Source organism: Kitasatospora sp. NPDC028961, assembly GCF_055564815.1.
The window spans coordinates 114,420-172,090 of record NZ_JBVHVO010000013.1 but is presented as its reverse complement, the minus strand read 5'-3'; the positions used below and the strand labels follow the sequence as shown (position 1 = coordinate 172,090).

Genomic DNA, 57,671 nt, shown 5'->3' with positions numbered 1-57,671 from the left:
GAACGGGCGCCCGGGCGAGTCGTCCCCGGCGGCTGGGAACGCGAGCGCGCCCCGGACCGGGGCGCGGCTCAGGCCAGGGCGTCGCAGAGGCGGACGAAGGTGCGCCCCTGCGCCAGCAGCGCCGGCAGGGCCGCCGCGAAGCCCGGCGCCGTCCCGCCGCCCGGGTGGTTCATATGGGCGATCACGATCGCCCCGGGCGGCGCGGCCGCCACCTCGCTGCGGACCTGGGCGGCGCTGAAGGTGGCACCGCCGTCGCCGTTGACGGTGAAGCCGGCCACGCGTTCGCCCAGCCCGGTGACGATCCGGGTGGCGACGTCGTCGTAGTGGGCGGTGCCGGAGCGGAAGAACCGCGGCGGCCGGCCGAGCAGGGCGGTCAGCTTCGCCGCGTTGCCCGCGATCTCGTCGTACGCCTCGCCCACGTCCCGGGTGCCCGCGATCCCGTACGCGGAGCGGCCGGCGACCGAGAGCGGCCGGTGCGCCGTCCCGTGGTTGGCGATCTCGAACAGCGGGTCACCGGCCAGGGCCTCGAACTCGGCGGGGTTGGCGTCGATCCAGCGGGCGTTGAGGAAGAGCGTCGCGGGGACGCCGTTGGCCCGGAGGAGGTCGATCAGGTCCGCGTCGTAGCCGGAGCCGCCGGGGCCTCCGCAGGCGTCGAAGGTGAGCGCGGTGGTCCGTGCCCCGTCCGGCAGCCCGGTGATCACCCCGGACACCTCCAAGCCCCACTCCTCGGGCACGGCGTCCCCGTAGCGGGCCACCACCTCGGCGCGCCCGACGGCGGGCGCGGGCAGCGGCGGCTCCGGCACGGCGGGCGGCCCGGCGGCGGGGGCCGGGGCTTCGGCGGGGGACGAGGCGGTGGCCGAGGCACTGGGCGAGACAGTGGGCGAGGTGATGGCCGGTGCGGCCGGCGCGGCGGAGGCGGTGGCCGCCGCCACGGGCTGCGCCGTGGGCTGCGTCGCCGGTCCGGCCACCGCCCCGGCGAGGGGTCGGCAACCCGCCAGCGCGCCGCCCGCCGCCAGCACCAGGACCGTCCGACGACTCAGCCCCATGCGCCCATTCCTCCACACTCCGTCATAAAGTCAGACGAACCGCCTGTCTGTTTCTATGAATACCGATCGGCTGACACCCGCAACTCCACGCCCAGGTCGGCCCGCCGCTCCCCCGGCCGCGTGCGAACCCCCGGCGGCGGGTCCGGACGCGGGTCCGGACGCGGCTCAGGACGCGGCTCAGGACGCGGCTCAGGACGCGGCTCAGGAGCAGGAAGTCGGCCGGTCCGACGTCCTACTCCGGACAGCCCAGCAGCGCCCGGCCGACGGTCCGGCCGAGCCCGCCGACCGAGGAGCCCCCGTGCCCGAACCCCACCCCACCGACCCCCGGCCCGGTGATCCACGCCCCACCGGCCCGCACCCCACCGGCCCGCACCCCGCCGAGGCCGTTCGGACCGTCCTGTCCGGGCTCGCCCTCGGGGAGTCACCCCGCTGGCACGACGGCCGGCTCTGGCTCTGCGACTGGGGCGCCCAGGAGCTGATCACGGTCGGGCCCGACGGCCGGGCCGCCGTCGCCGCCACGGTGCCCTCGTTCCCGTTCTGCATCGACTGGCTGCCCGGGCCGGACGGCCGCCTGCTGGTCGTCGCCGGCGGTGACGGGCGCCTGCTGCGCCAGGAGGCGGACGGCGCCCTGGCCCCCTGCGCGGACCTGCGCCCGCTCTCCGACCGGCCGTGGAACGAGGTGGCCGTGGACGGCCGCGGCAACGCCTACGTCAACGGCATCGGGTTCGACCTGATGGGCGGCGAGGCGCCCGCGCCGGGCCTGATCGCCCTGGTGACCCCGGACGGCGAGGTCCGCCGGGTGGCCGACGGCCTGGCGTTCCCCAACGGCATGGCCGTCACCCCCGACGGCTCGACGCTCCTCGTCGCCGAGTCCTACGCCGCCCGGCTGACCGCCTTCACCATCGGGCCCGGCGGCGACCTGACCGACCGCCGGGTCTGGGCCGAGGTGCCGGGCTCGGCACCGGACGGGATCTGCCTGGACGCCGAGGGCGCGGTCTGGTTCGCCGACGTCCCCGGCCGCTGCTGCGTCCGGGTCCGCGAGGGCGGCGAGGTGCTCCGGCGGATCGAGCTCGACCGCGGCTGCTTCTCCTGCGCCCTCGGCGGCCCCGACGGCCGGACCCTCTTCCTGACCGCCGCCGAGTGGCCGCCCCCGCCGGGCGCCCGCACCGGCCGGCTCCTGGCCGTCGACGTGGACGTCCCGGCCCACCGCCCGTGAGCCGTCCCGGCCCGGGCCGCCGTGACGCGGCCCCGACGGCGGTGCCCGGCCCACCGTGCGCGCGTCCGGCGTGCGCGCGTCCGACGGCTCGCCGGTCAGGCCGGGACGGCGGGCCGGATCCCGTCGAGGATGGCCCGCGCGCCCCGGTCCACCAGGTCTCCGGCCAGGTCCGCGCCCAGCCGCTCGGGCTCGCTCGCGGGCCCGGTGACCGATCCGGTGACCTGGCGCCGCCCGTCGAGCGAGGTGACCTGGGCGAACAGGTGCAGCGTCCCGTCGGGCCGGGTCGTGGCGCAGGCGCCCACCGGCACGCTGCACCCGCCGTGCAGCTGCGCCAGCAGGGACCGCTCCGCGCGGACCTCGCGGTCGACGGCGCGGTCCCCGACGGTCGACAGCACGTCCCGGACCCCCCGGTCGTCCACCCGGACCTGGATGCCCAGCGCGCCCTGGCCCGGGCTCGGGGGGAAGAGGTCGAGGGGCAGCGGTTCGCCGATCGCGTCCTGCCGGCCGAGCCGGTTCAGACCGGCGACGGCGAGGACCACGGCGTCCAGCCTCATGGACCGCAGCTTCTCCAGCCGGGTCGGCACGTTGCCCCGGATCGGCACCGGGACGATGTCGGGGCGCACGGCGAGGAGCTGGGCGATGCGACGGGCCGCGCCCGTGCCCACCCGGGCCCCGTGCGGGAGCCCGGCCAGCGTCGATCCGCACAGCGCGTCGCGGACGTCCTCGCGGCCCGGCGGGGGCAGCAGCATCAGGCCCTCGGGATTCGCGGTCGGCAGGTCCTTCAGCGAGTGGACCACCACGTCCACGTCCCCGCGCAGGAGGGCGGCCTCCTGCTCGGTGCTGAACGCCGACCCGCCGCTGACGGCCGAGACGTTCGCCAGCAGCGACGTGCGGTCCCGGTCGCCGCCTTCGAGGATCACCCGCTGGGTGAAGGCGATCTCCGGGAACCGGTCGCGCAGCGGGGCCAGGAAGTCGCGCACCTGCGTCCGGGCCAGGGCGCTTGCACGGGAGCCGACCAGGTACGTGGGCACGGGAACCAACTCCTACGGTTGACTGCCTGTCAGTTCCATCGTAGGCGGGGCGGCCCGCTGCCTTTACAGACAGCGCGTCGGAAACGGGCCGTACCCGGCGGGCCGGTCGCGCCGGCGGGCCCGTTGCCCCGGCGGGCCCGTTGCCCCGGCATACCGGCATACCGGCGTGCCCACCGGCCGGCCTCCCGGGCACCTTCACCGGACCGACCCGCTGCGGCCCGGCCCGGCTCACCGGCGGTTCACCGGCGGGGGTAGGGGGCCGGGCGTGCCGGCCGGGTGTCCGCCCGCCGCCGGTGTCCGCCCCAGACCGGAGGCTCCGATGACCGACCGCGACGCCGACACCCCCACCGAGCCCGCCCGATCCGGCTCGCCCCGGGCCGGCTCACCGCAGACCGGCCCCGTCCCGGCCGGGGCACGGACCGAGCGTCCCGGGCCCGACCGGCGCGGCCTGCTCCGGACCGGGCTGGCCACCGGCGCCGTCACCGCCCTCGGCCTGGCCGCCGCCGCACCCGCCGGGGCAGCCGACGCGCTGCCCGACCGGACGATCACCCTGGCCGGCCATCTCCCCACCGGAGCCCCCGACTTCGTCCTACTGCCGTTCGACGTCCCGGACGGCGTGCGGGAGATCGCCGTCTCCTACGGCTACGACCGGCCGACCGTCCCCGCCGGGACCCCCGGCAACTCCTGCGACATCGGCCTCTTCGACGAGGGCGGCACCGAACTCGGCGGGCGCGGCTTCCGCGGCTGGTCGGGCGGGTTCCGCACCGAGTTCACCGTCGCCCGCGACCGGGCGACGCCCGGCTACCTGCCCGGTCCGATCCGCCCCGGCCGCTGGAACATCGTGCTCGGCCCCTACCAGGTGGCACCCCAGGGGCTCGACTACCGCGTCCAGGTGACGCTGCGGTTCGGCCCGCCCGGGCCGGAGTTCACCCCGTCCTACCCGCCGGAGCGGGCCCGTGGCCGGGGCCGCGCCTGGTACCGGGGCGACTCCCACCTGCACACCGTGCACTCCGACGGGCGCCGGCTCCCGGCGGAGGTGGCGGCGGGCGCCCGGGAGGCCGGGCTGGACTTCATCGTTTCCACCGACCACAACACCACCTCCGCGCACGGCGTCTGGGGGCCGCTGGCCGGGCCGGACCTGTTGATCGTGCTCGGCGAGGAGGTCACCACCCGCAACGGCCACTGGCTGGCGCTGGGCCTGGATCCGGGCCGGTTCGTCGACTGGCGCTACCGGGCGCGCGACGGGGAGTTCCCGCGCTTCGCCCGGCAGGTCCGCCGCCAGGGCGGCCTGGTGGTGCCCGCGCACCCGTACTGCCCGTACGTCGCCTGCCAGTGGAAGTTCGGCTACCAGGACGCGGACGCGGTCGAGGTCTGGAACGGACCGTGGACGTACGACGACGAGTCGGCGGTGGACACCTGGGACGCACAGCTCGCGGTCGCGCTGCGCGAGGGGCGGCCCTGGCTGCCGGCCGTCGGAAACAGCGACGCGCACAGCACCCCGCAGGTCATCGGCTCCCCGCACACCGTCGTCCGGGCCGAGGACCTCACCCGGGCGGCGATCCTCGACGGGCTCCGGGCCGGCCGCAGCTGGCTGGCCGAATCGGCCGCCGTCGGGCTCGACCTCACCGCCACCGGGCAGGGCCGCCAGGCGGGCATCGGCGAACAGCTGACCGTTCCGGCGGACGCGCCGGTGGACGTCCGGCTCGCGGTCTCCGGAGTGCCGGGCGGCACCGTCCGCCTCCTGACCGACGAGGGCCAGTTGCACCAGGAGTCGCTGCCCGCCGACGGCGCCGGCACGGTGGTCTGGCGCACCACCGCCTCGCTCGCCGCGTACGTCCGGGCGGAGGTGCGCCGGCCGAGGGCGGACGGGACGCCCGGCCGGGGCAACGCGATGGGGCCGGACCTCCCGTGGGGGCCGATGGCGGCGCTGACCAACCCGATCGTGCTGCGGACGCCGAAGCGGTCCGGGGACCGTTAGCGTCGGTCCGGCGATTCCCGGGACGATCGGTGGGAGGAGTCGTGGAGGTGCGGTGGGGGCGGCGGTCCGAGGACCGACGGGGGGAGGACTCGGAGCACCGGCGTGGACTAGGTTGATCTCCGACAGCAGTCGGTCGTGGGGACGAGGCGGCCGGCTGTCCGTAGCCGGGTCCGGCCGCCGTGCCAGGGCCCGGCCGCCGGTTCGTCTCCGGTCGGCCCGGTGCGCCGGCCGCCCCCTCCCCCGGTTACCCCGTCCCCCCGGCCCGCGAAGGGATCAGCAGCTGTGAACCGTACGACCGTAGGTGGGCCGAAGCTCGGGGGCGGTCGGGGTGCCGGCGGCGTCGTCGTCCTCGCCGACCCGGCCGGGGCCGGGAGCGGCGCGGTCGCACCCCTGCTGGCCAACTCCCTGCACCCGAGCGTGCTCCTGCGGGCGGACGACTTCCGGCGGGCGATCCGGCAGGGGTTCGTCCCGTCGCACCTGCCGCAGGCGCACCGGCAGAACGAGACGGCCCTGGCGGCCGCGATCCAGGCCGCCTTCGCCTTCGCCACCGGCGGCTACCAGGTGGTGCTGGAGGCCACGGTCGCGCCGCCGGCGCTGGACGTGCTGCGCCGGGAGAGCCGGACGACCGGGGCGCCCCTGCACTACGTGGTCCTGCGGCCGTCCGGCGGCCCCGGGGAGTCGGACCCGCCGGACCGGCACGACGTCGACGTCGCGGCGGAGCCCAAGGCGACGGCCGGGACGGTGCTCGCCGGCCTGGGCCGGGGGGCCTTCCTGCTCGGCTGGTGAACCCGACGGAGGCCGCCCCCGGCACCCCGGTGGACGCGGCCCCCGGCCGAACCTGACGACACGCGGCCCTCGGCACCCCGATCCACCGGGATGCCGAGGGCCGCGCGTCGTCACCTGCCGTCGGTGGGAGCAGGCCCGCACGATCAGCCGGCAGCCGGCTCCGGGTCACGGCGGCGGGTGGAGACCAGCCCGAGCGCACCGCCGAGGAAGAGCAGGGCCCCGGTGGTGGTGAGCAGGATGTCGGTGCCGTCCGCACCGGTGGAGGCGAGCGAGCCGCCGCCCGGCGCGGCGGGCGCGGGGGCACCGCCGGCGGCCTGGGTCGGCGGGGGCGACCCCTCGGTGGCCGCGGTGGCCGGGCCGGACGCACTGGTGGCCGTACCCGTCGGGGTCACCGGCGGCTTCGAGGTGGTGGTGGTCGCACCCGGGGTGGTGGGGGCGGTCGAGGCCGGCGTCGTGGGTGCGCCCGTCGGCGCCGGTGTGACCGGGGCCGAACTCGGCGGGACGCAGGCCGTACGGGCGGGCGTCGGGGTGCCGTCGGACGGGCGGGCGGACGGCGAGGCCGACGGGCCGTCCGCCGGCGGGACCGCGTCGGCCGGGCGGGCGACGGTCGGGGTCGGCAGCGGCCAGGTGGTCCGGCCGGGGCCCGGGGGCAGCGTGGTGACGACCGACGGGCTCGGGCAGGGGCCGGCCCCGCCGGGCACCGAGTCCACGTGGTAGCCGGCCACGATCCGGGTGTAGTCGTACGCGGTCTGCTGGACGCCGCTGCACGTCGCGGTGGTGAAGGTGCCGCTCGCGCACGGGCGGTCGCGGTTGACCGCCCAGAAGCCGAACCGGGCCAGGTGGTGGGTGGCGGCGAAGTCGCGGACGGAACGGAAGTCGGCCGGGGTGAGCTGCTCGCCCTGCTGGTCGGTGCGGCCGTTCATGGAGGAGAGGCCGGAGTGGCGCCAGGCCTTGTCGTCGTCCCAGCCGTAGGCGGCGGCGACGGCCCGCTGGAGGCCGCTGACGGCGGTGACGGTCGCGGCGGCCATGGTGCCGTCATGGCTCGTGAAGTCGAACGGCATGGCCGTCCAACCGTCCACCACCAGAGCGGCCTTGGCGGCGGTCCTGATCAGGTCGGCGCCGTCGGCGTCCGGGCCGGTCGGGTCGACCGGGAAGCTGACGTAGACGAGCAGTCCGGGGTTCTTGGCCTTCAGCGTCTTCAGCGCGTCGACGACCCGCTGCCGCACGGCGGGGGTGCTCAGCTCGGTCGACTCCAGGTCGATGTCCACGGCCCGGAGGCCGTACGCGTCGACCACCTTCTGGTAGGCGGCGGCCAGTTCGGCGGCGGTGGCGCAGCGTTCGCCGAGCTTGGCACCGTCCCAGCCGCCGAAGGAGGCGAGGATCTCGCCGCCGGCGGCCCGGATCCGCTTGATCACCTTCTCGTCGGCGCCGCCCGTGAGGGCGCGGCTGCCGTCCCACTTCGGGTCGCAGCCACCGCCGGAGAGGACGAAGGAGAGGGCGAACTGCCGCAGCCCGGTGGCCTTCATGACGGCGACCGGGTCGGGGGCGTCGCCCCAACCGAGGTACTCGGAGACGGCGTTGAGGCCGACCGGGTCCGCGGCCTCGGCGGCGGGAGCCTGGTGCTGCATGAGGATGAGCGCGGCGCCGGCGACGAGGGCGGTGGAGGCCGCCGCCATCCGTCGTCGTCGGGTGAGCCGGTGTTTGGGCATCGGGACTCTCCTGGGCTGGGAGCGGACGGGCGGGCCGGCCCGGCGTCCGCCACGCGGCGCGCCCCGGCGGTAGCCCTCCCACAAGGGCACCGCCGGGGCGCCAGGGACCCGGATCCCGCCGGGGCGCGGGAGCCGGGAGTTCCATGGCCGGAGCCGGACGCTGGACCTGGGCCGGTGGGCCCGGGACACGCCGCGCGCCGTACACGGGGCGCGGCTCTCAGCAGTAGCTACGGATGGGCCACGCCTCCCGGTTCACGCTCTCCACACCGGATTGACCGTCAGAGACGCCGCACCGGGCCGGAGTTGACACCCCCCGGAGGGCGGGTGAACCGGCGCCCGCACGGGGGGACGAGCGCCGGTGGCGGTACCGCCACCCTGGAGAACGGCCCGGACCCCCGGAGTGGTTCACCGCCGCGGAGAACTTCCTGCGCCCTGAGCCCTGAGCTCTGGCCTGGGCCTGGGCCTGGGGCCCGCCCCGTGCGCACGTCCACGTACTGGGCGGCGCCCGGGCCGCCGCCCTCACCGCCCGACGGCCGGTTCCGCACCCTCACCCCCGCCGCCGAGGTGCGCCCCCCGGCCCCGACGACCAGAGTGAGGTGGTGAGCATCCTGGTACTCCTCGAACCCGAACTCGTCCGCACCTCGACAGCGAGCGGCGGCACCGACTACGTCGAGGTCGTGCGCGCCGTCCACGCGGCCCGGGCCGCCCCGGCGCCGGCCGGTCGGCCCGAGGGACTGACCCTCTGCGGCATGGGAACCGACCGGATGCGCCGCGACCCGTACCGGGCGCCCGACCCCGACGCGCCGTGGTACCCGCCGAAGTGGAGCGGCCAGGTGTGCCCGTTCTGCGACCGCGTGCTCCGCACCTGAGTGCGGACCGGGGCGGTCACCCCGCGGCGACCATGCCGCGGGCTTCGAGGATCGGGCGCAGCGCGCGGACCGCGTAGAAGCTGCGGGACTTGACGGTGCCGACCGGGACGCCGAGGACGGCGGCGGCCTCGGCCATCGAGCGGCCGTGCATGTGCAGCTCGACCAGGACGTCGCGGTGGTGCGGCTGCAGCTCGGCGAGCGCGATCGCCATGTCCTGGGCGGCGAGCACCTCGTCGTAGGGGTCGTGAGTGCCGGCGTGCTCCTCGGGAGCGTCGTCGGCGACCTCCTGGGCGCGGGCGGCCTGCATCCGGAAGTGGTCGATGGCGATCCGGCGGGCCACCGTGAACAGCCACGGACGGCTGTACTCGGGGCCCCGACGGATGGCGGCCGGGTTCTGCCAGGCGCGCAGCAGGGTCTCCTGCACGATGTCCTCGGCCTTGCCCCGGTCGCCGCTGGTGACGCGCAGCATCGCGCGCAGCAGGTAGCCGCCGTGCAGGCGGTACAGCTCGGCCAGGGTCTGCTGGTCGAGGGTGGGCCGGTCCGCACGGCTGACGGGAGCGTCCGGGGCGCCCCCGGCCTCCCCGGCCTCCCCGGCTGCCCGATGGGTGTCCTCGGCGTGAACGGTAGCGTCGATGGCCACGGCGGTTGAGTCCCTCGCAACGGTTGGTCGATATGTCGGGACGAGCCGGTGCGGCTGTCCCTCCCCCCTTGCTGGGACACATTTCCAGCCACGGCCAAGACCGGACCAACGCTGCGCCAACGAACCTCACGCCAGGGCGTTGGCGGCGGGAGGGGCGTCCGCCGCTCCCCGTACCGCGGCCGCCGGGCGGCCGATGTCACGCCCCGTCGACGGAAGCACCCGGCCGGCCGGGCCCGCGGCTGCTTCCACTCCCTACCTACGGCCGGACCCGGCCGCACGGTTCACCGGCCACACGGTTCACCGGCCGCGCGGTTCACCGGTGGCCGATCACCGCCGGGCGGTGGGCGCCCCGGGCCGACCGGGCCGCCGCCCCGGGCCGACCGGCACGGCCGGGGCGGAGCGGCACCGCGTCAGCCGGTGCGCCGGTGGTTCCCGCGGGCGCCCTCGGCGGTGAGGTCGGTCAGTGCCGTGGTCAGCAGCTCGCGGGCCTCGTCCGCGCGGTCCAACTCGATCAGGGCGGTGCCCAGCTCGGTGAGGGTCTGGGTCATGCTGTCGGGCTGCCCGGCCCCCTCGAAGTGGCCGAGGGCCTGGCGGTAGGCGTCCTCCGCCTCGGACCACTCCAGCAGTGCGGAGTGGTCGAGGCCGACCTCGTGGGCGGCGAACCCGGCCAACAGGTGGACGATGTGCGGAGAGGAGCCGTCCAGCCACCCGAGGATCTCGGCGAGGAGCAGCCGGTGCCTCTCCAGCGCCTCCCGGGGCCGGCCGGACTCCCGCAGGCAGGAGCCGACGCAGCGCAGCGCCACGATCCGCCCCACCTCGGCGGACCGGCCCTCCAGCGAGGTGAACACCTCGGCGGCCTGGCGGTAGGAGTCCATCGCCTCCTCCGGCCGGTGCAGCCGGCGCAGGGCGGTGGCGCAGTAGGCGAGGGCCCAGGCCTCCTGCTGGGCGTCGCCGATCCGGCGGGCCAGGTCCAGGGCCTCCGAGGCGACCGCGAGCCCCGACCGGTAGCGGTGCAGGCAGGTGATGTGGGACCAGGCCAGGTAGTTCAGGTGGACGGCCTCGGCGAGCCGGTCGCCGACGGCGCGGGCGGAGTCCGCCGAGAGCCGGAAGACCTCGGCCCAGACGTCCCAGTGCAGCAGGCTGTCGGAGAACCAGTGCATGGCCTCGGCGGTGTCCACCACCTGCCGGTGCCGGCCGGTGGCGTTCGCGTGCTGCAGGGCGGCCAGCCACTCGGGATGCTCCTCCTCCAGCCAGCGCCGGGCGTCGGCGAGGGTGACCGGGGCGGTGGCCGGATCCGGGTCGGCCGATTCGGCGCCGGCGTGCTCGGCACCCTCCACGTCGAACCGCAGACCGGCGGCGGCGGCCCGGCGCAGCAACCGGTCGCCGGCCTGCTCGCGGGCGGCCTCCAGGGCCTGTGGGCCGTCGTCGGCGGCGAGCCGCTCGCCCGCGTAGAGGCGGACCAGGTCGTGCAGGCGGTAGCGCTCGGGGGTCGCGGCGGGCTGCAGCAGTCCGGCGTCGGCGAGTTCCTCCAGCCGGCGGTCGGTCTGCTGGACGGGAAGGCCCGCGTAGGCGGCGACGGTGGCGGCGGTGAAGTCCTTTCCCGCGGACAGCGAGCAGCGGCGCAGGACCAGCGCGGTGGCGGCGGGGAGCTTGCGGTAGGAGAGCGCGAAGGCCGCGCGCACCCGCAGGTCACCGGCCTCCAGCACGTCCAACCGGTACTCCTCGGCGGCGAGTTGGCGGACCAGGTGACTGACGGGCTGCTGCGGGCGGGCCACCAGCCGCTGTCCGGCGATCCGCAGGGCGAGCGGCAGGTGGCCGCAGAGCCGGGCGAGTTCGGCGGCGGCGTCGGGTTCGGCCGCGAGCCGCTCGGGGCCGGCGATCCGGGCCAGCAGGGCGGCCGACTCGCCGGGGGCGAGGACGTCCAGCGGCAGGCGGTGCACCGACTCCAGGCCGGGCAACACGTGCCGGCTGGTGATGATCGTCAGGGCCGGGCCGGAGCCCGGCAGGAGCAGGCGGACCTGTGCCTCGTCGGCGGCGTTGTCCAGGATCAGGACGAGGCGCCGCTCCCGGACCAGGGTGCGGAACAGGCTGGCGCGCTCCTCGGTGTCGGCGGGCACCGAGCGGTCGGCGACGCCGAGGGCCCGGAGGATCTGGCCGAGGGCGTCGCGCGGTGCGAGCGGCGTCGGAGCCATCCCGCGCAGGTCGAGGGAGAGCTGGCCGTCGGGGAACTGCGGGGCCAGGGTGTGGGCGGCGTGCAGGGCGAAGGCGGTCTTGCCCAGGCCGGGCTGACCGTAGGCGAGCACGATCCGGGGGTGTGCCGGATCGGCGTCCCGGACCAGCCGGTGCAGCCGGGCCAGGGCGTCCTCCCGGGCGGTGAAGTCGGCGATGTCCCGGGGCAGCGCGAGTGCGGAGAACACCGCCTCGGCCGGGCTGTCGCTCCCGGCATCGGGCACGGTCGCGGTCGCAGGGGAATCCACGGCGGCGGGCGCCTCGGGGGCGGCGGGCGCGGGTGCGGCGGTCGCGGGCACGGCGGCCCCGGGGGCCCCGGGGGCCGGGCGCGGGGCCCGCACGCGGGCGGGGGTGCGCCGGGGACGCCCGTCGCGGGCGGCCCGGTCGAGCGCGGCGGTCCGGGCCGCGTCGAGGCGCAGCGCGACGGCCAGGGCCTGCACGGTGCGCTGCTGCGGTCCCCGGGTGCGGCCGCGCTCCATGTCGCCGAGCGCGCGCAGGCTGATCCCGGCCGCCCGGGCCAGCTCGGCCTGCGTCAGACCGGCCAGTACCCGGAAGCGTGCCAGCAACAGGCAGAACTCCTCCGCCGCGGCGGAACTGCCTGTCGCTATGCCCTGCGGGCTGCCTGCGGGGTTGCCTGTCGCACCCATCGCCACCCCTGTCACTCACGGTGTCGGCCGCTTCACCGAACACGTCAGGTCAGACAGTATGCACTGGTCAAAGTCGTGATCTTGCACCGGATCGACCCACGCCCGGCCGCCCGGTGGCGCCCCGGCCGGAGCCGGGCCGCCGGTCCGACCGCTCGGGAACGGGATGGGCGGAACACGATGCGCCGCCACCTGCGGGGCGGTGGCCCCGCCGCTACTTCCGCCTGTGGTTCTGCCCATCCCCGCACACGAGGGTGCCCAGAACCGCCCGCCGTCCGCACGGGCGGGCACGCGGCGGTCAGCGGTGGCGGCTCCCGGCCGCACGGCCCGACGCGCTCAGGAGCGTGACCACCGGCGCAGGCCGGCAGGCCCCATGCGACCGAGACGGGTCCACCCGCACGCGAGGTCCCCCGACACCGCCCTCAGCGGCGGCGCCTCCCCGGCCGCGCGGCCCGGCCCACCCGGGGCCACCGCCGCCGGCGCAGGCCGGCAGGCCTCATGCGACCGAGACCACCTGAATCCGCCCGAGACGGACCCACCGTCAGCGGGCAGCGGTGGCGGCGGCCCGGCGCTCCTCCGCCGCGGCCTCGGCCGTGCGACCCAGCGCCCGCAGGACCGTGGCCATCAGGGTGTGCGAGCGGGCCTCGACCCCCGGATCGGCCTGGGTGCGGCCGAGCACGAGGGCCAGCCGGGCCGTGGTCAGGGCGTCGCCGTGGCGGCCGAGCGCGTGGAGGGCCTCGGCCCGGGTATGGGTGGCCCGGACGGTCTCGGCCGCGTCCGGGTGGGCGGCGAGGATGCGCACGGCCTCGTCCGCGTGGGCGAGAGCCGCTTCGAGGGCGCCGCCGGCCACCTGGGCTCCGGCCAGGTCGTCGAGCGCCCGGGCGAGCAGCCGGTCGTCGGCCAGCGAGCGGGCGCGGGCCACGATGTCCGCCATCAGCGGCACGGCGCGGTCCGGCCTCCCGGCGCCGGCCAGGCCGGCCGCGATCCGGACCCGGCAGTGGTGGCGTTCGACCGGGTCGCCGACCTGGTCGGCGGAGGTGAGCGCCCGGTCCAGGTGGTCGAGGGCGGCCCTGACGTCCCGCCGGTCGACCAGGACCGCGGCGAGGTCGGTGGTCAGCCGGGCCACGGCGGCCGGATCGGCGCAGGCGCGGGCGGCCCGCAGACCGGACTCGACGGTGGTCCACCACCCGGCGCGGCGGTGCCCGGACCCGGCGTAGAGGGCGCCGGCCCGGTGGGCGAGCCGCCAGGCCTCGGCGAACCGGCCGTGCCGTTCGGCGCGCAGCACCAGGCCGCGGACGGCGGGCTCCTCGCGGTCGAACCAGTCGGCGGCCCGGCGGGCGCTCGGCGGCAGGGGGCGGTCCCCGGCGGACGGGCCCACGACCGACGGAGCGACAGCGGACGGGCCGACGGCGGACGGCGGACCGTCGCCCGGCCGGCCGACCCAGGCGGCGGTGGCGTTCAGGTAGTGCTCGATCAGCCGGTCCAGGGCCGCCGCGCGCTGGTCGGCCGGGAGTTCGGCGGCCAGCCGGGCGCTGTGCCGGCGGACCAGCTCGCGCCGGGCGAACAGTCCGGGCGCGCCCTCCTCCACCAGGTGGACGGCGTCGAGCTGGACCAGCAGGCCGCGGGCCGCGGCCGGCGGCACCTCGGCGAGGGCGGCGGCGGCGAGCGGCTCGATGACCGCGCCGGGGTGCAGGCCGAGCAGGGCGAACAGGCGCGCCGCGGCCGGTGCCAGGGTGCGGCAGGTCAGGTCGAGGGCCGCGCCGAAGCCGGGCGGACCGAGGTCGGCGCGGGCCGGGTCGGCGAGCCCCGACGGCTCCTCGGCGAACTCCGCCACCAGGTCCTCCAGGGCCCAGTCCGGGCGGGCGCCCAGCCGGGCCGCGGCGAGCCGCAGGGCGAGCGGCAGGTGGTCGCACCGTTCGGCGAGTTCGGCGGCGGCGAGCGGCTCGGCCGCCACCCGGGCCGGGTCCAGCACCCGGGCCAGCAGCTCCTGGGACTCGGCCGGGGTCAGGGCGTCCAGCGGGAACGGGGTGGCGCCCTCGTGCACCAGCAGGTCCCGCAGCCGGCTGCGGCTGGTGATGACGGTGACGGGTCCGACCCAGGCCCGGCCGGTCCCGGGTCCGGCCTCGGGCGGCGGATCGGGCAGCAGCGGGGCGAGTTGCTCGTAGGAGCGCGCGTTGTCCAGCACGATCAGCAGCCGGCGGCCCGTCACCAGCTCGCGGAAGCGGCGGGCGCGGCCGTCGAGCGAGCCGGGCAGCGCGCTCCCGGTGACGCCCAGCGCGGTCAGGAAACCGGCCAGCACCTCGGCCGGCTCGCGGGGGCCGCTCTCGTCGAAGCCGCGCAGATCGGCGTGGAGCCGGCCGTCGGGGAAGCGGTCGGCGGCCCGGTGGGCCCAGCTCTGGACCAGGCTGCTCTTCCCGACCCCGGCCGGTCCGGTGACCAGGACGGGGCCGGCCTCCCGGCCGGCGGCGACGGCCGCGTCCAGGCGGTCGAGCTCGGCCGCACGGCCGACGAACCGCCGGTTGGCGCGGGGCAGTTGTGAGGGCACGAGGTGCGGCGGGCGGGCCGTGGCGACGGGCGGCCGGGGCTCGGCGCGGGGCGTGGTGAGGACGGCCGGCCGGCCCGCGACGCGCTCGCCGGCCAGCCGCAGTTCGGGCCCCGGCGCCGTCGGCAGCTGCGCCGTGACCCGCTCGTACCAGGCCCGCGCCTCGGCCCGGCGCCCGGCCTGGTCCAGGCAGTCGATCAGCCGGACGGCCAGCCGCTGGTGGGTGGGGTGGGCCGCGGCGGTCTCGACCAGCTCGGCGACCAGTTCGGCGCCGCGGTCCAGCCGGCAGAGCCCCTCGGCCAGCCGGTCCAGGGCGCGCAGCCGCAGGTCGGTCAGCCGGGGGGCGGCCTGCTCGCGCAGCAGGGCGGAGCCGCAGTCGGTCAGGGCCGGACCGCGCCAGAGGTCCAGCGCCGCCCGCAGCAGTGGCAGCACCGGGTCGTCCGCCCCGGTGGCGCGGTCCGCCGGGGCGGCGGCGGGGTCCGGGCGGCCGGGGAGCAGCACCCCGGCCCGGTCGCAGAGGCGTTCGAAGCGCAGGGCGTCCACCTGCTCCGGATCCCCGCTCAGGACGTAGCCGGCGCCCCGGGTGGCCAGCTCCAGTCCACCGTCCAGCAGCCGGCGCAGTCCGGCAACGTGCCCCTGCAGCGCGGCGCGCGCGGTCGCGGGCGGGTTGCCGTCCCAGACCAGCTCGATCAGCCGGTCGGTGGGCACCACCCGGTCGAGTTCCACGGCCAGCGCGGCGAGCAGCGCACGGCGCTTCGGCGCCGAGGGCGTGGCCGCCGTGCTGCAGTCGTAGCGGACGGTCACGGCACCGAGCAGGTCGATCCGCATACGGCCTCCTCGTCATATGTCAGTGATCGGCATATTGACGGATCCGGCCGGGAATTGCCCAATCACGGACCACGGTGTGCCCGAAAGGGCAGGAGCCGGCACCCCGCTCCGGCGTCCACGGCGCGGACGAAATGCCAACCCGGACAAACGGCACGGATACACTGCAGCCCGATATCAGGCTGGACCGCCGTGGGGGGCGACTGTGGGCGACCGCGTGGGCATCCGACTGCTCGGCCCCGTGGAGCTGCGAACCGGGTCCGACGGGTACGTCGCGCTACCCGGACCGCAACGGCGCGCCGTCCTGGCCCTGCTGGCCCTGCGGCTCGGACGGGTCGTCGCGGTGGAGCGCTTCTTCGAGCTGCTCTGGGGCGAGGAACCGCCGGCCCGGGCCAGGGCAGCCCTGCAGGGGCACGTCGCCGCGCTGCGCAAGGTCCTCGCCGCCACCCCCTTCGAGCTGTCCACCCGGGCGCCCGGCTATCTGCTCACCGGCCCGGCCGAGCAGGTCGACGCGCTGCGCTTCGAAGCGCTGTCCGCCCGCGCCGGGGAGCACGCCGACCGGGCCGACCGCGGCGCGGACGCCGAGGCGATCGGGCTGCTGGAACGGGCCATGGGCCTGTGGACCGGCGCCGCCCTGGCCGACCTGCCCGACACCGAACTGCGACAGGCCCTGGCCGGCCGGCTGGAGGAGGCCGGGACGAGGGCGCTGATCGGCTGGGCCCGGCTGCGGCTGCGCCAGGGCTCCGGCGCCGCCGCCGTGGAGGCCCTGGAACAGCGGGTGCGGGCCGACGGGCTGCGCGAGGAGGTGGTGGCCCTGCTGGTCCGCTGCCTCCACCAGGCCGGGCGGCCCGCCGACGCGCTGGCGGTGTACCACCAGGCCCGGGAGCTGCTCTCCCGCGAGCTGGGCATGGTGCCCGGCGCGGAGCTGCAGGCCGCACTGGCCCGGGTGCTGGCCGAGGAGCCGGCCGCCGGGACGGTGCCCGGCCCCGGGCCGGCGGCGCCGCGCGCCCCTGCGAGCACGCGACCGCCGGTGGCCCCTGAGCCGCCCGCGGCCGCCGGCCCGCCGGTGGTCCCCGCCCCACCCGTGGCCGGTCCGGCCCCCGCGGCCGCACCCGCACCGGTCGAGCCCTCGAAGCCCCGTCAGCTCCCCCGCCGGCCCATCGGCTTCGTCGGGCGCGGCCCGGAGTCGCACTGGCTCGACCGCGAGTGCGGTCCGGACCGCACCGGTGACGGACTGGCCGTGGTGGTCGGCCCGGCCGGTGTCGGGAAGAGTGCCACCGTCATCCGTTGGGCGCACCGGACGGCCGCCGGCTTCCCGGACGGCCAGCTCTTCGTCGACCTGCGCGGCTTCGACCCGGCCGGACCGGCCGACCCGGCCGAGGTGCTCGGCCAGTTCCTGCTGGCCCTGGGTGTCCCGGAGGCGGCCATCCCCGAGGACCGCGCGAGCCGCGCCGGCCTCTACCGCGCCCGGACCGGCGACCTCCGCCTGCTCGTCCTGCTGGACAACGCGCACAGCGCCGCCCACGTCGCCGACCTGCTGCCGGCCGGGCCCGACTGCGCCGCCGTGGTCACCAGCCGCACCTCCCTGGAGGACCTGGTGGTCACCGAGGGCGCCGCCATCCTGCGGCTGGAGGCGCTGCCCGAGGGCGACGCGCTGCGGCTGCTCGAACGGAGCCTGGCCCCGGAGCGGGTCCTCGCCGAGGCCGCCGCCGCCGAGCGGCTGATCGCACTCTGCGACCACCTGCCGCTCGCCCTGCGGATCGCGAGCTCCCGGCTGGCCGCCCGACCGGACTGGACGATCACCGACCTGGTCGCCGAGCTCTCCGACGAGCGGACCCGGCTGCTCGCCCTGGAGACCGACGGCGCGGTCAGCATCCGCACCACCCTGATGCTCACCCACCGCCACCTCTCCGACCGGGCCGCCACCCTGCTCACCCTGCTGGCCGCGCACCCCGGCCGGGAGGTGGACACCGCCGCCACCGCCGCGCTGCTGGGTGCCGACCCGGCCACCGCCCGCGACGCGCTGGGCGAACTGGCCGCCCACCACCTGCTCGGCGAGAGCGCGCCGGGCCGGTACAGCCGCCACGACCTGATCCGGCTGTTCAGCGTCGAACTCCTCGCCGAACAGCCCCCCGAGCTCCGCCGGCTCGCCGTCGAACGGCTGCTGGACTACTACGTGACGGCCGTCCAGCACTGCGGCGAACACCTCGAACCCGGGCAGGACGGCTACGGCGAACGCGCCCACCCGCCCGCCGCGCTGCCCGCCGCGAGCGACACCCGCGCCGCGCTCGACTGGTTCCGCGCGGAGCAGTCGACGATCCGCGCGCTGGTCGACACCGCCGGCGCGGTCGACCCCGAACGGGCCTGGCGCCTGGCCATGTCGTCGAGCGCGCTGTACTACGGCTCCAGCCGGCTGGCCGACTGGCTGAGCTGCCTGCGGGCGGGCGAGCGCGCCGCCGAACAGTGCGGCGACCGGGTCGCCACCGCGCTGCTGCGGGGCGCCTCGGCGAACGCGCTGCTGGGGCTGGAACGCCGTGCGGAGGGGGCCGAGGCGGCCCGGCGGGCCGTCGCCGACACCACGCCCGCGGACGGCTTCGCGCACATCCGCGCCCTGGCCACCGCGTCGCTCGGCACCGCCCTGCTCGGGGACCCGGTCCGGGCCACCGCACTGGCGGCGGCCGCGGTGGCCCTCGCCGAGGAGTCCGGCTCCGCGCACCGGACCTCCTACGCCCTCGGCTACGCCGCGTCGGCCGCCCTGATGGCGGGCGACCACGACGGCGCGCTGCGCCGGGCCCGCGAGACCAGGGCCCTGCTGCCCGACCACCCGGCCGCGACGATCCACGCCTGGTCGATGCTGACCGAGGCGCACGCCCTGCAGGCCCTCGGCCTCGCCGAGGCCTCCGAACTGGCCTGGGCCCGGCTCCTGGTCACCTGCGAGCAGGCCGGTTTCCTGCACCTGCAGGCCGTCTCGGAGGAGTGCTACGCCGCCTTCCTGCGGACCCAGGGCCGCGAGGAGGAGGCGGCCGAGCACCTGAAGGCGGCCGTCGGACTGTACCGGCTGCACCGACATCAGGCCGGCTCCCCGAGCGGCGTGCCCGCCGCGATCGAACGCTCACTGCGGCCCCCGCCGGCACCGGCGCCCCTGCCGGCGGCCGGCGCGCCGGCCGGCCGGACCTGACCCCGCATCAGGCGGCCCCGGGGCGGTCCGCCAGGACCGACCGCAGCCCGCGGACCGGGGACACCTCGCGGGCCCCCACCGCCGCCGGCCGGTCCGTCCGGCGCAACCCCACCAGCACCTCGCCGTGGTGCGGGTGCGGCCCGGCCGCCACCCGGCCGCTGTCCGGCAGCGCCGCGGCCGCCTCGCCCTCCCGTGCCCGGGCGGCGACCGTCAGGTAGTGCTCGACGGCGATCCGGCGGGCCACCGCGAACAGCCGGGCGCGACCGTTCTCGGGCCCGTCGGCGACCGCCCCGGGGTTCCGCCAGGCACGCAGCAGGGCCTCCCCGACGATGTCCTCGGCCGTGCCGCGGTCCCCGCCGGTGACCCGCAGCACCGCGCGCAGCAGGTGGCCGCCGTGCAGGCGGTGGAGCTCGGCGAGGGTCTGCCGGTCGAGGACGGGCCGGTCGAGGACGGGCCGGTCGGGAGCGGGCCGCTCCGCTCGGCCGACCGGAGTGTCCAGGGAACCCCCTGCCTCCCCGGCTGCCTCGGCCGCCGGGTGGGTGTCCTCGGTGTGAGCGGAAGCGTCGATGGCCACGGCGGTCTGAGTCCCTCGCAACGGTCGGTCGATGGGCCGGGACGAGCCGATCCGGCTCTCCCCTCGGTAGGACACGCTTCCAGCCACCGCCAAGACCGGACCAACTCCGCGCCAACGCTCCTGACGGGCCAGCGGCGGCGGCCCGGCCGCGCCCGCTACGGCGCGGTCCGGTTCCGTCGGCGGCCCGCTCCGAGCGCCGCCGCGGCGAGGGCGACCACCGCGACCAGCCCGGCGCTCGCCCCGGCCAGTGCCGAGGCCCGGGTGACGGCCGTCCGGTCGGGCGGCGGCGGGACCGTCACCGGGTCGGTGGTGGCCCGCGGCGCACCGGTGACCGGCGCGAGGGCGGTCACGGCGGCCACCACGTCCACCGTGCCCCAGCCGACGGCCGGGTCGGGCAGTGCCGATCCGGGCCGGTAGGCGGTCGATCTCAGCCGCTCGACGACCTGGGCCGGCGTCCACCCGGGCTCCCGGGAGAGCAGCAGGGCCGCCACCCCCGCGACGAGGGCGGCGGCGCCGCTGGGCCCCGAGGCGGTGAAGTGACCGCCGCCCGGTCCAGAGGCCTGGAGACCCTCGCCGGGCGCCGCCAGGTCCACCCGTACGCCGGGGACGCCCGCCACGCCGGCGGCGGACACCGAGTCACCGGAGCCGGTGGGCGCTCCGCCGGGGCCGATCGAGGCCACCGCGACGACGCCGGGATAACCGGCCGGGTACACCGGACCCTTCGCCGACTGCCCGTCCGGCCCGGCCGGGGCGACCAGCAGCAGACCCTTCGCCCCGGCGTACTCGACGGCCTCGGCGAGCGCCTGGCTGGGAGCCGACGCCACGGCTCCGACCAGCGCCACCCGGGCGCCGGCGTCGGCCGCCGCCCGGATGCCCTGGGCCAGCAGGTCCGCCGTGGTCGTCCCGGCGTCGTCGGTCACCCGGACGGCCAGCACCGTCGCCTCCGGGGCCAGGCCGGCCGGCCCCCCGTCGGGCGGGCGGCGGCCGGCCAGCAGCGTGGCGAGGAAGGTGCCGTGGCCCACGCAGTCCTGGCCGGAGTCGCCCTGCCCCTGCACCCGGGTGCCGATCCTGAGCCGCCCGGCCAGCGCACCGGAGTCGGTGCCCGCCGCCGCCTCCACCCCGGAGCCGAGCACCGCGACGGTCACTCCGGCGCCCCGGCCGCTCGGCCAGACCGCCTCGGGCCGCAGGTACACCTGGGACCAGGGGGCCCGGTCGGTGGTCCGGGCGGACGGCTTGCGGCAACCGCTCTCCCGGACGTCGGAAAGCGTCTGACTCACCGGTGGCAGCTCCGCCGACGAGGGCGACGCGGTCGGGGACGCGGGCGCCGGGGTGCCGGCCGGGGCGCCCGCGGCCGACCCGACGGGGACCAGCAGAGCGGCCACGCACACCGTGGTCGCCGCCCCGACCCGGCGCCGGCGGACGGCCGGCCCGGCCGCCACCCGACGCCGCCTCATACCGCGCTGCCCATCCGCTCCACCGCGATGTCCTGCGGCAGGAGCAGGCTGAGCTCGGAGAGGTCCGCGAAGTCGAGCCGACCCAGCCGGCCCGCCTGGCGGGTGATCATGCCCTCCAGGGTCTGCCGGGCGAAGCGGCCGTTCCCGAAGGTGCGGTCCCTCGGGACGGCCGCGAACAGCCGCTCCAGCGCCGCCAGGGTCTCCGGCGCGCAGGTGTAGCCGGCCGAGTCGGCGTGCCGGCCGACGATGGTGACGAGTTCGGAGTCGCTGTAGTGGCCGAAGTCGACCTGCCGGGAGAAGCGGGACGCCAGGCCCGGGTTGGAGGCCAGGAAGTGCTGCATCTCGTCGTCGTAGCCGGCGACGATCACCACCACCTCGTCCCGGTGGTCCTCCATCAGCTTCATCAGGGTGTCCACCGCCTCCTGCCCGAAGTCGCCGCCGTTGCCGTGGCGCGGAGTCAGGGTGTACGCCTCGTCGATGAACAGCACCCCGCCGCGGGCCCGGTCGAAGGCCTCCTTGGTGAGCTGCGCGGTGTGGCCCACGTAGCGTCCGACCAGGTCGGAACGGGCGGTCTCGATCAGCTGACCACCCGGCAGCACGCCCAGTTCCGCGAGCAACTGCCCGTAGAGCCGGGCCACGGTGGTCTTGCCGGTCCCCGGCGGGCCGGCGAACACCAGGTGGTGGCTGATGGTGGCGGTGGGCAGCCCGGCCTCCTCCCGCCGGCGGACCTGGCGGATCAGGTTGACGAGGTCCTCGACCTGCTCCTTGGCGGCGGGCAGGCCGACCATCGCCCGGAGCTCGGCGAGCAGTTCGGTGCCGTCCTTCCTGGCCTCCTGCGCGGGCTCCACCGGGGCGACGTCCTCGGGGACCAGCAGCGCCAGGTCCTCGTCGGAGATCTCGGGCTGGGTCGAGAGCCTGGTCGCCTGCCGGTCCACCATCTCCTCGAACACCTTGCGGGCCGCCCGGCCGTTGCCGAAGTCCTCCCCCTTGGGCATCCGCTCGAAGAGCAGGGTGAGCGCCTCGCGGGCGCCTTCGGCCAGTTCGTAGCCGTGCCCGGCGGCGGCCCGCTCGACGATGGTGACCAGCTCGTCGACCGCGTAGTTGGCGAACTCCACGGTGCGGCTGAAACGGGAGGCCAGACCCGGGTTCGAGGCCAGGAAGTCGGTCATCTCGGTGGAGTAGCCGGCCACGATGACCACGATGTCCTCGCGGTGGTCCTCCATCAGCTTGACCAGGGTGTCGATCGCCTCGCGCCCGAAGTCCGGCCCGCTGCCGCCGGAGCCCGCCGAGAGCGTGTAGGCCTCGTCGAGGAAGAGCACCCCGCCGAGCGCGGACTGGAACACCTCGGTGGTCTTGAGGGCGGTGCCGCCGATGATCGAGGCGACCAGATCCGCCCGGGCCACCTCGGTCAGGTGGCCGCTGCGCAGCACGCCCAGCTCGGCGAGGATGCTGCCGTAGAGCCGGGCGACGGTGGTCTTGCCGGTCCCGGGCGGGCCGGCGAACACCAGGTGGCGACTCATCGGCAGCGCGGGCATGCCCGCGAGTTCCCGACGCCGGGCCAGCTTGTTGAGGTTGACCAGGGTGGCCACCTGCTCCTTGACCCCGGCCAGGCCGACCAGCGACTCCAGCACCTCCAGCGGGCCGGGTGCGCCGGCCGGCCGGCCGGGCGCGTCCTCGGAGACGGACTCCCCGGCGGCCTCCCGATCGGCGCCGGGGGCGGTCCCGGCCGGCTGCGCGGCACGCGGCGCGGGCGCCGAGCCGGTGGTGGCGGTGCCGTGCGCGTCCGGCAGGCCGTTCTCCTCGCTGACCAGCTCTTCGAGGGCGAGCCGCTCGCTGGGCGCGTTCTGGCGCAGGCCGGAGCCGCGGTTGCGGGAGAGTGTGCAGCCGGTCAGCCGGACCGCCTCGGTGGAGTCGGTGCGCACGCCGTCGCCGGTGTTCTCCGTGGCCGTGAGCTGGGCCAGCACGGCTCGCGCCCCGGCCCCGATGCGCACGCCGTGGCGACGGTTGCCGGTCACCCGGACCCGGGTGCAGGTCAGTTCGGCGCCGTCCTCGGCGGTGATGCCGTCCTCGGCCGATCCGGACACCTCGCAGTCGCGCAGCGTCGCCGTGCCGACCCGGCCGAGCAGCACGCCGGACCCGCCGGACCCGCGCACCACCGTGGCGCCGACCCGGGTGTCCGCGCCCTCGGCGAACCGCAGGCCGGCCCGGCCCGCGTCCAGCACCTCGCAGTTCTCCAGCTGCCCGCGCCCGTCCCGGACCGCGGTCATGCCGTCGCCCTTGGCGCGGTGGACGGCGACCCGGCGCAGTCGCGGGTTGGCGCCGTCGGTGATCAGCACACCGCTGCCGGCGACGTCCCGCACCTCCAGCCGGTCGAAGTCGGCGGAGCTGTCGCCGGTCAGTTCCACGCCGTCGGCGCCGCAGTCCCGCACGACGGTGCGGGCCAGCGTCGGGCCGGACGACTCACCCACCCAGATGCCGGTGCCCTGTGCGCTGTCCACCTCGCAGTCCTCGAAGGTGCCGCGCGAACGGGCCGTGACGTGGATGCCGTGCCCGGCCGTCCGGGAGGCCCGGCAGCGGCGCAGCTGGGGGTCGGTGCCGGCGGCGAGGGCGATGCCGTGGCCGGAGGTGGCGGTGACCGTGCAGTCCTCCAGGACGACCTGGGCGGAGGAGCTGATGTAGATGCCGATCGTGGTGTCGCGGACGGTGGTGCGCACCAGCCGCGTGGTGCTGCGCTCCTCCAGGGCGATGCCGGGCTTGTCGGTGACCGAGATCTCGCAGCCCTCGAAGGTGCCCCGGGCGTCGCCGTTGGCGCAGATGCCGTTGCCGCGCGCGTCGCGCAGCACGCAGTTGCGCAGCAGCGGGTTGGCGCGCTCGCCGATCACCACCGCGGAGCTGCCGAGGTGTTCGATCACGCAGTCCTCGATGATGCTGGTGCCGCTGGAAGTCTCGACGATGCCGGCGCCCGCCGGATTGGTGACCCGGCATCCGCGCATCGCCAGGGTGCCGTCCCCGCGGGTGAGGAGGGCCGTCCAGGAGCTGCCGACCACTTCGCAGTCCTGGACGGCGGCCTGCCCGCGCGGCACGTCGATGGCGGGCATCTCCTCGTCCTGCCCCTGCAGGATCAGGCCGGTCAGCTGTACCGCCTCGGCCGTGACCTGCACGACGCAGCCCCGCCGGGCGGTGATCCGGACGCTGCCCCGGGCCTCCGCCGCGGTGATGGTGACCAGTTTGGTGATCACCAGGTTCTCCTCGTACCGGCCGGGGCGCACCGAGATCACCGCCCCGCTGCGGGCCGCCGCCAGCGCCTCGCCGATGGTGCGGTACCGGCCGTCCCGCTGCTCCGGGCACACCGTCAGCACGTGGCGCGACATGGGGTGGCCTTCCTTTCGCTTGATCCTTCTGAGCGGTTTGAGCGGGCTGATCCGCCTGAGCTGCCTGGGCCGCCCGGCCCGTCCGGGCCGTCCGGGCCGTCCGAACCGACGATGCCCCGGACCGGTCCGGCCGCGGCTCCGCCTGGTCCGGCGATGCCCCGGACGCCCGTCAGCCGGTGCAGTCGGCGCGGACGGCGGCGGCAGCGTGATGGGCCTTGTCGGCGCCACCGCCGCCCCAGTCGATGCCCCGGTCGTGCATCATCACCGCGATCCGGCCGCCGCTCACCGTGTAGGTGCCGGCGCTGAACCAGGAGCCCCGGTTCGCGGTCTGGTCGATGGGAAAGGAGCCGATGACGCCGCTGCCCGGCGTCGAGCTGTTCTGCACGGTGTAGTAGGTGGGCTTGCCACCGACGAGCTTGCGGTCGCTGCTGTTCGGAACGTAGACGGAGATCCGGCAGCTGCCGCTGGTGACCGGGGCCGTGGAGAAGGTCCACACCACCGAGTTGCCCTTGTCCTGGCTCGTCGAGCCGGTCATCGGCACCGAGTCGTACTTGCCGTTGCAGCCCGAACCGGAGTAGCCCCCCGCCGAGTTGACCGTCCAGCCGGTGCTGCCCTCGGTCCACTGGCCGTACTGGGCGTAACTGGCGCCGGAACTGCTGCACCCGGTGCCGGCCACGGCGCTGAAGGTGGGCGCGGCGGCCTTCGGCGGGGAGGTCGGCTGGGGCACGGGCTGCTGCGGGACGGGCTGCTGGGGCGCCGGCTGCTGCGGGGCGGGCTGCTGGGGCGCCGGCTGCTGCGGGGCGCCGCCCCCCGTGCTGCCGCCGCCACCGGTACCGCCGGCGCCACCCGTACCGCCGGTGCCGGTGGAACCACCGGTCGCCGGCGGCTTGGCGCCCGGGGCTGCCCCGTTGGAAGGCTTGGAGAGCAGGTTGGTACTCGGAGCCGGGGCCCCACCGGTGTTCGGCGCCGCCCCGTTGCCCGGGGTCGGGCCGGGCGCGCCCTCGGAGGTCCCCGGCGTGCCGGGCGTGGTCGGGGCGCCCGTGGCCGGGTCCGGGAGGAGGGTGGGATCGGCGGGCGCGGTCGGGGCGCCGGAGGCGTTCGGATCGGTCGGTGCCTCGCTCGGCGCGGGATCGCCGAACTCCGGCCCCTCGGGGAGGGGCAGGTCCGCCTGGCTCAGGCCGACGTTGTCGCCCGTCCCGTCCTTGCCGGTCCGACTTCCGTCGGTGATCAGGAACGGCAGACCCATCAGCACCACGCCGGCGGTGGCGGCGGCGACCAGCACCGGCCGCTTCAGCCGGGCCCGGCCGAAGCGGTCCGGGCGCGCGGCCGGCGAGAGGGTCGTCGGCCCCGGCCCCGGCCCCGGGTCGGGCCCCGGCGCGGCCACCGGTCCGGGCTCGACGGGGGCCGGCGGCACCGGGGGCGCCGCGGCCGCGACCGGGCCGACGGCGACCTGCCCGTACTGCGGAACGACCGGCGGCGGAGCCGCGGGCAGCACGGCGGCCGGCGGCACGGCGGCAGCCGGTGCCGAGGCCGGCGGAGCGGGCGCCGCACCGGCCGTCCCCGACTCCTCCTCCATCTCCCAGGCCACCGACGGCAGCTGAATGCTCGCCGTCCCGCCCTGAGCCCCGTTTCCACCCGTGCTCGTGCCCACCGCAGCTCCTCGGCTCCGCATGCAGTCCCTGTCGGCGGAACCGCCCGGCCGACAGGGCCACGGACGCTTCCACTCCGTACCTACGGCCCGGCCGGGTCCGACGGTTCACCGGTCGCCCATCAGCGCCGAGAAGATGCTCTCCTCCGTGTCGTTCCTGGGCGGGGGCGGCGACACCCGGAAGCCCCACTCGGCGCCGGTCGCGGTGGTACTGACGAGCCTCACGACCACCTCCACCTCCCTGGGAACGGACCGCAGCTCGTGTCGGAGCATCCGCTCCAGCTCCGCCCTGGTCCTGCTCACCCACTCCGTGGTGGGGCGCGAGCCGGGCTCGGCGGTGACCTCCAGCACGAGCCGGGGGTCCGCCTCGCCGAGGGTGCCGATCAGCGTCCTGATCCGCTGGGTCAGCCGGCTGGTGCCGTCCGCCCGCAGGACGGTCTCGGTGACCGCGATCGTGTTCGGGTCGGCCGCCGGCGCCGGTTCCGGCACGAGGGTGTGCTCCGCGACCGGCTGGGACAGCAGGGTGTCCAACCGCTCGACGGTCAGGGGCGGACCGTCCTGCGCGGCGCCGATCGCGCGGACCGCCGCCCGGCCGGCGTCGCGCCCCGCGTCGTCCACGGCGTCGCCGCGCATCAGCGACCGGACGGTGTCGAGCACGGCGTGCTGCTCGGTGCCGTCGGCCAGCTCGACGAGCCGGGCCATGCCCCGGGTCCGGGAGCGGATCTGTTCCTCGGAGGGCCGGGCTCCGGCCTGGACCTCTCGTTCCGAGCCGCCCGCCATGAAGGCGTCACCGTAGAGCGCCCGGCCGACGCGGGCCGTGCGGAGCAGGTTCTCGTGCTGCGCCGGCACCGTCGTGTCCCATCCGGCCGCCTCGGCGATGCGCTGCAGCAGGCGGGGATCGGCCTCGCCTGCCCGGACTTCGCCGTCCGGCGCACCGTCGTGGAACACGAGGTAGCCGTCGCCAGAAAGTACCGTCCCGGTGGTCTCCCGCTCGGGGATGTCGACCATGATCGGAACAACGGCCTTCTGCGTGTGGGGCTCCTTGGCCCCGTCGACGAACGTCACCTCCACCTCGACGTGTCCGGTGTACCGGGCCATGCTGGTCGGCACCTTGGCGTTGGCGAGCACCTGGCCGCCGGACGCGGTCGAGAGGTCGTGCCTGCTCTGGTAGGCCAGATCCGCGTTCCCGGTGAACCGGCCGGCGAAGTCGCCGCCCCGGCCCCAGGTGGGGCCGGCCGTCAACCGGCCGCCCGCCTGCAGCGAGCGCTGCGCGGTGTTGCTCGCACCGCCCGCGGTACCGGCCGACGGGCTCATCTCGGCCCCGCTGTCGGTGCGCTGGTACTCCAGTTCCTTGATGGTCAGCCGCACCTCCACGCCGGCACCGCCGGCGAGGGCGACCGGGCCGATCGCATAGGTGGCGAGCCCGGCGTCCGGCCTCGGCGGGTTCTGCCCGCCCCCTCCGGCGGTGTTCGCCGCGCCCTCGGCGGTGTTCGCCGCCGGCTCGGCCTGCTGGTGGACCGCGGTGTTGAGGTGCCCGGCGAGACCGACCGGATCGACGATCCGCTCGACGGTGTCCTTGATCCGGTTCCAGCCGTCCGGGCCGAAGTAGGACTTCCCGGCGGCGATCACGCCCTGGAGACCGTCCGCACCACCCAACAGGCGGACCACGTCGGAGTCCGCCAGGCCGCTCGACCAGACGCGGGCCGGTGGCTTGCGGACGACGCCCTCGCCAGTGCCGAGGTTCTCGGGCGTCCGGGGGATCCGGGTCCGCTCCCCCGGCCCCTTCGCCGCGAACCCGTTCGGATCGGGCTCGGCCGGCCGCGGCGGCACGGCGCCCGGTCCCCCGGGGGTCGTGGCCGCTCCCTCGGCCGGCACGACCGGAACGGCCGCCCGCGTCTCCGCCCGGTCCATGACGGTCTCGACGCCGACCTTCCGGGTGAAGTAGCCGTAGGTCGTCCCGCCTGTCAGGGACCTGCGCTCGACGATGAAGTGCAGGGTCGCCTCGCCGGTGAAGACACTGCCGGGGACCTTGGCCTTCGTCGCGTTCCCCGCACCCGAGCGGCTGGTCCGCTGCTCCTGGTGCTCGGCACCGGTCGCCCCGCTGAGCGAGCCGCCGAGGTACCAGGTGCCGGCGCGGCCGGCGACCCCGCCCGCGACGGTGTGGCCGGTGCCGCCGCCTCCGCCGGTCACCCCGTCCGCGGCGGCATAGGTGTGCTCCACCTGCGCGCCCGTGTTGAACTCGGTCACCTTGATCGCACCGGTGTTCCTCAGACTGTCCAGGGAAGCCCCGATCCGGATGGTGACGCCCCCGTCGCCGATCACCACCCGGCGGCCCGCCATCATGGCCTTGAGCTGCTCGTGGACGCCGTTCGGAGTCAGCACGTCCAACAGCTTGCCCCGGAGACCGGAGCGGCCGCGTCCGTTCAGCCACTCGGCGGCCGTCTTGCCGTCGAAGAGCGTCTCGCCCTCCGCCGCGCGGCCGAGGACGGACTCGCCGAAGCTCCTGGTGTTCCCACCGGGCTCCCTGCGATGCGGGTCGAAGACGTTGCTGACGTAGTCGGCGGAGCCCAGCACGTAGGAGTTCTCGATGCGCTGCGGCACCCTGACCGGTGTCGCGAACGCCTCACCCGTCGCCGAGGGCTGAACGTGCACCGGCCGGATGACGGTTGCCGTGACCCCGATCGAAGGCAGTCGAACCTCGTTGTCGGAGACGCCCGGGATGTTCACCCGACGGCTGGTGATCCGCACGTCCAGCGTCGCCGCCGTGGTGAGGAGGTCGGCCTGCTCGGTCGCCTTCCCCCTGCTGGTGGTACTGCCGGCGCTGTCGAGGGAGAAGCCCGTCGACACGTCGTCCCGGCGCACGTACCCCCCGCTGTTGTCCAGCGGGGCCGTGAGGTCCGGCGGGGTCGCCCTGCCGGTTCCGCCGATCCCGAGCAGGGACCGGTCGCGCTGGTCGTGGGAGATGCCGTGGCCGATCTTGTTCTGGGTACCGGCCTCGGACTCGAAGCTGCCGAGCGTGTCGATGTGACTGGCCTGGCCCGCCAGACGGCCCGACACGGTGACCTCGGCCTCCCAGAGCCTGCCGGCGACCTTCACCGTGACGTCCCCGCCCCGGCTGAGCTGGGAGAGGTTGGCCTGCAGGGCGCCGGAGCCGAGCCGCTCCCCGAGGATCCGCGCGACGTCCGCCGGCAGCTTGCCGAAGCTCCGCTCCAGGCTCGCCACCACGGCGTCCTTGACGGCGGCCGCTCCTTCCAGCCGGTGCGTCACGTCCGAGGCGCTCATCTCGGCATAGGGCACGTTCGCGTCGACCGGCGTGGTCGCCGGCGCAGCGTTCCCCGGCCGCTCCCGGGTGAAGGCGGCACCCAGCGGCACCTCGCCCGCCGGCACGCTGTACTCGCCGACCCCGCTGCGGTCGAGACTCACTTCGGCGCGGACCGGCGCCTCGGCCACGACCGCCGTGGTCCCCCGGGTCAAGGTCACCCGCAGGTGCACGCCGGCATCGAAGATGTCCTGCGGGAGCGCGAACTTGCCGTTGCCGTAGACCTTGTCCGAGGCGGACCCGCGGACACCCGTCCGCAGCCGCTCCTGGCCGCCCGCACTGACGTAGCCCGTCCCCTGGTTCGAGGGGCCGACGTTCGACTGTCCCTGGCCGAGTCCGTGTCGGGAGGCCACCCGGCGCTCCGAGCTGAAGCTGCTGCTCTCGTTCTGCCGGGTGAGTTCGGCCGCGTTGCTCCCCCGCAGGTACGTCATGTCCCGCAGTTCGGCGGTGACGGTGACGCCGATGCCCCGCTTCACCAGGGCCGCCAACGCGGCGGACATCTTGGACCGGTTGAAGGTGGCCAGGCCGAATTCCTCCCCCCGGGTCATCGACGTGAGCCGCGAGGCCACCATCGGCTGGCTGACCAGCTGCATCACCTCGGCCCGGATCTCCGGCCACACGTCTCCGAAGAAGACAGCCCCCTTCTCCTCCAGGTCCCTGCGCAGCGCCTCGACCGAGACGACGTCGCGGACGACGGTCGTCGAGTCGAGCCCCCCGCCCTCGGCCGACCAGACCGACACCGGCGGGTGGCGCAGCACCTGGTCCGGAACCACGGTCTGCTCAGCCGGGCCCAGGTCGGGCTGCTGCCCGGCCGCTGCCCGGAAGTGCCCCGCGCCGTGCCCTCCACCGGTCGTCGCATCCGCCGCCGGGGCCCCGATCTCGCTCTGCGGGATGACGGTCCGGAACCCGACCGACTGCGTGACCGGATCCAGGAAGGGCTTTCCTCCCTTCCTGACCGCCACCTTGAGGTCGCTGAGCCCGTCGAAGACGACGCCGGCCTCCTTGGTCTTGGTGGTCAGCCCGGTCTCCAGCGTGTGGCCCGAGATCTGTATGACGTCGGCCCCGCGCCGACCGCCCCCGACCAGTGACATGCCGGCGAGGTCGTTGCCTCCGCCACCACCGCCCTGAGCGTGCCAGAGCCCGCCCTTGACCTTCTGCCGGACGCTGGTCAGCTGGGCACCGGTGCCGACGTTGAACTCGGTGGTCCCCGTGGTGGAGACGTGCCGCATCTCCTTCACGGTGGCGGTCACCTCGGCCCAGAGGTCGGTACCGGGAATCCGGACGACCAGCGGCTCGCCGGACATCATGCTCTTCAGCTCCTGGTGGAGCCGGGTGAAGTCCACCTCGGCCACCAGCCGGTCGGACAGCGTCCGGAGGTTGTCGGCGCCCAGCTTCGCCTTGTCCTCGACCGACAGCCCGTCGAGGACGCCCTCCAGCAAGCGGCCCCGCCGCAGGGGCGGTCCCCCGTCGTTCGGCGCGATCCCGGTGGTCGAAGTCGTGCCCGATCCGACCGGCGCCGGGTGGACGGCGGTCGACCCACCGCTCCCCACACCCGCGCCGTCGTCCTCCGCCGTCACCCGCGGCGCGGTGGTGCGGACCGGCTGCATCTCGATGTGGTCGCCCTGTTGCTCCGCCCTGGAGCGCGGCAGGACGGGCTCCTGCTCGACGGAGTAGACGTCCAGAAGGACGTGGGAGCCCCCGAGGCGCAGGCTCCTGCGGACCGCCTCGGGCGGTAGCAGCGTCCCCGCCGCCGCGGGCGCGAGCGGTGCGCCGTTCCCGTCCAGCGTCTCCCGCAGCGGGATGGCGACCTCCAGCGGGATCTCCAGCGGCCTGGCGGCCTTCAGCTCCGACGCCCGGGCCGCCGGGCCGTAAGGCCGGCGGTGCTCCACCGTCAGGTGCAGTGTCCCGTGGAAGACGGCGGTCGGCTCGGCGGTCTTCGCCCGGGAGAAGGTCCGCCCGCCGAGCGACAGACCGGCCCCGTTGACCCAGTCCCACTGGCGGCCGGCCGAGCCGAAGATCCGGAAGAACTTGGACAGGCCCTGCTGGGCCTGCACGCCGAGACCGGCTCGCCAACGGCGACCCGACTCCGTGGTCAGGGTCGACTGGCGATCGGCACCGTTCTCGTACTCGAACTTCTCGTCGCGGCGCGCGAAGGTGAGATCCGCGACGCGCGCGTGGACGGCGATCGTGCCGTCGCGGGCGTCCGTGCCGATGGGCACGTGGATGACGTGGCCGCGGGAGAGCGAGGTGAGCTCCGCCCGAAGACCGGCCGCACTGAAGACGGTCTCGGCGAGCGTCCGCGCGAGCCGTGCGACCTCAACCGCGTCACCTGGAGCGACCTCGGCGATCCTGGCCCTGATCTCCTCGACCAGGTTGGCGTCCCGCAGCCCCAGGCCGGTGACCATATGGGCGGCGGACAGCACGCCGTCCCGGCCGACCCGAACCGGTGGCCGGGGCGTCTGCGGGTCGGGATGCGGTTGTTGCTGGACCTGCTGGCTCTGCTCGACCTGCTCGACCTGCTCGACCTGCTGGCGGGCCGCCTCCGCCTCCTGCTCCGCCTGGCGCCGGGCGGCCTCCTGGGCCTCGCGCTCGGCCCGCTGCTGCTCCTCGGCCTCCCGCTCCTGCCGACGCCGGGGCTCCTCCTCAGCCTCCTCGCTCTGACGCCGGTCGGCTCGCTCCCGCTGCCGCTCCTGGTCCTGCCCCTGCTCGACCCGCCGCCGCGGGGACGCGGCCCCGGAATCGACGTCGGAATCGGAATCCGCGTCGGACCTGGGCCGCTGCCCGGTCGTCAGGGCATCGGCATGGGTGTAGTCACCGGGCCCGTGGCGCTCGACCACCACGACGCGACCGTCCTCGGGGCCGAGAACGATCATCCGCTCCGTACTGCCGGGCGTGCGCCACCGGTCCAGCACCTCGATGCGGACCCCGAGCGCGTGCGCGGTGATGGAGGCGAGGAGGTCGCCGGCATCGCTCCGGCCGCGCTCCGCCCAGTGCTCCACCGCGGTGAGCAGTTCCCCGTGGACCTCGTTCCACGGGCCGGGCTCCAGGTCGAGCCGCGTTGCCCAGCGCTCGTAGATCCGGTAGGCCTCACGCGCCAGTTCGGGATCGTCGCGCAGGCGCCGGTCGACGACATCCCGCAGTTCGGCCGCGGTCCGGCCGTGGGACGGGCCCGCCGCCTGGTCGCCGAGCGGTTCCCGGAACAGCTCGGGGGCGCCGGCGATGACCGCGTGCAGGACGGAGAGTCCGTCCCGCTCGGCTCCCCCGGAGCTGGTCGTCTCGGTGTGCGGGGGCGTGTGCGGGGGCGGCACCGTTCCCACGGAGCCGCCCGACGACTCGGACGACTCGGACGACTCGGACGACGAACTGGTCCGGACCCTGGCGACGGGGCGGGGCGGGGCCGTCCCGTCGCCGGACGGTGCGAACAACTGGGTGTCCGGTCCGGTCGTCCGCCGGTCGCCCTGCTTGGTGTTGACGAACTGGAAGGTGTGGCCCGCTCCGTCGCCGCCCCCCGGCCAGCCCGGCCCGTTGGGTCCGGGCAGCCACTGGGTCCCGCCGTTGGCGTCGCCGCCCAGCATGGCGTCCAGGTCGAGGAACCCGTCCATCGAGGTGTCCCCGTCCGCGTCCTGGTGCGGCAGAGCGGCCGTCATGTCGACGTCGCCCGCTCCAGCGGCCTGGGGGGTGGCCGCGGGCAACGGCATGTACGCGGGCGCGTCCAGCCCCGACTGGTCGAGGGACGGACGGAAGCCGCCGAGCGCGCCGTTCACCACCTCGCCCTCGATCCGGACGCCGCCGTACTCACCCACCCAGGTGTACCCGTCCATCCAGTCCCACCTGGTCAGGCCGGGTCGCCCGGGGTTCAGCGGGTCCGGCGTGACCACACCGGCGCGGTGCGCCTGGAGGTACGCCTGGTCGGCCGCGTACGCCGCCTGCTCGGCCGTCCAGTGGGCCGGGAACATGGTCCGCCGGATCTCGGTGAGCGGCAGCAGACCGAGATCGCCGATCATCGTGACGTCTTGCGGAGAGACCGTTACCGGCTCGACGGTCTGGTAGGTGCCGTTGCGGCTCCGCCCACCGGCGACCTCCGACATGAGGGGCGACGGCCGCAGGTGTCCCCCGCTGCCGTCCACTACGCCGGCGCGCTCGGCCTGGTGGAAGCCGGCCCGCGGGGGCAGACCGGCCGCGCCGGTGCCGGTGACCGGTGTCCGGGCAGCGAACCCGTAGGACCTGTCGATCGCCGCTCCCAGACTGGCGACATGACTGACCGCCAGGACTCCGGACGGGTCGCCGCCGTCGGGGAGCGGCCCGGGCCCCTCGGTGTGGAAGACGGCTCGGCCGATCTCGTGGGCGAGTTCGCGCGCGCTGCTGGACAGGTTCCAGCTGCGCACGCCGAGCTGCGCGCCGCCGGGGTGGACGACGACGCTGTGGTTCGCCAGGGCCGGAGTGTCGGTGAAGACGACCGCGACCCGCAGCCGGTCGCCGTTGGGCAGCCGGTGGCCGGTGTTGTAGATCTCCTCGACGCCGTGCGCCGCCCGGCCGCGCAACTGCTCCAGCTGTCCGGCGGTGTTCGGGTCGTCCGGCCTCAGCAGTGAGGTGTCGAGGTGGAGGCGCACGCTGGCCACGGTCTCGGTCCCGCCGTCCGGCAGTTCGAACCGCAGGGCCGTGAAGGACCGGTCGCTCACGGCGAGCAGTCCGTTGGCGTCCAGGTCCACGAAGGAACCGACCACCAGGTAGGGCTCCAGTTCCCGCGGCGTCGCCGTCCGGGACATCGGGCGGCCGAGTGACTGCCCGGGGTCACCCCAGAAGTCGGTGACGGCGCCGTTCTCCACCCGCACGTTCACCCGCACGCCGAGGTGCGTCCCGCGGTGGACGACGGGGGCCTGCGCCCCGGGAACGGCCTCCGCCGCGGGCCGGCCGGGTGTGGTGGTCGTGAGGAGCCGCGCCACGTAGTGCCGGTCCTCCCGCGACCACTCACGGGGGAGGCCGCGTCCGGCCTCGGGCGACAGCTCGGGCGCGAGCTCCACCGTCCCGGCCGGCAGCAGGGCCCGGTTCACCGTCGCCGGGCGGTCGCCGGTGCCGGGTACGCCGGGCTCCCTCAGCGGGTTCGGGTCGGGCGGGAGGTCGGCGCCGGCGGCCCGGCGGATGTACCCGGAGAGGTCTCCGCCGGAGCGGTTCAACAGCTCGGGCACGAGGGTGGCGAGCTCGACCTGCTGGTGGAGCCGCACGGAGGAGTGCGCCCCGTCCGGCGTGTCCGTGAACTCGATCCTCAGCCGGGTCAGCGTGCCGTTCGGTGCCAGGGCGCCCACCCCGGCGTCCACGGTCCGCTGCACGAGCGCCTGGTAGGCCTCTCTCTGCTGCGGGGGCGTGTTGGGGTCGGAGTCCAGGTGCACCTTGACCGTCAGTTCGACACCCGACTGCACGGTGTCGAACATCACCCACTCGACCACTCCCCGGAGCGGCGGGTGGTTCCCGGCGAGGACTCGGTCCCCGTCGGGCAGTTGCATCTCCATGCGGCCGTTCGACTGCGGCGTGCCCTCGGCGGGCCACTGCGTGTGCCACGGCACCAGGGGCTGCTCGGCGACCGGGCGGTGCACCAGGTGCTGCCCGTCCCTGACGAGGCCCTCGATCAGCACACCGTCGGCGAGCCCCGTCCAGTGGGTGGTCCCGTCCGCCCGGGTCACGCTGTGGAACCTGTTCCCGTAGGCGGTTCGCACCCGGTCGTGCAGGACGGAGGGCGTCCACGCGTCGGGGTAGAAGGTGTGCGGCTGGCCGTCGGGGCGCCGCTGCCAACGGGTCGGCAGCTCCGCCATCGGTGAGCGCGGGTCGACCCGCGGGTCCAGGAACCAGAGGTGTGCCTGGTAGGTCCCGTTGGGGTTCTCCATCAGCCGGTCGCCCTGCGCCAGACCGCGTTCACGGCCGGAGCCGACGGTGGGGAAGTGGTGCGCGCCGGTCAGCGTCTGCCGGTCGCCGTAGCGACCGAACTCCTCGACCCGGTAACCGAATTCGCGCGCGGTCGCGGAGCGCCACGGCAGGTAGGCGGGAGCATCCAGGCCGCTCTGGTCGGCGGCGGGCCGGAACGAGAGGAAGTTCTCGCCGGTCACCGCGCCGAGGCGGTCACCTCCCCTCAGCTCGCCTTCGATCCGCACCCCGGCGTACTCGCCGGTCCAGTGGTACACGGCCGGCCCGAAGTCGTCCGGGCGCAGGGTGACGGCGTTGGTGCGGCGCGCGTGCAGGTACGCCTGCTCGGCCGCGTACACCGCCTCCTCGGCCGTCCAGTGGCTGGGGAACATGGTCCGCGTCGGCCTGGCGCGGGGCGGCAGGACGGAGTCGTCCATCGTCCCGGGGCGGGGCGGAACCGCCGTGGCCCGGGGCGGCAGGTCGACGTCGCCGGCGAGGCCGGCGGTGCCCGGCCGCCACCACTCGGCCGGGCCCTCGACGGTGTACGTGCCGTTCCGGTGCCGCCCGCCCGGCAGCGGTGCGGGGCGCGGCCCCGTCGCACCGGGCGGCGGGGCGAGATGGCCACCGGCGCGGTCCGGCCCGTAGAGCGCGTGCTCGATCGTCCCGGCCGTGAACCGGGCGCGCCTCGGCAACCGGGCCGCCGGGGGCTGGGTACCGGGGGTGCCCTGCGAGCCCGCCGGGGGCTGGGTACCGTCCGGACGCGGCCCGCCGGGCGGGTCGGCGACCGGCCGCAGGAGCCGGTCGACCACCGCGCCGATCGCGCGCAGGTTGCGCGGGGCCAGCACCTGCGTGCTGTCGACGATGGTGGGACCGCCGAAGGAGTTCGCCTCGTCGAGCAGGTAGCGGCCCGAGGGGTCGTGGTCCTGGGCCGACATCAGATAGCCGTCGGTGTAGGCCGTCTCGCGCCGTTTCCGACCGGACGGCCGGTATTCGTCCGCGAGCCCGAGCACGTGACCGAGCTCATGGGCGGCCACGTTCGACTCCAGGTCCAGGTGCCAGAGCGCCATGTGCGCCCGGACCTCCCCAGCGGCGACCACCACCGTGTGGTCCGCGTTCTCGCGGGTGTCGCTGAACGTGAGCTCGACCCGCAACTGGTCGCCGTTGGGCAGGCGCTGACCGAGGTTGTACGCGTCGTCGACACCCTCCAGCGCGCGCCGGCGGAGCTCCGTCAACCGCTGCCGTACCTCGGGGGCGGCGGTGTCCAGCCCGGTGGTGTCCAGGTGCACCGCCACGGAGAGCACCGTCCGGGTGTCGCCGTCGGCCAGTTCGACCCGGCGTGCCCGGTAGGCCTGGAAGTGCTGCGCGTCCATGCCCAGGCGCAGCGGGTCGTTCTCCGGCGGGCGCACCGTCGCCCTCGCGAGGACCCGCGTCTCGGCCGGCTCCGGCCGGCCCGTCGCCGCTCCGGACCGCTGGTGTGCCTCGCCCCAGAAGTCGGTGATGAGACCGTTCTCGGTGCGGACGTTGAGCCGGACCCCGGCGAACTCGCCCCGGTGGACCACCGGCGCGGACGTCAGGAGGCCGTCGTCCCCCACCGCCCGGCCGGGCCGGTTCTGGGTGATCCAGTGCGCGGCGAACCTGCGTTCCCCGTCCGTCCAGTCCTGCGGCAGGTTGCGGCCCGCGTCGGGCGCCGTGACATCGAACCGGTCCGCGGGGGCGTCCGAGTGCCCGGTCACGAGGCGGGGTGCGCCGGCCGGGGCGGACGGCTGCTCCGCCGCGCTCCGGTGCGCCGGCAGGACCGAGGCCCGGTCCAGCGGGGACAGGGCCAGGGAATGTGCGAGGTCCAGGGTCAGCTCACGGGGCCCCCGGACGTCCAGAGTGTCGACGACGGCGGCCAGCGGGCCTTCGAGCCGCGGCCCGTCCGGGCCGATCCGCACCGGCACGGCGGCCTCGGACGGCCGGTCGGTGAACCTCAGCCGCACCTGGTGCAGCGGGCCGTCGGCCTCCAGCTGGGGCAGGTCCGCCCACAGGCTCGCCATGAAGTCGTCGGCCAGCGGACGGATCCGCTCCTGGCCGGCCTCCACCGAGCGGCCGACCCGCCGGTCGAAGAGGTTCCGCAGCTGCTGCCGGGCCGTTGCGAGGTCCCGGTCCGACAGGCCCTGGGCGCCCTCCAGTCGCACCGTGACGGTGAGTTCGACGCCTTCCTGCCCGCTGTTGAACAGGACCCGCTGCACACCGACCGGGTGGCCGCCGACACCGGCGGCGTCGCCGCCGATCAGGGCGCCGGTCCGGGTACCGCGCACGACCACTCCCGAGTCGTCCCAGGAGTCGTACCGGCTGTGCGGCTGGTGATCGCTCGGCCGGTGGTATCGCACCGTCCCGTCGAGCGCGCTGACGCCCTCGATCCGCACACCACCCGCCTCGCCGACCCAGTGCACGCTCCGGCCGTCCGCGGACGGCGTCCGCCTGAGCGGGTTCGCGGCCGCCTCCAGCACGCGGGAGGTGATGTCGAAGGCGCCCCAGCTCTCGGGGTAGTACGCGTGGCCGGGCGCGTTCGCGTCCCGCTGGTTGCGGGACGGGAACCGGGTCAGCGGCGAGGCCTGGTCGACGCCCGGCAGGGGCGTCCAGTCGTACACCCGGCGGACCGCGTTGTGCTCGACCACCGAGGGCGGTCCGGACCGGCCCCGGTCCGGACCGATCAGCGGCGGTTCGCCGCCGATCACGAGCGCCTGCCAACCGGGCCCGTACCCGTCGACCTCGAAGAGCCCGAGGGTCTCCTCGGCCCGGCCGGTGGACAGCTCGTGGGCGCTGGCGTCGCTGCCGTCGTAGTGGTTGACCCCGTTGTGGTACACCGTCACCGGGGTGCCGTCCAGCGGTCCGAAGCTGTTGCGCTCGGAGCCGTCGTGGTTCAGCACGCGCAGGCGGACGCGGAGGGCGTGGGCCAGCGCGGGCGGGAGCATCTCGCCGGTGTCGCCGGCCCACTGGGTGTCCCACTGCCGGACGGTCTCGCGCAGGGCGGCGGCCTCCACGGCCGTCACCCGGACCTGGTCCGACTGGAGGAACTCCTGGAAGTGGGCGGCGCTGCCGCGCGGCTGGGTCCCGACGAAGTCGGCGTACGGGGCCACCAGGTGGTCGGGCACCTGGGTGACCCCGACGAGGGCCAGGCGCGATCCGGCCACGATCCCGGTCGGCAGCTCCGCGGCCGGCGTACGGTCCAGGTAGTCGCCGACGGTGGCGCGCAGGCTCTCGGCGAGGAGTTCGGGCGTCGCGTCGGCGGCGACCGTCCTGCCCCGCCCGGCGAGCGCGTTGTGCACCGTGTTCGGGGCCGTGGCCGCGACCGCGTGCAGCAGGCAGAGGCCGTCCCCCGCGACCGTGACCAGCCGGGGCCGCGCAGCGGCGGCCTCCGCCGCGCTCAGCGGCAGGTAGGGGAAGCCACCCTGCTCTCCGGGGCGCGCCACGGGCACGTCGAGCTGGGGCGGGAAGGTCTGACCCGGCTCACCCCTGAAGTCGGCGATCAGGCCGTTCTCCACTCGGACGTCGAGCCTGACACCGGCCTGCTCGCCGCGGTACGTCCCGTCGGGCAGACCGTGCCCGGCCGGCGGGGCGAGCCGCTCCAGCACCCGCACGGCCACGTGCCCCGCGTCGGCGGCGTTCCACTCACGCGGCAGCCCGGCCGACGCGGCGGTCCACCCCGGGTGGTCGAGCGCCTGGTTCAGCGCTTCGGTGAGACGGGGCCGGAGCTCGGCGGCGCCGATCAGCGGCACCACCGCGGGCGGCTGCTCACCGGGCCGCAACGGGCCGGGCTCGCGCAGATCGGTGGGGCCGTGCAACGGGAAGGCCTCGGCCAGCGCCGTGGTGAGCGGGGGTGCCTCCCGAACCAACCGGCCGGCCTCCGCGAGGAAGGCGTCCCGGCCGCCGACGATCCCCAGGCCTCCGAGGAAGGCGGCCGGCGGGGTCGTGAGGGCGGGGTCGACCGGGACGGTGACGTAGGCGTCGGCCGGGTCGTCGGTGAACTCCAGTCGCAGTCGGACGAGCATGTCCCGGTGGCCGTCCGGGCGCTGGGCCGCGGCGTCGACCCGCTCGAAGGCGTGCCGGTCGGCCAGGTCGACCAGGCGCTGCCGGGCCTGCTGGACCTGCTCGTGCGTCATGCCGGCAGTGGGTTCGAGGTGGAGGCGCAGGGTCACGTCGAGGCCGTGCTGACCGCTGTCGAAGAACACCCGCCGGGCCACCACCGGGCGGCCACCGACCTGCAGCGGGGCCGGTTTGGCGTGGCCGACGACGTGGTTGTCGTCCCAGCGGTCGAGGGGAGCGGCCGGCTGGTCGGCGGTGGGCCGGTGGGCCAGGTGACGGCCGTCGCGGATCAGCCCCTCGATGCGGACGCCGTGGGACTCTCCGACCCAGTGGACGGTCCGGCCGTCCGGCAACGGCACCCGGTTGAAGGCGTTGGCGTGCGCGGCGACCACCCGGCGGAGCACCTGCTCGGACTCCCAGCTCCGCGGGTACATGGTGCGCTCGGCCGTGTCGGCCGAGCGCTGCCAGCGGGACTCGAACTCCGCCATCGGCGAACCCACCCGGACCCGGGGGTCGAGGAAGTGGGCCACGGCCCGGTACGTCCCGTTGTGCTCGGCCGGACCGCTGTCGACGAGCCGCACTCCGTGAAGCAGCAGCAGTTCCTCCTGGGTGTGCCCGGTGGCGATCTCGGTCAGCTCGTGGTGGAGGCCGGTCAGCGTCTGGCGGTCGCCGTACCGGACGACGTCCTCGGCCCGCTGGCCGAAGGGCCCCGGCCGCATCGGCGGGGCGGGCACCAGCGGGCTCGCCGCCAGGCCGGTCTGGTCGTCCGAGGGGCGGAAGGAGAGGAACTCCCGCCCGGACCGGGCGCGCGCGATCAGCACCTCGCCCTCGATCCGGACGCCCGCGTACTCACCGGTCCAGCGGTGGGTCGCGCGCTCGGGGCCGAACGTGCCCGGCGTGCCGTCCAGGGCGACGACCCGGTTGGTGCGGCGGGCGTCCAGATAGGCCTGCTCGGCCGCGTAGACCGCGTCCTCCTCCGTCCAGTGCTCCGGGAAGAGGGTGCGCCGGCGGGGCTGCGTGGCGGCGGCGGCGGAGACGGCGAGGTCTCCGGCCCGGTCGCCGGAGACGTCGGCACGGGGCCGGCCGGTGGCCGCCGGGTACTCGACGACCAGGGTGCCGTTGTCGTGCGTCGTGACGGTCCGGGTCGGGCGGACCCGCTCGGAGCCGGGCGGCGGCAGCAGATGGCCGCCGGGCTGCCCGGCGTCGCCGTACAGCGCGGTGTGGCGGGCCGCCCGGTCGAAGGCGGCCCGGGCCGGCGGGGTGCCGGGGACGCTGGGCTCGGCCTGCCACCGTCCGAGCCCAGCGTCGACGGCCTTGTTGAGCTCGCGCAGGTGGCGCGGCGCCAAGGCCGCGGTGGCCCGGCCGCCGTTGTCGGGAATGCCGGCGTCGACATCGATGCCGAAGCGGCCGAACTCGTCCAGGTACTGGGCGGCCATCAGCCGGCCGTCGGTGTGCCGGGCCCAGTTGAAGCGGTCGACCCGGCGGTACTCGTCCGGCAGACCCAGCCAGTGTCCGAGTTCGTGGGCGATCGACTGGCCCGGGAGGTCGTGCCGCCACTCCACCATGTTGTCGCCGTCCGGGACGCGCCCGGGGAAAAGCTTGACGGTGTGGTCCACCACCCCTTCGGCGGGGGCGACCTCGACGCGGACGATCAGCCGGTCGCCGCCGGGCAGCCGGTGGCCGACGTTGTAGACCTCGTCGACCCCCTGCTGTGCGCGTTGGGCGAGGTCACGCACGGTCGCCTCGACCGCGACCTGGTCCGATCCGAGCATGGAGGTGTCGACCCCGACCCGGAGGACGAGTTCGGTGGCCCGGTCCCCGTCGGGCAGCAGGCCGCGCCGTGCCTCGAAGGAACGCAGGGCACTGGCCGAGAAGACGCCCGAGTCGGGCGCGTTCGGCGCCCCGGAGATTCGGGCCGACGAGTACCCCGGCCGGAGCGAGGATCCCGGCGCGGCGGCGCCCAGCTGGTCCGGGCCGAGGCCGCCGAGGACTCCGAGGGCGCCGAGATCACCGAGGAAGTCGAGATCACCGAGGAAGTCGAAGGCGCCGGGGGCGTTGGGGTCGAAGGGCAGGGCGTTGGGGTCGAGACCGAGGTCGTCGAAGAGGAGGTTCGCCGGCTCGTTCCCGGTCGGCAGGGGAACGGCCTCCGCCATGTCGATGTCGTCCTGGCCGAGCGCGAGGGGCATCAACTCGTCCGCCTCCTGGCCGAGGTGACCCTGGGGATGTTGGCCGCCCCCGACGCCGGAGCCGCTGCCGCCCTGGCCGCCCGGCCGGTGGCTGCGGGAGGGCGAGACCTCGGCCATCTCGACGTCCGACATGGCCGATGCGTCCGAGTGCGGCGTCCCGGGCGGGGTCTCACCGTCGGGATCGTGGCTGTACCGGTCGATGAGCCCGCCCACGGCGCGCACCTCGAACCACTCGCCCGCGACCCGACCGCGGTGCGTCATGACGCCCGGCTGCTGCGGGTCGGGCACGCCCGGTTCGACGGTGAGCACGCGGTGGGCGGCGTACCGACCCTGCTCCCGCGACCAGCCCCCGGGGAGTACCGGAGCCGGGTGGAGGACGGAGGAGGGGCCGAAGGAGGCGTCGACATCGCCACGGAAGTCCCGCAACTGGTCTACGGTGAGGGGCCGTTCGGCCGTTCCGGGCGTGCCGGGCTCGCGCAGCGGCCCGGCAGCGGCGTTGGGGAGCAGGCGCCAGCCGGTGGCGGGCGACTCGTCGGCCAGCTCACGGATGTACCCGGGGATGTCCCCGTCCGCCGCCGCGATGAGGCGGGGGAGCAACGCTTCGAGGTCGATGTCGTCGTCGTGGGGGACCCGCAGGCTGGAATGGGCGTCGGCCGGGTCGTCGGTGAACTCCACCCGGAGCCGGACCAGCGGCTCGTCCCCGCTGGACAGGCTGTCGAGGTGCGCGTCCAACGACTCCTGCACCTCGGTCCGGTACTGGGCGCGCTCCTCGGGGGTGGAGCCCTCGGTCCGCAGGTGGACGGCGGCGGAGAGCTCGATGCCCGGCTGGCCGCTCTCGAAACGGACATGGCGGATCGTCACCGGAAGGTCGCTGTCGGGGGCGACGGTGGTGCGCCGCTCGGCCGACCGCGCCGCCACGGCGTCGCCGCGCCACTGCGGGTGCGGCTGTTCCGGCTGGTGGACGGTCGGGCGGTGGGCCAGGTGCCGGCCGTCCCGGGTGAGCCCCTCGATCTGGATGGGCAGCGCCTCCCCGGGGAGGTGCGCCAGGCCGACCCAGCGCTCGGTCCGGCCGTCCGGCAGCCGCTCGACGGTCGCGTTCCGGTGAGCCTCGTGCACCGCCTGCTCGACCCGGGAGGGCAGCCAGGTGCGGGGGTAGAAGGTGTGGGTCTCCTGGTCCGCGCGCCGGTACCAGTGGGACGGCAGCTCGCTCCGGGGGTCGTCCGTACTCATCGTCGGGTCGAGGAACCAGACCGCGGCCCGGTAAGTGCCGTTGCCGTTGGTCTCCACCGGCTCGCCGAACTCGACGCCGTGCCAGCGGGCCGAGTCCTCGGTCGGCCGGAGGTGGGCGCCGTCCATGGTCTGCCGGTCCCCGTACAGGGTCAGGTCGGCGATCCGCTGGTCGAAGGGCTGGTCGACGCGCCGGTACGGCAGGTGGTCGGGCGTCTCCAGCCCGCGCTGGTCGTCGGCCGGGCGGAACGAGACGAACTCGGAACCCCGCAGCTCGCCCTCGATCCGCACGCCGCCGTACTCGCCGGTCCACCGGTGGCCGAGGCCACTCTCGCGGATCCCACCGTTGCGGCGGGCGTCCAGGTAGGCCTGCTCGGCCGCGTACACCGTCTGCTCGGTGGTCCAGTGCTCCGGGAACATCATCCGGGTCAGCCGGGAGCGAGCGGGCGTGCTGTCGTCCGCAGCGCGTCGCGGCGCCTGGAAGGACTCGTCCCCCAGGCCCGCTGTGGTGCGGACCCGCGCCCGGTAGGTGCCGTTGAGGTTCTCCGAGCCCGGGACCGGCTCCGGCCGCTGCTGCGCGTCGCCCGGACGCGGCGCCAGATGGCCGGTCTCTCCGGGCCGGAGGCCGGACAGGGCCTCCTGGCGCGTCTCCAGACGGAACAGCGCCCGGCGGGGCAGGCCGTCGGAGGCGAACCGGTCGGCGTTCGACCGGCCGTCCGCGTGCCAGGCGCCGTTGATGACGGCCCCGAGCTGGCGCAGGTTGCGCGGCTGCAGGAAGCGCTCCCGGTTCTCGATCTCGCCGCCGAACCGGTTGTCCTGTTCGATCTGCACCCGGCCGGACGGGTCGATGTACGTACCGCCCATCAGGCCACCGTCCGGGTACACCGCGCGCGCCCCCTCCGCGGCGTCGCGGTACTCGTCGGGCAGGCCGAGCTGATGGCCCAGTTCGTGGATGATGGTCGTCTCGGTGGTGCCCAGCGCCCAGGTGAGGTTGTCCTCCCGGATGGAGGCGGTGCGCACCTCGACCGTCACATGAGGGTCCTCGTCGGGGTCGACGAACTGCAGCCGCACCCGCAGCCGGTCGCCGTCGGGCAGCCGCTGGCCCTGGTTGAACAGGCGGTCGACGCCGTCCTGCGCCGACTGCCGCAGGGTCTCCAGCCGCTGGGCGGATACCGGCAGCGAGAGGTCGACGTCGGCCACGTCCAGGGTCACCCGGATCGTCAGCAGGGTCTCGCGGTCGCCGCCCGGCAGGTCGTTGCGGTGGATGTCGAAGCCCTGGTGGCGCTGGGTGCTCTCCAACTGGAGCGCCTTGTCGTGCAGCGGGGTGACCCGGACCGGGGCGTCCTGGGCCCAGAAATCGGTGACCCGCCCGTCCTCCAGCCGGATCTCGATCCGCTGCCCGGCGAACTCGCCCCGGTGGAACACCGTCCCCGTCCCGGAGGGGAGTTCGCCCCGGCGCTCGGCGTCGGCCATGATCCGGTCCGCCGCGTAGCGGGTCTGTTCGGCCGTCCAGGTCTCGGGCAGGCCGCGGCCCGCCCGGTCGGAGAGGTCCCGGGTGGGCCAGTGCGGGAACGCCGCCTCGGCGCCCTCCACCCAGCGGGTCCCCGGCAGGGCCTCGACACCCGCCGGCCGCTCCAGCAGGTAGCCGGGGCGCCGCTCGGCCGGAGGCAGGACGGCCGCGTACGCCTCCTCCGCCAGGCGCGGCGCGATGATGTCGAGGCGCTGTTCCGCCCGCTCCATGCCCCGCGTGTTGACCCCGCGCAGGAACGGCGGCACCAGCTCCGTCGAGTTCGCGTGCCGGGCGGTCGGCATGTCGACGCGGAACGAGGCCGCCGCGGGATCGTCGGTGAACCGCACGTCCACCCGGACCAGGCCCGGGACGCCCACGTCACGCCGTTCGACCAGGCTGACGAAGCCCTCGATGAACCGGCGGACGTAGTCCTGGCGGCGCGCCAGCACTTCCGGCGCGGTGCCCTCCGGCACGCTCACGTGCACCCGGGTGACCGCCTCGAAGCCCTCCTGCCCACTGTCGAACAGCACCCGCCGGACCGACTCGATCCCCAGCCGGCCCCGCCGGTCCGTCCCCTCGTTGCCCGAGCGGTGGACCACGCCGTCCTCGTTCCAGGCCCGGTACGGCGCGTGCGGCTGGTCCGGCGTCGGACGGTGCAGGAGCACCGCTCCGGCCGCGTCCCGGACCCCTTCGATCCGCACCCCGCCGGACTCGCCGACCCAGTGGGTGCGGCCGTCCGCCAGCGGGGTCTCCCGCAGTGGCAGCGCCGACGCGGCACGCGCGTGCGCGAGGGCCGCGTCGGCCGTCCAGTCCCTCGGGTAGTAGACGTGGCCCGGGGCGTTCTCCGGGCGGCGCCAGCTCGACGGGAAGTGGGCGTGCGGGGAGTCCGCCTCCACGTGGGGCGACAGCGACCAGTCGTGGACCCGTACCGTCCCGTTGTGCTCCACCACTGGCTCCGGGCGCGGCGGGCGGTGCTCCGGGCGCAGCAGCCCGGCCGGGCTGCCGTCGTCGTGCCGCGGCCGGTGCCAGAGGCCGTCCAGGTCCAGGTGGAGCGAGGGGGCCGGCTCGGGAGCGGTGTGCGCCACCGGGGCCTGCTCGAACTGCTGGACCGGCGTCGGCGCGTGCAGCATCTGCAGGTCCGGCCGTTCCTCGCGGGGGCGGGGTCGGTACTGGTTCGCGAAGGGCCCGTCCGGGACCCCCTCGAAGTCGGTGATCCGACCGTTCGTCAGTTCGACCCGCAGGGGAACCCCGGCGAAGCTCCCCTCGACGGTCTGCGACGGGGTTTCGGTGAGGTCGGCCTGCGCCGCGACCCTGCGCGCAGCGTAACGGCGTTCCACAGCCGTCCACTCCGGGGGCAGGCCGCGGCCCGCCCCGGCGGCGAGGTCGGCCGCGAAGTCCGGTGCGTCGGCCAGCCCCACGTCCTCGCCGGCCTCCACGCGGGACACGGTCTCCGGACGCTCGCCGGTTCCGGGGGTCACCGGCGGGCGCAGCGGTGCCGCCGGCGGGGCGTCGTCCCCGCGGGTGCGGTGCTCCCAGGTCACCGGATGGGCCGCGTCGAGCTCGGTGACGAGGCGGCGGAGGTCCCACAGACGCGAGCGGAGGTTCGTCTCGAACACGAAGTCGATGGCCGGCGACAGCGGCGGCCGCCCCGGGGCGACGGCCTCGGGAGCCACGAAGTCGAGCCGCACCCGGACCGCCGGGTCGCCGGGCCGCAGTGCCTCCCGGGTGTACCTGTCCGCGACCTGCTGGAGAGCGCGGCGCTGCTCGGGGGTGGTGTCGCCCGCCCGTACCTGGACGACCAGCTCGCTGCGCAGCTCGCCGTTGCCGAGCAGGTCGCGGCGGAAGGTGACGCCGTTGTGGTCGCCGTCCTCCTGCAGCGGGTGCCGCACGAAGGTCTCCACGACCCTGCCGCCGTCACCGTTGCGGAACGGCTGCCAGCTGGTCGGCCGGTGGGCGAGGTGCTGCCCGTCGCGGACGATGCCCTCGATCCGGACGCCCCGGGACGTCCCGATCCAGTGCACGCTCCCGTCCGACAGCTCCGTCTCGTGCAGCCTGGCTCCGTAGGCCCGGTCCACCTGGTCGAGGAGCTCCTCGGGCCCCCATTCCCTGGGGTAGAACATCTGGCTCGGCTCGTCGGCCCGCCGGTACTGCCGGGAGGGGAACTCGCTCAGCGGCGCGTGCGGCGAGACCGTCGGGTCCAGGTACCAGACGGTCGCCCGGTAGGTGTGGTTGGCGTTCTCCGGCTGGGGGGCGTCGATGCGCAGGCCGTGGTCGGCGGGCGTCATGGCCCGCCCCTGGTGGTGGACGCCGTCGAGGGTGTACCGGTCGCCGTAGCGGGCCAGGTCCTCGACCCGGTGGCCGAAGCGGGACCCCTCCCCGGGCCGCAGCCAGTGCGGGGTTTCGAGCCCGCGCTGGTCGAGCGAGGGCCGGAACGAGGTGAAGTCGCCGCCCCGGATCTCGCCCTCGATGCGGACTCCGGCGTACTCACCGGTCCAGTGGTACGAGACGGGGCCCGTCTCGGTCAGGTTTCCGGTCCGGCGTGCGTCCAGGTATGCCTGCTTCGCCGCGTACACCGCGTCGTCGGCCGTCCAGTGGTCGGGGAACATCATCCGCCACGACCGGCTGGTGAAGCGTCCGTCCGGCGCCTCCGCCAACCGGTCGCCGAGGACCTCGGCACCGGCCACCAGGTAGGTGCCGTTGCGGTTCGCAGCCCCGGTGGGCTCCGGCCGGGGCCGGTGGGAGCCGGCCGGCGGGACCAGGTGGCCGCCCAGGCCGTCCGGCCCGCCGTGGAGCGCGGCCCGCCGGGTGTCCTCGCCGAACGACGCCCGGGCCGGGAGCTCTCCGGCGCGAGCCTGCCGGGGGGCGGTCGCGAAGACCGCGTCGAGCACCGCGCCCAGCTCGTCCAGGTTGTGCGGCCGCAGCGCCACATCCGGGTTGGTGGTCCGCCGCTCCTCCATGAGGGGGTGGTCCGCGTCGTACCAGACCCGGCCGCGCTGGTCGAGGGTGGGAGCGGTCATCAGGCCGCCCTCCGGGTAGACCGGCCGGGGCCCGGCCTCCGCGCGCCGGTACTCGTCCCCGAGGCCGAGCAGGTGGCCGATCTCGTGACCGACGGTCCTCGGCGCGGAGTGCACGCCCCAGTTGCGCGCGCTCTCCTGTGGCTGGTCGAGCCGGACGTTGACGACGTGGTGGGCGTCCTCCGCGCGGTCGACGAACTGGACCGCGACCTCCAGCAGGTCTCCGTTGGGCAGTCGCTGGCCGTGGTTGAAGACCTCCCGGACGCCCCTCTCCGCGGTCAGCAGCATCCGGTCGAGGTTGCGCGTCGTCTCGGTCAGGCTCGTGCCCAGGTCGATCGGAAGCGGATGGATCCGGACGGTCAGGACGGTCTTGGTGTCGCCGTCGGACGTCGCCACCCGCTGAGCCTCGTAGGCCTGGACGGACTGGGCCCGGAGGCCGGCGAGGAACGGGTCGGCGGGGGGTCGGACCTCCGCCGTGGCCAGCACCCGCACGGGCGCCGGTGCCGGGGCCGCCGAGGCCTGGTCGCCGAGGCGCTGGCCCGGCGCGGCCCAGAAGTTCATGATCTGTCCGCGGTCGATCAGCAGCCTGATGTCGGCGCCGGCGAACTCGCCGGTGAGGATCTCGGGTTGCGGACGGCCCCGGTCCCGGCCCCCCAGCTCCTGGAAGACGTGGTGGGCGGCGTGCAGGGCCTCGCCGTGGGACCACTGCGCCGGCAGGCCGAAGCCGCCGCTCTCCCAGGCGACCCCGTCGAACGCGCGCCGGATCCGCGCCGGGTCCTGGGCCGGGGGCGGCACCTCGACCGCGTCGAGCGCCGCCCCGTGGTTGTCCGCCGGGTCGCGCAGGCGGAGCAGGGGCGCGTACTCGGGGTCCATGTCGTGTCGCGCGGAACGAGTGGCCTGGGACACGGCGTCGACCAGCTCGGCGGCCCGGTCCGGGTGGAGCGCCGCCGGCAGGCGGCCGATGAGGTTCGCCCCGTCCCCGGGGCGGACGGCGACGGTCCAGTCGGCCTCCCGCGGGTTGTCGGTGAAATCCACCGACAGCGCCAACCGCCGGTCTCCGGTGGGGTCGGCGGGGTCCGTATGGCCGCGGTACTCCTCGAAGTGCCGGTCGGCCGCGCGGGCCAGCTGCTCCCGCACGTGCTGGACCTGCTCGGGCGTCATCCCGTCGGCCGGCCGCAGCAGGACCCTGAGCGTGAGCTGGTGCACTTCGTGGCCGTTGTCGAAGAGGGCCCAGCGGCCGCCCGCCTCCAGGTCGGCGCCGAGCCGAACCGCCCGTTCGGACGACCGGAAGAGCGTGCGGGCCTCCCTCCAGTGCGGGGTGGCGACGGGCTCCATCTCGGCCGGTCCGTGGGCCACGATCCGGTCGTCCTGTGAGATCCCGGCGATCGGCATCTCGCCGAAGGCACCGAACCAGCGCCTGCGGCCGCCCCCCAGGGGGACGTTGACGGTGTGGTCGCCGGCTTCGGCCGTGGCGGCGGCACGACCGGCCTGCCCGGGTGTCCAGTGCTCGGGGTAGAGCAGGTGCCCCTCCCCGGAGACCCTCCAGCGCGACGGGAACCGGGACAACGGGGCCCCGGGCTCCACGGCCCGGTCGAGTTCCAGGACCTCCGCCCGACGGACGCCGACCTCGTCCGGCGCCGTACCTTCCGGGAGCCGCACCCCCCGGCGCCCCGCGCCCGGCAGGGTGCCGGCGTGGGCGGACCGGTCCGGGCCGGACCCGGTCGTCGTCAGGTCGTGCTGGCCGTCGGACGGGCGGAACGAGACGAACGTGCCCGTGCTGCCCTGACCGGCCAGCTCGCCCTCGATCCGGACGCCGTCGTACTCGCCCTGCCAGCGGCGGACACCGCTGCCGTCGTCCTCGACCCCACCCGTGCGGCGGGCATGCAGATACGCCTGTTCGGCCGCGTACACGGCACGCTCGGCCGTCCAGTGGGCCGGGAACAGGGTGCTGAAGCCGCCCTCCGCCGTCCGGACCAGCAGGGTGCCGTTGGCTTGACGCCCCAGCACCCGGTCCGCGCCGGTCGCCTCCGGGTCGAGGCCGGCCGGCAGGTGGCCCGGCTCCTCGGCGTCCCCGGTCAGCGCCCTGACGCGGACCGCCTCGTCGAACACCGCCCTGGGCGGCAGGGGCCGCGAGTCGGACCGGAACGGCCCGCCCGACACTTCGTCCGCCAGGGCGCCCAGCGCGCGCAGCCGCTCCGGCCTCAGCACCGGGACGACACGACCCGACCCGCCGCCGGTGTGCACCTCGAACGGCAGGTCCGCGGCGCGGCCGAGCTGGCGGACCAGCTGCTCCTGGGAGATGCCCAGATGCCAGTTCCGGTCGTTCTGCCGGGCGCTGCCGTCGTGCAGCCGCACCGTGTGGTGGGCGGCGTCGGCGTTCTCGACGAACTCCACCCGCACCCGCAGCAGGCTGCCGTCGGGCAGCCGGTGGCCGGTGTTGAACTTCGCGGCGGCCGCCCTGACCCGGCCCTCCAGCGCGTTGAGCGCGTCCGTCCGGTCGATCGGGGCGCGCTCCGCGTCGTGCGTCGGCAGTGCCGAGCGGTCCAGGTGGGTGCGCAGCACGAGGACGGTGGCGTCCTCCCCGTTGGCCAGCACGCCCCGACGCAGCTCGACACGGCGTTGCGCGCCGGCGTCGCCCACCGTGACCTCGGTCGAGGTGTGATCCGGTGCCAGTCCGGTGGCGAGCTCGTGGGTCAACGGAGACGACGGGTCGGGCGTCGACGAGGACGACGGAGAAGAGGACGAGGACGACGAGGACTCGCCCGCCGAGGCCCCCGGGTGCCGAGGGGCCATCGGCGCCTGCGTCGGCTCGGGGACCGGGACGGTGTGCTGGGGCGGGAACGTCTGGCCGGGCAGACCGCGGAAGTCCACGACCCGGCCGTTCTCCGTCCAGACCTCCATCCTGACCCCGTGGAACGCACCTTCGTGGACCCGTCGGGCCGGGTCGACCAGGTCCGGCCGCGCGCTCCCGCTCCCCATCACGTGGGCGGCCGCGGCCATGCCCTCGGTCCGCGTCCACGCGGCGGGCAGACCGCGGCCCGCGGTCGGCGGAAGCGGCTGGACGAAGCCCATCCTGAGCATCGCCTCCGACTCCGCCATCCGGCTGACGGTCACCGGGCGTTCACCCGTCCCGGGCGTACCGGGCTCCTGCAGCGGGGGCGCCACCGGGCGCGCGGCACCGGGGCCGGCGGTCCAGCCGGTCCTCGGGGCGTCGTCGGCGAGCGTGCGGACGAGCTCCCGGAAGGGGCGGCCGGGGGCGTCGACCAGCTCGGGCAGGAACCTCCGCAGGTCGAGGACCTCCGTGTCGGCCTCCCTGCGGATGATGGTGCTGCTGTGGGCACCGTCCGCCTCTGTCGCGAACTCGAGGTTCAGCCGCACCGGCGTTCCGCCGGCGGTGTTCTGGGCGCGCGCGTAGGCGTCGGCCGCCCGCTCCAGGTCCCGCCGGACCCGCTGGACGCGCGCGGGCTCGGTGCCCTCCTCGAAGCTCAGGTGCACCCTGGCCGTGAGTTCGACGCCCTCCTGCCCACTGCCGAACCGGGCGTGCCGGACGGTCACCCCGGGGCCGCCGGGGCCGGTCTCCAGCAGGGTCGACGCGGACAGCGCGACCACGTGCTCCTGACTCCAGTGGGTGTGCGGCTGCTCGACGGTCGGCCGGTGGACCAGGTGGATCCCGTTCCGGGTGATCCCCTCGATCCGGACACCGTCGGCCTCGCCCACCCAGTGCTCGGCCGAGCCGGGCCGGGGGCGGGGGCCGATCGACGCCGCGTGTGCGGCGTCGACGGCGGCCAGGACGCGGCCCCGGTCCCAGGCCGCGGGGTACATCGTGTGCGCGGTTCCGTCCGGGCGGCGGTGCCAGCGCGAGTCGAAGTTCGCCAGCGGGGCGCCAGGGGACACGGTGGGGTCGAGGAACCAGACCCGGGCCTGGTAGGTGCCGTTCTCGTTGGCCTCCCCGACCCTCGTCACCTCGATGCCGTGGGCCCGGACGGACGACGGGGCCGACGGGGCCGGTACGTGGTGGACGCCGGTGAGGGTCTGCCGGTCGCCGAACCAGCCGTGCGCCTCCGTCCCCAGGCCGAAGAGCCGGTTCACGGGTCGCGCCGGCCCGTGGGTCGGGGTGACCAGCCCGGTCTGGTCGTCGGACGGCCGGAAGGACGAGAAGTGACCGTTCGTCACCTCGCCCTCGATGCGCACACCGCCGTACTCGCCGACCCAGTGGTAGGAGGCACCGTTCTCGGTGACCCGGCCGGTGCGACGGGCCGTGTGATAGGCCTGCTCGGCCGCGTAGACGGCGTCGTCCGCCGACCAGTGCTCGGGGAACATCGTCCGCTGCCGCCTGGGGCCGGGCCCGACCGCGAGATCGCCGGCCGCGCTGCTGGTGGTCCTCGGCTCGACGCCCGGAAGATCGACCACGAAGGTGCCGTTGCGGTTGACCGGCCCGACCCGTTCCGGGCGCGGCCGGTCCGAGACGGGCCCCGGCAGCAGGTGGCCGCCGGTTGCGTCCCCGTCGCCGTGGAGGGACGTGCGGCGGGCCTCCTCGTCGAAGCCGGCCCGGAGCGGCACCGCACCGCGGGCATCCGGACGGATCGGCACGTGGAGCGCCGAGTCGACGACTGCGCCGAGGTCACGGAGGTAGCGGGGCGGCAGGCCGAGCGGGGCCCGCTGGCCGACGGACCGGCCCTCGTGGTCCTGGTCCGACAGGAACAGGCCGAACCCGTCCAGGTGATTGGAGGCCATGAGCGCGCCGTCCTCGTACACGGGCCGCGGGCCCCACGCCACCTCCCGGTACTCGTCGGGCAGGCCCAGCGCGTGCCCCAGCTCGTGGGCGAGCGTCAGCTCGTCGGTGGCCAGGCTCCAGTTCGTCAGGGACTCGCGGTCGTACGTACGGTGCACGACGGCGGTGTGGTGGGCCTCCTCCGGGCTGTCCACGAACTCCACCCGCACCTGCAGCAGATCACCGTTGGGGAGTCGCTGGTCGCGGTTGAACTGTTCGCCGACACCCCGGCTCGTCCGGTCCCGAAGACCGGTCAGCCGGGTCAGGGTGGGCCCGTCCAGGCCCCCTCCGGCCGTGGACTCCAGGCCCGAGGTGTCCAGGTGCAGCCGCAGTGTCAGCTCGGTCCGGGTGTCCCCGCCGGGGAGTTCGACCCGGGTGGCCTCGAAGGACTGCCAGCGGCGGCCCGACAGCTGCCGCTCGAAGGCGTCCTCCGGCGGGCGGACCTCGGCGGTGCCGAGGACGCGGCGCGGGCCGGTCTCCACGGTGGGCGGTGCGGTGCCGTCACCCGTGCGCTGGCCCCAGAAGTCGGTGATCCGGCCGTTCTCGACCCGAACGGCGACCTCGACTCCCGCGAAGGTGCGTGCACGGAGCTGTCGCGTCGCCACGCCACCGGCCAGGAGGTCCGGGTGGCCGCCCTGTGTCGACCGCGCGACCTGTTCGGCCGCGAACCGGGCCTCCTCCGCGGTCCACTCCGGCGGAAGCCCCCGGTGCGGCCTGTCCCACGCCTCGGGCGTGAAGGACTCCCGCAGCCCGGGCAGCAGAGCCGTCATGGCGTCCGTGGTCGGCGGCATCGGCTCGTCCGGACGGACCGCCCCGGGCTCGCGCAGGCTGCCGGGCACCGGCGACGGAATCTCGGTCGGCGGCACGTGCGGGTCCGGCTGCGTGGCGGTCGGTCGGTGGGTGAGGATCCGGCCGTCCCGGCTGAGCCCCTCGATCCGGATGCCGTAGGCCTCGCCGACCCAGTGCACCGTCCCGTCGGCCAGCGTCACCTGTCGGGCCGGGTTGTCGGCCACCTCCCATGCCGCGGTCGTGGTGTGCCCGATCGTCCAGCCCGCGGGGTAGCGCATCGGCGCCGGCGCGTCGGCCGGACGGTGCCAGCGACTGGGGAAATCCGCCAGCGGGGAGTCCGTCGGCAGTGCCGGGTCCAGGAAGTAGACCTCCCCCCGACCGGTGCCGTTGAGGTTGAGGGTCGCCGGGTCGACCGGGGCGGCGTGGACGCCGTGGGCGATCGCCACCGCGAAGTCGACCTCGTGGTGGACGCCCGTCATGGTCCGGCGGTCGCCGTAGTCGGCGATGCGTTCGGGCCCGCCGGCCTGGGCGGTCCCGGGCCGGTTCGGCGCGTAGGCCGGGGCGGTCAGCCCGCGCTGGTCGGGCGAGGGGCGGAAGGAGGTGATCACACCGTCCCGCTGGTTCCCCAGGATCCGCACTCCCGCGTACACGCCCACCCAGCGGCGGTCGGTCGGCTGCAGGCCGCGGGCCACCGCGTCGAGATGCGCCTGCTCGGCCGCGTACACGGCCTCGTCCGCCGTCCAGTGCGCCGGGAAGTACGTGATGTCCGTCATGCCGTCGTCCGCACGCAGGCGCAGGGTGTGGTTGGGGTTCTGCTCGTACTGCACCGTCGGGTCGGCCGCCCGCAGCTCGGGCGTCAGCGGACGGCCGATCCGGCCCTCCGGCCCGAGCAGCGATTCGTCGCGGACCTGCGGCGTGATGGTGGCGCGCCACGCGGGCGCGGCGGCCTCCGAAGCGGTGACCGGGGCGAACGCGCCGTCAACGGCGGCGCCCACCTCGCGCAGCCCGCGCGGGACCGGCCCCTGGACGGCCCGGCGCCCGCTGCGGGCGGTCTCCTCGTAGACCTCCCGGTGACTGTCGCGCAGACCGAGGGCGTGTCCGAGCTCGTGGGCGAGCACGTCCCGGCTGACCCGCAGGCCCCAGTTCGCGCCGTCCTGGCGCACGGTGCCGGCGTGCAGCTTCACCGTGTGGTGGGCGGCGCCGGGCGCGTCGACGAACTCCACCCGGACCCGGAGCACGCTGCCGTCCGGCAGCCTGTGGCCCGAGTTGTACGCGTCGGCCACGGCGGCCGCGGCCCTGGTTCGCAGGGCGTCCACGGCACGGTCGGACCGTGCGGGGAGCCCCGCGGTGTCCAGGTGGGTCCGCAGCACGAGCTCGGTCGCCCGGGTGCCGTCCGGCAGGGTTCCGCGCCGTGCCTCGAACGGCGTTGGCGCGGCGGTGTCCTGGGCCCCGGCGGGACGACGGACGTCCGTTGTGGTGTAGTCCGCCAACAGGTGGGAGCCGGGTGGCACCGGCACGACGTTCTGCTCCTCGCCGGCGTGCGGCGGGACGACGGTGGGCGTCAGCGGGTCGGGGGCGTCCCCAGCAGCGGGGATGTGGCCGACCGCTGCGAGGGGCGGCCCCGCGACCGACTGGTCGGCGGACTCGGTGGGCATGCGCGGGGTCAGCGGCGACCGCTCGTCCGGGGTCCGGGGCGGCGTCGGCACCGGCGGCTCGTCGGCCGGGTTGCGGCGGTCGCGGGTGGGCTCCTGGCCCAGCAGGACCGAGGCGATGCTCTCGGTCTGCCGCTCGGGCCTTGTCGGCCGCGGCCCGTCCGTGGGCAGCGGCTCCTGCACCGGGTGGCGCCCGTTCTCGTCCGGGCCGGCCGGGGGGCGCGGGGTGGGCGCGTGCGGCGGCGGGGGGACCGGGGCGTCGTGGTCGGACGAGGCGGTGGGGACGGGCGCCGGGCGGGTGACATCCTGGTGCCCGGCGGTGGTCGACGCCGTGGCGGTCGCGGTCCGCTGCTGTCCGGGCTCGTTCGGCACGTCGGTCCGGTGGTGCTGGACCGGCGGCAGGTCGGTGGCGGACTGGGTGGCCCGCGGTGTCGGCCTGCCGGGCGTGCCGGCCTTCGGGGCTTCCTGCCGCGGTGCGTCGGACTTCGGCGCGTCCGGCTTCGGGCCGGTCGCGGGGTCGTCGTGCGACTGCACCCGGACGGGCGGGGTGGTGGCTGTCCCGGTGGTGGTCGAGGTGGCCGGCTTGGCGCTCGGCGCCACCTGCGCGTCCCCGCTGTTGGACGTCTTCGACGGCCGCGCCGGCGGAGGCGTGGCAGGGGCGTCGTGGGTTCCGAGGAACTCCAGGGCGTGCAGACCGATCGGTGCGTCCGAGTGGAAGTCCATGTGCTGCAGGAGCTGCTGCATCAGCTTGGCGACCTCGGGGTCGGCCTTCGGCGAGTCGATCTTCACCCCCGAGGCGTGCGAGATGCCCTTCGCCACGTTCTCCAGCGAGGGGTCACGCGCCAGGACGGCGGCGTCGAAGGACCCGCTGTGGCCCATCCGGGGCACCGGGTACGGGACGACCTTGCCGGACGCGAGGCAGGCCAGAGCGGCGAAGTTGATCGGGTGGTGGAGAGGGAAGTTCTTGGACGCACCATCCGCCACCGCCGCGTGCTGGGTGTCATGGACCCACTGGGTGTACCTGTGCATCAGGGGGGTGGCCCCCAGGTGCATCATGTGGCCCATCATCCCGGTCATCATGCCGCCGACGAAGCTGCCCCCGGTGACGGTGAACTCGTGGTTCTCCCCGAAGATGAGGTTGTAGAAGCCCTCGGTGAGGACGTTCTGCACGCCCGCCTTGATGTACCCGCCCACGGCCACACCGAGGTGGAACATCTTGTTCCCCGCCGACATGTGCTCGGCGAGGTCGGGCAGGGTCTCGGCCAGCATCCTGAACTCGCGCCCCTCGAACTTCACTCCCCCGTGGGAGAGCGCCGATCCGAGCGCGTCCTTGAGTCCGGCCCGCTCTGCGGCGTTGCCGGCACCCTTGGCCACCCAGTTGGACGCGAAGGCCTCACCGAACTCCCGGCCGAGCGCCTTGGCGGCCGCGGCGCTGCCGACCTCCTTGCCGAAGTGCTTGGTGAAGATCTGCTCCATCTCCTTGACGAAGATCTCGCCGAGGGTGCCCTTCCCCGTCTTGCCGAACCCGTGCTGCAGCTGCTCGGTGGCCGCCTCCATCAGGCTACCGAGGTCCCGGGAGAAGGCCTTGGCAGCGGCCTTCGCCTCCTTGGAGATGGCCTTCGCCGCGAGGGCCTTCTCCGAAGCCGCGATCGCGTCCTTGCTGACCTTGCCGAGCGCTCCGACCCCTTCCTTCTCGGCCGCCTTGACCGCGGCTTCCAGCAGGCCCTTGAGCCCGTCGACGTTGCCGTGGACCAGGAAGTTGCTCAGCTTGTCCGCCAACAGCCGACCGCCGCTCTTGCCGAGCAGTCGGCCCAGCAGCTTGCCCAGGCCCATGCCGAAGAGCTCCAGCGGGCCGCCGAGGACACCGCCGATGAGGCCGAAGAGGGCCGCCTGCTTGGTGTACTCCTTGTCGGTGTGCTCGCGGTTGCCCTGCCCGATCTGGAGGTGCTGGATGATGCTGTCCATCACCAGACCGCCCACGATGCCCGAGAAGGTGTGCATCGCGATGGTCTTGAGCAGGTACTTCATCAGCGCCTTGAGCGCGACCTTGGTGAGCAGCTTCCTGAGCACCAGCCCGGACAGGCTGGCTCCGAAGCTGAACGGCGCCCAGAAGATCGCCAGCGCGATCTCGACCATCAGCTGCACCAGTTGGGCGATGGCCATCCACTTGGTGTACTCGACCGCGTTGGCCACGTCGCCGGCGCATTTGGCCAGTGCATCGGCGGTCTTGGCCGCCGCCCCCACGTAGTCCTCTGTGCTGCTGTTGGTCTTGCCGACGAACGAGTTCATCTGCCAGAGGAACGACTTGGCGGCCTGGCCCTCGACGTGGCCCTTGCAGTGCTCCGTCACCTTGATGATCAGGTCGCGCAGTTCGGGCAGTTCCTTGGACAGCAGCTCGTAGCTGTCCCGCAGCTCGCGCAGGTCTCCCTCCTTCACCTCCGGCCAGGGCATGCCGGTGATGATGGTGAAGAACCGTGCTGTCGAGGCGTTGACCTCGATCGACGAGTGGGGCACGTGCTGCCTGCCGTTCCGGTCGTTCCAGGGGCGCCTGCGCGCCGTCACTGCTTGTCGGGGGTCCTACGGCCGATTCCTCCGCAGACCCGCGGAGGGGCCCGAGGGCCCGGGGTCAGAGCCCGTTGGCGATGTCGTGGGAGTGGTCGTTGGCCCGGTCGAGCGCGTCGGCCAGCACCTCGCCGTTCTGGCCGACCGAGCCCATCGTGCCCTTGATCTTGAGGATCAGGTCGTAGAGGTTCTTGGTGCCGTCGTCGACCTGCGCGTGATACTGCTTGCCGATCTCGTCGTTGCCGCCGACGTGCAGGTTCGCGATGTTGATGGTCTCTACGTGGTGCAGGACCTTGTCGACCATGTCCTTCAGTTCGAAGAACTCGCCGAACTTCTGCTTGAGTTCGGCGGTCTTCGCGGTGGTACTAGCCATGGAACTCCTCCTGGCGGTTCGCCTTCTTCTTCTGGTCCGGCGCCTCGTAGCCCGGGCGCATCGCCCAGAGCGGTTCGAGGATCTCGTCCAGCTCGGTGCCGCCGGTCATGGAGAGCCGCAACGTGTCACCGAGGCCGTCGAACCGGCCGATCCGCTCGGCGACCTGCTCGCCCACGGCCGCGCGGGCCTCGTTGAGCGAGTCGGTGAGGACCTTGGCCAGCTCGGCGGGGGCCATCTCGCGGTAGCCGTTGGTGTGGAAGGTCATCGAGACGACCTGTCCCTGCGAGCCGACCTTGACGGTGACCATGCGGTCCTTGGAGGTGACCGAGGCGGTGAGCTCGTTCATCTCCTTCTGCATCTCCTCGGCCCTGGCCAGCTCGGTCTGCATCTCCGCCATCGCCTCGGCGATCTGTTCGGCGAACGGGTTGCTCATGTGTCGCTTCCTGTCGTGTCGTCGAAGGCCGGTGTGGGGGGGGGGGGGGGGGGGGGGGGGGGGGGGGTGGGGATGGGGGGGGCGGGGGGGGGTGGGGCCGACGCGCACTGCGGCATCTGCAAGAGAGGTCGC

Annotated in this window: 18 protein-coding genes; 5 read left to right on the top strand and 13 right to left on the bottom strand. The window is 75.5% G+C overall.

Annotation, left to right across the window (positions count from 1 at the left end; genetic code table 11):
• Window positions 1-68 precede the first annotated feature (68 nt).
• Window positions 69-1,046 (bottom strand): polysaccharide deacetylase family protein, encoded by a 978-nt coding sequence (locus tag ACZ4UX_RS22745; protein ID WP_465707980.1) that lies wholly within the window; start codon window positions 1,044-1,046, stop codon window positions 69-71.
• 298 nt (window positions 1,047-1,344) lie between these two features.
• Between ACZ4UX_RS22745 and ACZ4UX_RS22740 the strand changes: the two genes are divergently transcribed.
• Window positions 1,345-2,262 (top strand): SMP-30/gluconolactonase/LRE family protein, encoded by a 918-nt coding sequence (locus ACZ4UX_RS22740; RefSeq protein ID WP_465707979.1) that lies wholly within the window; start codon window positions 1,345-1,347, stop codon window positions 2,260-2,262.
• A 95-nt stretch (window positions 2,263-2,357) separates the two neighbouring features.
• Here ACZ4UX_RS22740 and hemC read toward each other — a convergent pair whose 3' ends face one another.
• Window positions 2,358-3,293 (bottom strand): hydroxymethylbilane synthase, encoded by a 936-nt coding sequence (gene hemC, locus ACZ4UX_RS22735; RefSeq protein ID WP_465707978.1) that lies wholly within the window; start codon window positions 3,291-3,293, stop codon window positions 2,358-2,360.
• Window positions 3,294-3,612: 319 nt separating this feature from the next.
• Here hemC and ACZ4UX_RS22730 point away from each other — a divergent pair, with 319 nt between their 5' ends.
• Both ACZ4UX_RS22730 and ACZ4UX_RS22725 read left to right on the top strand, forming a co-directional pair.
• Window positions 3,613-5,271 carry a CehA/McbA family metallohydrolase gene (locus ACZ4UX_RS22730; protein ID WP_465707977.1) on the top strand — a complete coding sequence of 553 codons (1,659 nt, stop codon included), beginning with the start codon at window positions 3,613-3,615 and terminating at the stop codon, window positions 5,269-5,271.
• 282 nt (window positions 5,272-5,553) lie between these two features.
• Window positions 5,554-6,057: a hypothetical protein gene (locus ACZ4UX_RS22725; RefSeq protein WP_329486417.1), complete on the top strand. Its 504-nt coding sequence runs from the start codon at window positions 5,554-5,556 to the stop codon at window positions 6,055-6,057.
• Window positions 6,058-6,200: 143 nt separating this feature from the next.
• Here ACZ4UX_RS22725 and ACZ4UX_RS22720 read toward each other — a convergent pair whose 3' ends face one another.
• Window positions 6,201-7,766 carry a chitinase gene (locus tag ACZ4UX_RS22720; RefSeq protein ID WP_465707976.1) on the bottom strand — a complete coding sequence of 522 codons (1,566 nt, stop codon included), beginning with the start codon at window positions 7,764-7,766 and terminating at the stop codon, window positions 6,201-6,203.
• 599 nt (window positions 7,767-8,365) lie between these two features.
• Between ACZ4UX_RS22720 and ACZ4UX_RS22715 the strand changes: the two genes are divergently transcribed.
• The gene (locus ACZ4UX_RS22715; RefSeq protein ID WP_465707975.1) at window positions 8,366-8,635 is read left to right on the top strand and encodes a hypothetical protein; all 270 of its coding nucleotides are present in this window, start codon (window positions 8,366-8,368) and stop codon (window positions 8,633-8,635) included.
• A gap of 16 nt (window positions 8,636-8,651) precedes the next feature.
• On the opposite strand, the gene ACZ4UX_RS22710 is transcribed toward ACZ4UX_RS22715, so the two are convergent.
• The 3 genes from ACZ4UX_RS22710 to ACZ4UX_RS22700 all read right to left on the bottom strand — a co-directional run bounded on the left by ACZ4UX_RS22710 (window position 8,652) and on the right by ACZ4UX_RS22700 (window position 15,518).
• The gene (locus tag ACZ4UX_RS22710) at window positions 8,652-9,275 is read right to left on the bottom strand and encodes a sigma-70 family RNA polymerase sigma factor (RefSeq protein ID WP_329486422.1); all 624 of its coding nucleotides are present in this window, start codon (window positions 9,273-9,275) and stop codon (window positions 8,652-8,654) included.
• A gap of 410 nt (window positions 9,276-9,685) precedes the next feature.
• Window positions 9,686-12,070: an ATP-binding protein gene (locus ACZ4UX_RS22705; RefSeq protein WP_465707974.1), complete on the bottom strand. Its 2,385-nt coding sequence runs from the start codon at window positions 12,068-12,070 to the stop codon at window positions 9,686-9,688.
• 619 nt (window positions 12,071-12,689) lie between these two features.
• Window positions 12,690-15,518: an AfsR/SARP family transcriptional regulator gene (locus ACZ4UX_RS22700; RefSeq protein WP_465707973.1), complete on the bottom strand. Its 2,829-nt coding sequence runs from the start codon at window positions 15,516-15,518 to the stop codon at window positions 12,690-12,692.
• Window positions 15,519-15,756: 238 nt separating this feature from the next.
• On the opposite strand from ACZ4UX_RS22700, the gene ACZ4UX_RS22695 reads away from it, so the two are divergent.
• Entirely contained in the window at window positions 15,757-18,693 is a 2,937-nt protein-coding gene (locus tag ACZ4UX_RS22695; RefSeq protein ID WP_465707972.1) for an AfsR/SARP family transcriptional regulator, read from the top strand.
• Window positions 18,694-18,700: 7 nt separating this feature from the next.
• Here the strand turns inward: ACZ4UX_RS22695 and ACZ4UX_RS22690 are convergent, their stop codons facing one another.
• The 7 genes from ACZ4UX_RS22690 to ACZ4UX_RS22660 all read right to left on the bottom strand — a co-directional run bounded on the left by ACZ4UX_RS22690 (window position 18,701) and on the right by ACZ4UX_RS22660 (window position 57,539).
• Complete coding sequence (locus tag ACZ4UX_RS22690) at window positions 18,701-19,267, bottom strand: sigma-70 family RNA polymerase sigma factor (protein WP_465707971.1); 567 nt, start codon at window positions 19,265-19,267, stop codon at window positions 18,701-18,703.
• Between the two features lie 155 nt (window positions 19,268-19,422).
• Complete coding sequence (locus tag ACZ4UX_RS22685; protein WP_465707969.1) at window positions 19,423-20,544, bottom strand: S8 family serine peptidase; 1,122 nt, start codon at window positions 20,542-20,544, stop codon at window positions 19,423-19,425.
• 173 nt (window positions 20,545-20,717) lie between these two features.
• A complete protein-coding gene (locus ACZ4UX_RS22680) occupies window positions 20,718-24,092 on the bottom strand; it encodes a right-handed parallel beta-helix repeat-containing protein (protein ID WP_465707967.1) in 3,375 nt (1,124 codons plus the stop codon).
• Between the two features lie 169 nt (window positions 24,093-24,261).
• Window positions 24,262-25,743 carry a hypothetical protein gene (locus ACZ4UX_RS22675; protein WP_465707966.1) on the bottom strand — a complete coding sequence of 494 codons (1,482 nt, stop codon included), beginning with the start codon at window positions 25,741-25,743 and terminating at the stop codon, window positions 24,262-24,264.
• A 105-nt stretch (window positions 25,744-25,848) separates the two neighbouring features.
• Window positions 25,849-56,733, bottom strand: a complete 30,885-nt coding sequence (locus tag ACZ4UX_RS22670; protein ID WP_465707965.1) for an EndoU domain-containing protein — start codon at window positions 56,731-56,733, stop codon at window positions 25,849-25,851.
• 64 nt (window positions 56,734-56,797) lie between these two features.
• On the bottom strand, window positions 56,798-57,106 hold the full coding sequence (locus ACZ4UX_RS22665) for a hypothetical protein (RefSeq protein ID WP_465707964.1): 309 nt from the start codon (window positions 57,104-57,106) through the stop codon (window positions 56,798-56,800).
• Window positions 57,099-57,539 carry a YbaB/EbfC family nucleoid-associated protein gene (locus ACZ4UX_RS22660; protein WP_465707963.1) on the bottom strand — a complete coding sequence of 147 codons (441 nt, stop codon included), beginning with the start codon at window positions 57,537-57,539 and terminating at the stop codon, window positions 57,099-57,101. Before ACZ4UX_RS22660 ends, ACZ4UX_RS22665 begins: the two co-directional genes overlap by 8 nt.
• Window positions 57,540-57,671: the final 132 nt, after the last annotated feature.

Excerpts from the sequence above, each read along its gene's own strand:
- ACZ4UX_RS22745 (WP_465707980.1), bottom strand. The coding sequence starts at position 1,046 with ATGGGGCTGAGTCGTCGGACGGTCCTGGTGCTGGCGGCGGGCGGCGCG.
- ACZ4UX_RS22730 (WP_465707977.1), top strand. The coding sequence starts at position 3,613 with ATGACCGACCGCGACGCCGACACCCCCACCGAGCCCGCCCGATCCGGC.
- ACZ4UX_RS22720 (WP_465707976.1), bottom strand. The coding sequence starts at position 7,766 with ATGCCCAAACACCGGCTCACCCGACGACGACGGATGGCGGCGGCCTCC.
- ACZ4UX_RS22700 (WP_465707973.1), bottom strand. The coding sequence starts at position 15,518 with ATGCGGATCGACCTGCTCGGTGCCGTGACCGTCCGCTACGACTGCAGC.
- ACZ4UX_RS22680 (WP_465707967.1), bottom strand. The coding sequence starts at position 24,092 with ATGTCGCGCCACGTGCTGACGGTGTGCCCGGAGCAGCGGGACGGCCGG.
- ACZ4UX_RS22665 (WP_465707964.1), bottom strand. The coding sequence starts at position 57,106 with ATGGCTAGTACCACCGCGAAGACCGCCGAACTCAAGCAGAAGTTCGGC.
- ACZ4UX_RS22660 (WP_465707963.1), bottom strand. The coding sequence starts at position 57,539 with ATGAGCAACCCGTTCGCCGAACAGATCGCCGAGGCGATGGCGGAGATG.